The 54080-nt window shown below is 49.9% G+C and carries 59 protein-coding genes and 1 tRNA gene (1 of these 60 running past the window's edge); 17 read left to right on the forward strand and 43 right to left on the reverse strand.

Annotation, left to right across the window (positions count from 1 at the left end; translation table 11 throughout):
- The 4 genes from PVA01S_RS03785 to PVA01S_RS03795 form a co-directional block, all read right to left on the reverse strand.
- A protein-coding gene (locus PVA01S_RS03785) for an ATP-binding protein (RefSeq protein WP_127605294.1) crosses the window boundary here: on the reverse strand, positions 1-336 show its 5' end (the start). It extends 675 nt beyond the left edge of the window; the window shows 336 of its 1011 coding nt (coding positions 1-336); its start codon is at positions 334-336; its stop codon lies beyond the left edge, outside the window.
- 315 nt (positions 337-651) lie between these two features.
- Positions 652-798 (reverse strand): hypothetical protein, encoded by a 147-nt coding sequence (locus PVA01S_RS26455; RefSeq protein ID WP_164751728.1) that lies wholly within the window; start codon positions 796-798, stop codon positions 652-654.
- Positions 799-800: 2 nt separating this feature from the next.
- Positions 801-1262 (reverse strand): hypothetical protein, encoded by a 462-nt coding sequence (locus tag PVA01S_RS03790; RefSeq protein ID WP_127605296.1) that lies wholly within the window; start codon positions 1260-1262, stop codon positions 801-803.
- Between the two features lie 138 nt (positions 1263-1400).
- Positions 1401-2156, reverse strand: coding sequence for a hypothetical protein (locus PVA01S_RS03795; RefSeq protein ID WP_127605298.1), 756 nt, complete (start codon positions 2154-2156; stop codon positions 1401-1403).
- Positions 2157-2300: 144 nt separating this feature from the next.
- Between PVA01S_RS03795 and PVA01S_RS03800 the strand changes: the two genes are divergently transcribed.
- Positions 2301-2654, forward strand: a complete 354-nt coding sequence (locus PVA01S_RS03800; RefSeq protein ID WP_127605300.1) for a helix-turn-helix domain-containing protein — start codon at positions 2301-2303, stop codon at positions 2652-2654.
- Positions 2655-2707: 53 nt separating this feature from the next.
- Here PVA01S_RS03800 and PVA01S_RS03805 read toward each other — a convergent pair whose 3' ends face one another.
- The 6 genes from PVA01S_RS03805 to PVA01S_RS03830 all read right to left on the reverse strand — a co-directional run bounded on the left by PVA01S_RS03805 (position 2708) and on the right by PVA01S_RS03830 (position 7348).
- A complete protein-coding gene (locus PVA01S_RS03805) occupies positions 2708-3172 on the reverse strand; it encodes a hypothetical protein (protein WP_127605302.1) in 465 nt (154 codons plus the stop codon).
- A complete protein-coding gene (locus tag PVA01S_RS03810) occupies positions 3169-3552 on the reverse strand; it encodes a hypothetical protein (RefSeq protein WP_127605304.1) in 384 nt (127 codons plus the stop codon). Before PVA01S_RS03810 ends, PVA01S_RS03805 begins: the two co-directional genes overlap by 4 nt.
- A gap of 38 nt (positions 3553-3590) precedes the next feature.
- Complete coding sequence (locus PVA01S_RS03815) at positions 3591-4544, reverse strand: hypothetical protein (protein ID WP_127605306.1); 954 nt, start codon at positions 4542-4544, stop codon at positions 3591-3593.
- A gap of 231 nt (positions 4545-4775) precedes the next feature.
- Positions 4776-5255: a 23S rRNA (pseudouridine(1915)-N(3))-methyltransferase RlmH gene (gene rlmH / locus PVA01S_RS03820; RefSeq protein ID WP_054796120.1), complete on the reverse strand. Its 480-nt coding sequence runs from the start codon at positions 5253-5255 to the stop codon at positions 4776-4778.
- A gap of 470 nt (positions 5256-5725) precedes the next feature.
- On the reverse strand, positions 5726-5893 hold the full coding sequence (locus PVA01S_RS03825) for a CxxH/CxxC protein (protein WP_127605308.1): 168 nt from the start codon (positions 5891-5893) through the stop codon (positions 5726-5728).
- Positions 5894-6115: 222 nt separating this feature from the next.
- Entirely contained in the window at positions 6116-7348 is a 1233-nt protein-coding gene (locus PVA01S_RS03830; protein ID WP_244932889.1) for a S1C family serine protease, read from the reverse strand.
- A gap of 173 nt (positions 7349-7521) precedes the next feature.
- On the opposite strand from PVA01S_RS03830, the gene PVA01S_RS03835 reads away from it, so the two are divergent.
- Entirely contained in the window at positions 7522-7734 is a 213-nt protein-coding gene (locus PVA01S_RS03835; RefSeq protein ID WP_127605310.1) for a hypothetical protein, read from the forward strand.
- Positions 7735-7791: 57 nt separating this feature from the next.
- Here the strand turns inward: PVA01S_RS03835 and PVA01S_RS03840 are convergent, their stop codons facing one another.
- From PVA01S_RS03840 to PVA01S_RS03865, 6 genes are all read right to left on the reverse strand, one after another.
- Entirely contained in the window at positions 7792-8595 is an 804-nt protein-coding gene (locus PVA01S_RS03840; RefSeq protein WP_127605312.1) for an MBL fold metallo-hydrolase, read from the reverse strand.
- Positions 8596-8633: 38 nt separating this feature from the next.
- The gene (gene yycI, locus PVA01S_RS03845; protein WP_127605314.1) at positions 8634-9377 is read right to left on the reverse strand and encodes a two-component system regulatory protein YycI; all 744 of its coding nucleotides are present in this window, start codon (positions 9375-9377) and stop codon (positions 8634-8636) included.
- Between the two features lie 34 nt (positions 9378-9411).
- Complete coding sequence (locus PVA01S_RS03850) at positions 9412-10701, reverse strand: YycH family regulatory protein (protein WP_127605316.1); 1290 nt, start codon at positions 10699-10701, stop codon at positions 9412-9414.
- Complete coding sequence (gene walK / locus PVA01S_RS03855) at positions 10698-12545, reverse strand: cell wall metabolism sensor histidine kinase WalK (RefSeq protein ID WP_127605318.1); 1848 nt, start codon at positions 12543-12545, stop codon at positions 10698-10700. The genes PVA01S_RS03850 and walK overlap by 4 nt, the downstream gene beginning before the upstream one ends.
- A 25-nt stretch (positions 12546-12570) precedes the next feature.
- Positions 12571-13299, reverse strand: a complete 729-nt coding sequence (yycF, locus tag PVA01S_RS03860; protein ID WP_054796117.1) for a response regulator YycF — start codon at positions 13297-13299, stop codon at positions 12571-12573.
- Positions 13300-13452: 153 nt separating this feature from the next.
- Positions 13453-14907 carry a peptidoglycan DD-metalloendopeptidase family protein gene (locus PVA01S_RS03865; RefSeq protein ID WP_236595737.1) on the reverse strand — a complete coding sequence of 485 codons (1455 nt, stop codon included), beginning with the start codon at positions 14905-14907 and terminating at the stop codon, positions 13453-13455.
- A gap of 464 nt (positions 14908-15371) precedes the next feature.
- Between PVA01S_RS03865 and PVA01S_RS03870 the strand changes: the two genes are divergently transcribed.
- Complete coding sequence (locus PVA01S_RS03870; RefSeq protein WP_054796116.1) at positions 15372-15632, forward strand: hypothetical protein; 261 nt, start codon at positions 15372-15374, stop codon at positions 15630-15632.
- Between the two features lie 46 nt (positions 15633-15678).
- Here the strand turns inward: PVA01S_RS03870 and PVA01S_RS03875 are convergent, their stop codons facing one another.
- From PVA01S_RS03875 to PVA01S_RS03910, 8 genes are all read right to left on the reverse strand, one after another.
- Positions 15679-16362: a hypothetical protein gene (locus tag PVA01S_RS03875; RefSeq protein ID WP_127605322.1), complete on the reverse strand. Its 684-nt coding sequence runs from the start codon at positions 16360-16362 to the stop codon at positions 15679-15681.
- Positions 16363-16587: 225 nt separating this feature from the next.
- On the reverse strand, positions 16588-17871 hold the full coding sequence (locus PVA01S_RS03880; protein WP_127605324.1) for an adenylosuccinate synthase: 1284 nt from the start codon (positions 17869-17871) through the stop codon (positions 16588-16590).
- Between the two features lie 340 nt (positions 17872-18211).
- Positions 18212-19570, reverse strand: a complete 1359-nt coding sequence (gene dnaB / locus PVA01S_RS03885; protein ID WP_054796114.1) for a replicative DNA helicase — start codon at positions 19568-19570, stop codon at positions 18212-18214.
- Between the two features lie 228 nt (positions 19571-19798).
- Positions 19799-20242: a 50S ribosomal protein L9 gene (gene rplI / locus PVA01S_RS03890; RefSeq protein ID WP_127605326.1), complete on the reverse strand. Its 444-nt coding sequence runs from the start codon at positions 20240-20242 to the stop codon at positions 19799-19801.
- On the reverse strand, positions 20239-22200 hold the full coding sequence (locus tag PVA01S_RS03895) for a DHH family phosphoesterase (RefSeq protein WP_127605402.1): 1962 nt from the start codon (positions 22198-22200) through the stop codon (positions 20239-20241). Before PVA01S_RS03895 ends, rplI begins: the two co-directional genes overlap by 4 nt.
- 94 nt (positions 22201-22294) lie before the next feature.
- Positions 22295-23227 carry a DUF2232 domain-containing protein gene (locus PVA01S_RS03900; protein ID WP_127605328.1) on the reverse strand — a complete coding sequence of 311 codons (933 nt, stop codon included), beginning with the start codon at positions 23225-23227 and terminating at the stop codon, positions 22295-22297.
- A gap of 5 nt (positions 23228-23232) precedes the next feature.
- On the reverse strand, positions 23233-23535 hold the full coding sequence (locus PVA01S_RS03905; RefSeq protein ID WP_127605404.1) for a MazG-like family protein: 303 nt from the start codon (positions 23533-23535) through the stop codon (positions 23233-23235).
- A gap of 58 nt (positions 23536-23593) precedes the next feature.
- Positions 23594-24010 (reverse strand): CBS domain-containing protein, encoded by a 417-nt coding sequence (locus PVA01S_RS03910; protein ID WP_127605406.1) that lies wholly within the window; start codon positions 24008-24010, stop codon positions 23594-23596.
- A 221-nt stretch (positions 24011-24231) separates the two neighbouring features.
- Between PVA01S_RS03910 and PVA01S_RS03915 the strand changes: the two genes are divergently transcribed.
- Positions 24232-24837 (forward strand): pentapeptide repeat-containing protein, encoded by a 606-nt coding sequence (locus PVA01S_RS03915; RefSeq protein WP_127605330.1) that lies wholly within the window; start codon positions 24232-24234, stop codon positions 24835-24837.
- Positions 24838-24894: 57 nt separating this feature from the next.
- Here PVA01S_RS03915 and rpsR read toward each other — a convergent pair whose 3' ends face one another.
- From rpsR to rpsF, 3 genes are read right to left on the reverse strand one after another with little or no spacing between them, the layout of a single operon-like run.
- The gene (gene rpsR, locus PVA01S_RS03920) at positions 24895-25185 is read right to left on the reverse strand and encodes a 30S ribosomal protein S18 (RefSeq protein WP_127605332.1); all 291 of its coding nucleotides are present in this window, start codon (positions 25183-25185) and stop codon (positions 24895-24897) included.
- A gap of 48 nt (positions 25186-25233) precedes the next feature.
- Positions 25234-25728, reverse strand: a complete 495-nt coding sequence (ssb, locus tag PVA01S_RS03925; protein ID WP_054796111.1) for a single-stranded DNA-binding protein — start codon at positions 25726-25728, stop codon at positions 25234-25236.
- A gap of 38 nt (positions 25729-25766) precedes the next feature.
- The gene (gene rpsF, locus PVA01S_RS03930; RefSeq protein ID WP_054796110.1) at positions 25767-26051 is read right to left on the reverse strand and encodes a 30S ribosomal protein S6; all 285 of its coding nucleotides are present in this window, start codon (positions 26049-26051) and stop codon (positions 25767-25769) included.
- Between the two features lie 250 nt (positions 26052-26301).
- On the opposite strand from rpsF, the gene PVA01S_RS03935 reads away from it, so the two are divergent.
- The 3 genes from PVA01S_RS03935 (at position 26302) to PVA01S_RS03945 (ending at position 28594) form a co-directional block, all read left to right on the forward strand.
- Positions 26302-26487 (forward strand): YjzC family protein, encoded by a 186-nt coding sequence (locus tag PVA01S_RS03935; protein WP_127605334.1) that lies wholly within the window; start codon positions 26302-26304, stop codon positions 26485-26487.
- A gap of 73 nt (positions 26488-26560) precedes the next feature.
- Positions 26561-26812, forward strand: a complete 252-nt coding sequence (locus PVA01S_RS03940; RefSeq protein ID WP_054796138.1) for a hypothetical protein — start codon at positions 26561-26563, stop codon at positions 26810-26812.
- A 327-nt stretch (positions 26813-27139) separates the two neighbouring features.
- Positions 27140-28594 (forward strand): SulP family inorganic anion transporter, encoded by a 1455-nt coding sequence (locus PVA01S_RS03945; protein ID WP_127605336.1) that lies wholly within the window; start codon positions 27140-27142, stop codon positions 28592-28594.
- A gap of 642 nt (positions 28595-29236) precedes the next feature.
- Here the strand turns inward: PVA01S_RS03945 and PVA01S_RS03950 are convergent.
- From PVA01S_RS03950 to PVA01S_RS03965, 4 genes are all read right to left on the reverse strand, one after another.
- Positions 29237-29327, reverse strand: a tRNA-Ser gene (locus tag PVA01S_RS03950).
- Positions 29328-29400: 73 nt separating this feature from the next.
- Positions 29401-29634 (reverse strand): DUF951 domain-containing protein, encoded by a 234-nt coding sequence (locus PVA01S_RS03955; protein ID WP_054796107.1) that lies wholly within the window; start codon positions 29632-29634, stop codon positions 29401-29403.
- Entirely contained in the window at positions 29635-30561 is a 927-nt protein-coding gene (locus PVA01S_RS03960) for a mechanosensitive ion channel family protein (RefSeq protein WP_127605338.1), read from the reverse strand.
- Positions 30562-30579: 18 nt separating this feature from the next.
- Positions 30580-30819, reverse strand: a complete 240-nt coding sequence (locus PVA01S_RS03965) for a putative Se/S carrier protein (protein WP_127605340.1) — start codon at positions 30817-30819, stop codon at positions 30580-30582.
- Positions 30820-30998: 179 nt separating this feature from the next.
- On the opposite strand from PVA01S_RS03965, the gene yyaC reads away from it, so the two are divergent.
- Complete coding sequence (gene yyaC / locus PVA01S_RS03970) at positions 30999-31628, forward strand: spore protease YyaC (protein WP_127605342.1); 630 nt, start codon at positions 30999-31001, stop codon at positions 31626-31628.
- Here yyaC and PVA01S_RS03975 read toward each other — a convergent pair.
- From PVA01S_RS03975 to rpmH, 12 genes are all read right to left on the reverse strand, one after another.
- A complete protein-coding gene (locus PVA01S_RS03975) occupies positions 31603-32082 on the reverse strand; it encodes a DUF4446 family protein (RefSeq protein ID WP_127605344.1) in 480 nt (159 codons plus the stop codon). The genes yyaC and PVA01S_RS03975 overlap by 26 nt on opposite strands.
- Before the next feature lie 22 nt (positions 32083-32104).
- Entirely contained in the window at positions 32105-33262 is a 1158-nt protein-coding gene (locus tag PVA01S_RS03980) for an aminotransferase class V-fold PLP-dependent enzyme (protein ID WP_054799217.1), read from the reverse strand.
- Positions 33263-33369: 107 nt separating this feature from the next.
- Positions 33370-34230, reverse strand: a complete 861-nt coding sequence (locus PVA01S_RS03985) for a ParB/RepB/Spo0J family partition protein (protein ID WP_127605346.1) — start codon at positions 34228-34230, stop codon at positions 33370-33372.
- On the reverse strand, positions 34227-34985 hold the full coding sequence (locus tag PVA01S_RS03990) for a ParA family protein (RefSeq protein WP_127605348.1): 759 nt from the start codon (positions 34983-34985) through the stop codon (positions 34227-34229). The genes PVA01S_RS03985 and PVA01S_RS03990 overlap by 4 nt, the downstream gene beginning before the upstream one ends.
- Before the next feature lie 122 nt (positions 34986-35107).
- Positions 35108-35926, reverse strand: a complete 819-nt coding sequence (gene noc / locus PVA01S_RS03995; RefSeq protein ID WP_127605350.1) for a nucleoid occlusion protein — start codon at positions 35924-35926, stop codon at positions 35108-35110.
- Positions 35927-36121: 195 nt separating this feature from the next.
- Complete coding sequence (gene rsmG / locus PVA01S_RS04000; RefSeq protein ID WP_127605352.1) at positions 36122-36853, reverse strand: 16S rRNA (guanine(527)-N(7))-methyltransferase RsmG; 732 nt, start codon at positions 36851-36853, stop codon at positions 36122-36124.
- A gap of 2 nt (positions 36854-36855) precedes the next feature.
- Positions 36856-38745, reverse strand: coding sequence for a tRNA uridine-5-carboxymethylaminomethyl(34) synthesis enzyme MnmG (gene mnmG, locus PVA01S_RS04005; RefSeq protein ID WP_127605354.1), 1890 nt, complete (start codon positions 38743-38745; stop codon positions 36856-36858).
- A gap of 27 nt (positions 38746-38772) precedes the next feature.
- The gene (gene mnmE, locus PVA01S_RS04010) at positions 38773-40149 is read right to left on the reverse strand and encodes a tRNA uridine-5-carboxymethylaminomethyl(34) synthesis GTPase MnmE (protein WP_127605355.1); all 1377 of its coding nucleotides are present in this window, start codon (positions 40147-40149) and stop codon (positions 38773-38775) included.
- A gap of 129 nt (positions 40150-40278) precedes the next feature.
- Entirely contained in the window at positions 40279-40896 is a 618-nt protein-coding gene (gene jag / locus PVA01S_RS04015) for an RNA-binding cell elongation regulator Jag/EloR (protein WP_127605357.1), read from the reverse strand.
- A gap of 15 nt (positions 40897-40911) precedes the next feature.
- Complete coding sequence (gene yidC, locus PVA01S_RS04020) at positions 40912-41670, reverse strand: membrane protein insertase YidC (protein ID WP_127605359.1); 759 nt, start codon at positions 41668-41670, stop codon at positions 40912-40914.
- Positions 41671-41736: 66 nt separating this feature from the next.
- Complete coding sequence (gene rnpA / locus PVA01S_RS04025; protein ID WP_054799215.1) at positions 41737-42102, reverse strand: ribonuclease P protein component; 366 nt, start codon at positions 42100-42102, stop codon at positions 41737-41739.
- A 114-nt stretch (positions 42103-42216) separates the two neighbouring features.
- Complete coding sequence (gene rpmH / locus PVA01S_RS04030) at positions 42217-42351, reverse strand: 50S ribosomal protein L34 (RefSeq protein ID WP_054975180.1); 135 nt, start codon at positions 42349-42351, stop codon at positions 42217-42219.
- A 507-nt stretch (positions 42352-42858) separates the two neighbouring features.
- Here rpmH and dnaA point away from each other — a divergent pair.
- The 9 genes from dnaA to PVA01S_RS04075 all read left to right on the forward strand — a co-directional run bounded on the left by dnaA (position 42859) and on the right by PVA01S_RS04075 (position 53861).
- Positions 42859-44223 carry a chromosomal replication initiator protein DnaA gene (gene dnaA, locus PVA01S_RS04035; RefSeq protein WP_127605361.1) on the forward strand — a complete coding sequence of 455 codons (1365 nt, stop codon included), beginning with the start codon at positions 42859-42861 and terminating at the stop codon, positions 44221-44223.
- A 212-nt stretch (positions 44224-44435) separates the two neighbouring features.
- A complete protein-coding gene (gene dnaN / locus PVA01S_RS04040; protein WP_127605363.1) occupies positions 44436-45578 on the forward strand; it encodes a DNA polymerase III subunit beta in 1143 nt (380 codons plus the stop codon).
- A 20-nt stretch (positions 45579-45598) separates the two neighbouring features.
- On the forward strand, positions 45599-45817 hold the full coding sequence (gene yaaA / locus PVA01S_RS04045; RefSeq protein WP_054796099.1) for a S4 domain-containing protein YaaA: 219 nt from the start codon (positions 45599-45601) through the stop codon (positions 45815-45817).
- Between the two features lie 12 nt (positions 45818-45829).
- Positions 45830-46936, forward strand: a complete 1107-nt coding sequence (gene recF / locus PVA01S_RS04050) for a DNA replication/repair protein RecF (protein WP_127605365.1) — start codon at positions 45830-45832, stop codon at positions 46934-46936.
- A gap of 30 nt (positions 46937-46966) precedes the next feature.
- Positions 46967-47215, forward strand: coding sequence for an extracellular matrix regulator RemB (gene remB / locus PVA01S_RS04055; protein ID WP_054796098.1), 249 nt, complete (start codon positions 46967-46969; stop codon positions 47213-47215).
- Positions 47216-47276: 61 nt separating this feature from the next.
- A complete protein-coding gene (gene gyrB / locus PVA01S_RS04060; RefSeq protein WP_127605367.1) occupies positions 47277-49190 on the forward strand; it encodes a DNA topoisomerase (ATP-hydrolyzing) subunit B in 1914 nt (637 codons plus the stop codon).
- An 18-nt stretch (positions 49191-49208) separates the two neighbouring features.
- Complete coding sequence (locus PVA01S_RS04065) at positions 49209-50069, forward strand: polysaccharide deacetylase family protein (RefSeq protein ID WP_244932890.1); 861 nt, start codon at positions 49209-49211, stop codon at positions 50067-50069.
- A gap of 53 nt (positions 50070-50122) precedes the next feature.
- Positions 50123-52639 (forward strand): DNA gyrase subunit A, encoded by a 2517-nt coding sequence (gyrA, locus tag PVA01S_RS04070; RefSeq protein WP_127605369.1) that lies wholly within the window; start codon positions 50123-50125, stop codon positions 52637-52639.
- A gap of 154 nt (positions 52640-52793) precedes the next feature.
- A complete protein-coding gene (locus PVA01S_RS04075) occupies positions 52794-53861 on the forward strand; it encodes an HD-GYP domain-containing protein (protein WP_127605371.1) in 1068 nt (355 codons plus the stop codon).
- Positions 53862-54080: the final 219 nt, after the last annotated feature.

Consider the following 54080-nt stretch of genomic DNA (forward strand, 5'->3'; position numbering starts at 1 on the left):
ATTGTGAATATCAATTAGATTATCAGCGAGACGCACCCCCACTGCCTCCATAGCACTCCCAATGGTATGGTAATCTATGCTAATTCCCTTTACATCTTCTTCAATAATCTCAAAATCAGCCAGCGACTTGTCACTATTATGGAAACTAAATGTTTCATCTATAATTTTTGGCCATTCATGCTTATCAGGACCAGTAATAATAAAGCTATCATGTAGTAAAATTCTTCTATTACGCGAAGTTGCATCAACCAGCATTTTCTGAAAATCTAAGCTGGTTGTTAACCAGATGAAGATAATTGGTATTTGACTTAATTCACCTCGGTCAAAAAGGCTCAAATATTCAACAAACTGCGTTGGGATCTTTCCTTGCCTACGACGTTTTCTTCGTATTGATCAATAATAGCAATCAACAATTTCCCGACGTTATGATCTCTTTCTACTGCTGGGTTAAACCTTTACCTTGTATAAAATCAATATAGCAACTTAGTAAATCTATTGCCGCTAAATGGTCGTTCTCATCGTACATTAATGCTTCTTCTGTTATTTCTCTCATAGTCTAATCCCCTTATTTTTCGATTTTGTAGTGTGGGTGGGGGTTTTCCCTATATATTTAATCAAATAGGCGTCTGCCACATCCTCGTAAGTCTCTGGCTACTTTAACGATAGCCGCTCCCAGCGCTTACGCTCGTACTCCTTCTGCTTATCTTTATTGCCAGGACGCTGCCGCCACTTCCTTGCGTATTCACGGTTGTATTGTCTACGGGCTTCGAGAGCCGCTTGGTTTAGTTCATTGTTCAACCTTATTCCCCTCCTTCGAGAATTAGCAACTCTTTCTCCTGTATATCAATCATGCACTGTGTATCTAGTACAGTCTGTTCTGCATCTTCAACCATTTTAGCCGCCCGTAACTTAGCAACCTGAACCTCTTGGCGTTTCGTTACTAAAATGGTTTTATTGTGCTGTAAAAGGTACCGTAATCTGACAGCATTTTCTTTCAATATGCCAAGTTTATAAAGTTGGTTATGTCGTTCAGTTACTGATACTTGTTCAGCTAAAGATTCGTAATACTGTACCTGCCTTTGAAGATCGGCGATTTTAACAGGATTATCAGGGTGCGGTTCCCCCTGTTGTAAGGTATAAATCATATTGCGTAGTTCTCTAACCTTATCCCAATACGATTCTATTAGTTGTTCAATCTCTTGCAGTTTCCTTTCTTCTTGTTTAATCCGTCCTTCAATTTGTTGCGCTACACTTTTAGCCATTTTGCTTTGCTTCGCTTCCTCTCATTTTGAAAATAAAAAAAGCCCATTCCGCAAGGGAAAAAGGCTTGGAAGTTTGAAAGGTTTGGAAGTTTATACTTATAGTTTACAGTCCAATGATGATGATGTAAACCGAAGATTTTAATTACTACGAATAGAAGGATGCTCCCAATATGAGTTCGCTACGCTTTCGAAATTTTTCTTATCAAAGCTATCCCAGTTTATTTTAGTTGCTGTTGCCCTGTTCAATTTTATTTTCATTACGGGACTGGATGAAGTATTTCCGTATTTATCTGTCATAGGAAACTCCCACGTAATCGCCACTTCTTCAACATCAGCTACTTTGAAAAGTTCTTTGAATACCTTTATTGATTCTAATTGCATTCCGCCCTTAATCATATTATTGCTAAGATTGTCGTTTGCTTGTAGCCTTGTAATTACAATCTTATCCCCATCTTTTTGCGTACCGGCATGATCGTTAACCTGTAAATCAATTATCCTTGCAACCCCTGTATTAGTCTTTGCACCTATTGCCGTTGTAATGGCAGACCGTACCTGCCCGTCTACTCCTGTTGTTTGAGTGGCTTTGTTTGTTTGGGAAGGTGCGTTTACCGTTTGATTGCTTAGCCCCGACTCGTCATCACCTATCAATGCAAATACAAAGAAAGCGACAATCGCTAATACAACCAGAATCCCAAAACAACCTAAGCAGCCTTGCAAGAATTTGTTCCCCTGTGGCTTGGTTGTATTTGAACCACTACTTTTTGTTCCCGATGTGCTTGCTTCTTTACCTGCTGTTGGTTTAGCTGCCGCTTGTACTGGTGGCTTCTGCTGCGGAACACTACTCCTAACGGGTGATGTAGTTCTTTGTCCCTGACTTGTACGATTTCCTTGCATATGTGGCTCTCCTTTTTCGACAAATTGTGGCTATCCAAAATTATACACGATTGTGATACTAATAGTATTAAAGATTTTGATACTATACTACTTCTTACTGCAATGCCTGCTGTTGTCTACACTCAATCATAGAGGTGTATGCCAATGCAGGATATTCTGAAACTTGTAGGTTCAAGGATTAGAGATTACCGCAAGTCGAAAGGATTGTCGCAAGACCAACTTGGGGAAATGTGTGGCTTTCATTTTTCATATATAGGTGGTGTCGAGCGAGGGGAACGTAATCTATCATTAGAGAACATCGGCAAAATTGCTGTTGCATTAGATGTTGAGCCCAAATTGCTTTTTGAGTTTGATGAACCTTTTATACTACCTGTTGCCGAGGAAAAGGAAGCCGCTTTACATGAAGTGCTGGCTATTTTGAAAGGCAAGGAAGTAAGCCAAATACGCATGAGCAGAAATATACTTGCTGAAATTTTCAATACACTTCCGTATAAATAAGAAACAGGCTCAATGAGTGAGCCTGTTTCTTATTTATGCCTATTATTTCAAATTTACAACCATCCAAATAGCTTAGCTATTGCAAGTCCAGAAGATGAGGTTCTTACCACATCTCCAAACATTCCCCATGTCTTCTTAGCTCTGTCAAAATTTTTATTTTTAATTGCTTCTTGCAATTGAGTAACATCATTCTGTGCATCCTTTTTCTCTTGAGCCTCAGGAAGACCATCAATAAACTTAACTAAATCAGCCATCAAAGCTTGTGATTTCACGAGCGTTTCTTCAGTTACGCCGCTTGTTACATTAGATGTTTGAACTACATCTCGACCACCTTGTCCAATATTTCCATTAATATCTCCATTAAAAGTATTACCACTCATATTGTTTGAACTGTTATACACGGTGGCACAACTTCCTTCCTTCAAAATAAATATTTGCTGTTGTATACCTAAGCCAACCTTGTTCAAGTCATATAATGATGTTGAACCAGAATAACTGCTATTATCAATGGGTCTCACGTGCTCGGGAGTACTGTTAACTTCTTTTTTTTTACGAATTGTAAGTACTCAGATGTAAAATTAAAACCTACCCATATTCTTTCAGGATTCGGAATATAGTCAATTCCACATATATGACATCTCCGTTCTATAATCGGCAATTTTTCTGGAGTGTCTACTGAAAAATCACTATCGCCCTCGGGACATTCGACCTCATAATAAACATAAATTTTTTTTCTCTTTGTCTTTGCGGCCTCTGTAAATAAATACTCAGAGACAGCCTTTAAATCAGCTATTCCCGTGTATGTGCAAACAAAGTGAGGAGAGAAAAACTTTTTGTCTTGAACAGCCATTTCCTCTAAAGATTTTTCAAGGATGCCCTCCAATTCAAATTCGTCCATGCTCTCCACCACCTTTCCCTTATTTACTTATAATCATTCTATGCTCCTTCAACGAATTCTTGATCTTCTTCGGATTCGTCCTTAGGAAATTTTATCTGCAAAATGTGTTCAAAAACATGTCTTATAGCTTCCTCGCCCACATTTGAGCGAAACCATAGTCCTTCACCTGTGATGACGTATGATATGCTTTCTTCTTCATAACCAAAAGAGTATGGAAACTTGAACACGAATGTTTTTTTTTTCATCGGTTGATTAGAAAACTCTAACTGATACTGTTCCTGACTTTCCAAATCCTCAACCTGAGTGTTCGCTGTAACTTCTTTTGTGGCATAAACCCCTTCGGTCATTTTATGCTTGGCAGCACGTAACCGAGCGCCTAATGCCAGTGCTAATTGCCTTGCTTGTTCGTCGTTCAATTTTGTAAGCTTGTCCCATACTACTTCTTCTTTAATATCCATGATCTCTAGGACAGCTGTTTTAAAAAGATCATTTTGTGATTGATTTGCACGTACTTCTAAAGCAAAGGGCGAGAAATGTATGACCACGTAGTCCAACACTTGAGGACTTCTAAATACAATTTCATAGTTTTCCAAATATCGTCGTGGAGTGCCTAAGTATGAGAAAGCAAGCACCATTCGATCTGCAAGTTCATGTGCTCTAATCAACTTTGGTTCATGAGTTAATTCAGGCCGTAATCCACCAGCAAAAATGGCACCAGTATATTTTTTTACAAGATGGTCTTTAAAATACTCCTTGTTGTGCCAGTCGGCCGAAATTCCGTTAATCATCATGTGAACGTTTACGGCGGTCGCGCCTGCAAACTTAAACTCAGAAGCTAACCTTCTACCAACCTCTGGAATTTTACTGGCAATAATCTCAGCCATTTCCTCATTGGAGCTTAATTTTACTTCGCTTTCAAGCCCCTCATTTTTTACTATCTGCTTTAACGCTCCGCTCGGCACTTGCATTACTAGTTCATCTTGCAGCCGCATTAACAATGTCCCCCTAATCAATACATTTTATACCAATGTATCATGAGGCTCGTTCCCATGCAACGAAATGATTAGTGCTATACACTTTTAATTGTAACATATGGATGAACTATCGTCTTTATCATTTTAAAATCACTCACACTTAACGATTTAAGTCCCTTATGTGTACATCTGTTTCTTTGCCGACAGTCATTTTATACGGTATCGTCAATTCAAACCGTTCCTTTACCATCACTTGTGGTACGGTTCACCGCGCGCGATCTTAAACGCGCGATACACTTGCTCCACCAGCACGAGCCGCATCAGCTGGTGGGGCAAGGTCATGCGCCCGAACGACAGCTTCAGGTCGGCGCGCGCCAACACCTCGGGGGCTAAGCCCAGCGAGCCCCCGATCACGAACGCCACGTGGCTGCGCCCGTACGTGGCCAGATCCTGCAGCTGCCGCGAGAGCTCCTCGCTCGACAGCGCACGTCCGTCGATGGCTAGCGCCACGACGAACGCATCGCTGCGCAATTGCGCGAGCAATCGCTCGCCTTCGCGATGCTTGACCTGCGCCTCTTCGGCGGCGCTCATCGATTCCGGTGCCTTCTCGTCGGGCACCTCCACCAGGTGCATCTTCGCGTAAGGCCCGAGCCGCTTCACATATTCCGCAATGCCCTGCACCAAGTACGCTTCCTTTAACTTGCCTACGGCCACAATCTGGATGTTCATCCGCCTAATCCACCGCTTTCACGTTTACTATACTTCTAGCTTCCTCGGGTTTTCTAATCTTGTTATCGCTGATTTCCTAGGTTGCCCAGTTTACCTGGTATACCTGGTTAGCCTGGTTTTTCCTGGCCCCCTAGTCTCCTGGTCTCCTGGTCTCCTGGTCTCCTGGTCCCCTGGTCCCCCGGTCTCCTACTTTCCCTCGTTTTCCCGCTTTTCTCCCTTTCCCGCTCCCGCCTCACCAACTTCCAGTTCCCTCACTATAACTGCTGCCCCAGCTTCCCTACTCATCCTAATCTCCTCTGCTCTTCCCGGACCCTCCTGCTCTTCCCACGCTCTTCTTCCTACCCATCACCGCATGCACCTTCATTCCCGCTTCCCGTCTTCCCATGCACCCTGCATCCCAACAGCCCCCAAAAAGTTCCACGTGCAACAAAAAAGAAGGTCGACCTTCCGACCCTCTCCCCGTAACTTCCCTATACGACTAAGAACCGCCCCGGACCGGAGCATCGTTCGCAGTGCTCCGGCGCCTGCCATTCGCTGAACTTCACTTGTTCCAAGTCCACGATATCCGGCGCATCCTCATACTCATCCACGAACATATCGATCGCAAGCTCTAAGTGTTCCTTACAAACCACATGCATCCACGAAACCCCTTTTTCTCTTCCCTAATCATACGAGCGCCGCCACAATCATCCCCGCACCCGTATTGAAACTGTATTACTAGTTTACCCCAATCGGGCCCAACTCACAACAGACGAACGCCGGACTCCGGCGAAAATGTCACCCCGCTCCCTGCTTCCCTCTACGTCCCGCACGAAGGAGGAACCCTCCCAAGGCAGAGGGATCAGCTGCCCAAGTCGTCCTTAGCGCTCCTTCAGCTCCTCCAACGTCACCGATACCGTGTACTTCTTGCCGCTGCGGTAATACGTGATCGACAGCTTCTCGCCGACCTTCTTCGCGCTATAAATGTATTTGCGCAGCGACAGCGTGCTGTCAACCGGCTTGCCGTCGAGCTCGACGATAACATCGCTGCTCTTCAGCCCCGCACTCTTCGCCGGTCCGGTCACATCGATGACGAGTACGCCCTGCTTCACGTCCTTGGGCAGCTTCAGCTCTTCCGTCCCCTTGAATGCCTGCAAATCCTGCGTCACGACGCCAATATATGGCCGCTTGATCCGATGCTCCTTAATGAGCGTTTCGATAATCGACTTGGCTTCATTAATCGGGATGGCGAAGCCGAGCCCTTCCACGCCCATGTCCGCTACCTTCAACGTGTTGATGCCGACCACCTTGCCGTCGAGATTGACGAGCGCGCCCCCGCTGTTTCCGTGGTTAATGGCCGCATCCGTTTGAATCACGTCCATCTCCCAGTCGAACTCGCCTTCCCGACCTAGCGAAACCGGGATCGTACGCTTCGGCCAGCTGATAATGCCCTTTGTCACGGTCGGCGCGTAGCCAAGCCCAAGCGGGTTACCGACGGCAATCGCCGTCTCCCCCGGCTGCAGGGCGTCCGAATCGCCGAACTCCGCGATTTCCTTAATCCCGTTGCCTTCCATTTCGAGCACAGCGAGATCGGTAATTTGGTCGCGGCCGACCAAGGTCGCCTTGCGCTTCTCACCCGTCAACGTAATGACATCGAGCTGCGTAAACCCGTCGACAACATGATTGTTCGTAACAACCCGCACCTTATCGCCCGCCCGAGCGAAAATGACGCCCGAACCGAGCCCCATCGGCCCCCGGCCCGGAACTGCAGCGTCCGCTCCCTGCTCGCCTTCCGCAGCGGAGCCCAGAATGCTTACGACGGCCGGCCACACTTTCGCCGCAGCGCCGACCACCATATCGCTCGCCTGACGCTCGCCGGCCATTTCCGGCCTCACCGCCCCGCCGGGTGGCGTCACGGCCATAGCGGCGACTGCTTCAGCCTGCGGCTGCGCTTCTCCGGCGTAGAACGCCAGGACGATAGCCAGCGTCACAAAGGCGCCGCCGGCAGCCGGGAGCATCCACACCGGAAGTCCGAACGGACCGCTTCTTGGCAAACGCCACGCTTCCCTGCGGGACATTTTCGTGGAATAAAAATCGTCATCAAATAAACTCACCGTCGCTGCCCCCTTGGTCCGCCAGTGACCTGCTGTGCGGCCCTTCCTGATGGTTACTTCTAAAGTGTACCCGATAATCTAGCACTCTGAAAAACGGAAATACTAGGAATAGTTTCGCCCGAACGAGACTAGAATAGAATCATAACCATTCCTGCTCAGGAAGGATGATTCCAATGACAACGAACCGTATTCATTCCCATCTCGACGAAATCGCGTGGATCGGCAAGCTGGCCGACCTTCAAGACCATCAATACCGCAGCACGCTGCTGCTAAGCGCCCTAATGGAGCTGCTTCAAGAGAAGGGACTCTTAACCTTGCAGGAACTGACCGACAAGGCCCATGCCCTCGAGAAGCAGGATGCGGCCGGCCTTCCCGGCGCCGAATAGCTCCCCCCCCCTCACCTGACCGCAAGGTCCGCCATAACCGCTGGCGTCCAGAAGCATCTATTCCTCGCCCAGCCGATCCCACGCCGTCGCACGGTCGTGGTACGTATCCATCAGCTTGGGACGGTGGTCATCCGGCGCCAGTCGGTCCTCTACTATGTTATTCACAGTCAGCCTGGCCAAATCCATCAGATTGTGATCACGGCTTAAATGGGCCAAGTAGACCCGTTTCGTCCGCTCTGTCATCACATCCAGCAGCGCATGGCCAGCCGCTTCGTTCGACAAGTGCCCGACGTCGCTGAGGATGCGCCGCTTAATATTCCACGGATATCGGCCCATCCGCAGCATCTCGATGTCGTGATTCGATTCCAGCACGAGCACGTCGCTGTCTTGAATTTTCTCCTTCACCTTCGAGCTCATGTAGCCAAGGTCGGTGGCCACGCTCAATTTCTCTTCCTCGTGATAAAAGCAATACCCGACCGGCTCGGCCGCATCATGCGAGATGCCGTACGATTCCACCTGCAGCGAGCCGAATTCGCGCACCTCGCCGGTTTGCATCACGCACCGGTTCGCCTCCGCGATTTCGCCGATATGGCGGTCAAGCTCAGACCATGTCTTCTCATTTGCATATACAGGCAAATTATATTTCCGCGCCACAGCGCCCAGACCCTTAATATGATCCGCATGCTCATGCGTGACCAGAATAGCGTCGATCTCCGACAGCGACATGTCCCGCTCCTTCATGAGCTGATCGATCTTCTTGGCGCTCAAGCCGGCATCGATCAGCACCTTGCCTTCTTCCGTCGCGACAACCGTCGCATTGCCCGTCGAACCGCTCCCCAGAACCGTAAACCGTATTCCCATTTCCCTGCTCCTAACCCATGTTTGCCAACGTTTCAAGCTTATGATTTTTTATTCTGCGGCGGCTCCACCGCACCGTTAATCGCATGAATGAAATACAAATCGCCATTGCTCAGCGACACCCGCCACGTCGGCACCATATACAAGGTCTGCGAGTTATACACTTGGCCGTGGTACCCGAGCCGTACGCCCGTAATGACCGCCCCCGGCTGCAGATGATTCTCAATGAGGCTCCGCAGCGCAATATACGGCGAGATGACATTCTGCTCCTTCTGACTTCCCTCCGCCTGCACTTCCACGAACCCTTGGCGGTACGCGTTGACAATGCCGTTCTTCTCATACAGCTCGAGCTGCACCTCGAACATCGGCAGCGTACCGTACAGCTGATGGAAGACGTATGTACCGCCTCGGCTCATAGCCGGGTCGAACTGGTACGACTCCGTGTACGCGATGCCGGTTTTGGCCAGCATATCCTTGAACGTGCCCTTGTTGATCAGCGGGTCGAACTTGAACGGCGACGCCAGCGGAATCGGCTGATCCGGCGTATAATGCTCGTCGAACCGCGCCACAATCTCCCGCAGCTTCGGCACTTCCTTCGGAATGTCTGCGGGCACTTGAATATTGTTCAGCTTCAACAGCCGCTGCAGCTCCTCTGCCGCCTGCGCTTCCGGATTTCCCCCAAGTTCCAGCAGATCGGATCGGCTCGTGCCAAGCTGAACCGCCAGAATCACATTCAGCAGCAAAAAGGATAAAATCAGTATCGTCTTGGCCCGGCCCCAATCCATCCGCCTTCCCCCCTCTCCTTAGCGTCATCGTCCGCTACTCCAGAAACTCATACGTGCCGTCGTACAGCTCCATCGCCCACACCGGCATCAATTCGAGCGACTTGTCCGTAATTACAGGCCGATAAGCCGGGAACAAGGCGACGATCTGCGACTTCTTCGTATATTGATCCAGCTTGGCATCGAGCGCCTCGCCGCCAACCAGCTCCAGCTCCCGCCGGGTCACGCTGCGCGTCTCCGGCGTAAGGGTCGAACGCTCGTAGCCGGAGACAATATCCTTTTGCAGCGTAATCTTGATAAACCCGAAATTCTCGTTCCGCGGATTAATCAACGGGTACGCCCCGTAATATTGACGGAACAGGTACGATTGACTGCCCGGCAGCAAACGCTCCGGCACCTTCTGTACGCCATACGTACCATTCCATCCGCCGTGCTGGTTAATGAACTGGACGGCGGCCAGCAGGTTGCCGAGGAAGTCGATTTTGTTGTCCGTAGACGGCGCCACCGGGTCGGAGTAGGTCATCCAGTGCTGTTCGCTCTTTAACTGCAGCCCCCGCTTGGAATCGGTATAAATTTCCGAGCCGTCCCGCTCCATCAAGTTTCGCGTTACCGCCGGGTCGACGAAGAACGTCCGTTTTAACTGATCGACCGTAAGCTGCGTGTAGGGCATCGTATAAGCCGTCATCGGGATCGGCTTTTGCGGCAAATAAAGGCTGCCGTTGAACGGCTTGTACGGAATGGCGGTACCGACCGCACCCAGGAAACGCTCCTCAATATCTTTCGTCGTAAAATCGGCCTTGGTCGCCTCGTATATCAAATTCGTCGTATCCGTAAACAGTATCGTACGTACTTCGTTCTCATTCTGGGCGAAAATCCAAATCCGCGTGATCACATCGTTATCCGGCGGCAAATCGCCCTTGATTTGCATGATGCGCTGCAGCACATTCAGCGGCAGTCCGTCGCGAAACCGGATCTCCACACCGGGCCGCTTGGCCGCAACATCGTCCCAATTCATGCCGAGCGCGCTGAGGTTGTTTTTGCGGAAGCCCTCTAAATTGCGCTGCTTGACCGTATCGAAAATTTCGGTATACGGCTCGGTTTGCGGATAAAATACCGTATGCTGCTGGTTGCCGAGATGAACGACGATATGATCGGGGAACAGCATCTCATCGAGCGACACCTGCGTGCCAAGCATCTCTGTCTTCACATATTCTTCCTGAATGACCGGCTGTTCCGGCTGCGGGTAACTGTAGGCGAGCAGATAGCTTTGCAGCAAGCTTAGCATGACGAGCAGCGTCAGAGCCGCTGTCTTCAATTTCTCCATCATCCGGCTGCCTCCTCTTGCAGGTAAGGGAGTGTGAAGGTCACTTTGGTCCCTTGACCGAGCTCAGAATCAAGCTGAATCGCGCCGCCGTGCGCTTTTACTATTTCCCGGGCAATCGATAGACCGAGTCCCGTCCCGCCCATCGCACGCGAACGGGCCTTGTCCACCCGATAAAACCGTTCGAAAATCCGGTTCAAATCCTTACGCGGAATGCCGATACCGTCGTCCGACACCGACACCTCGAGACGCTCCCGCTCCGGACAGCCGGCATGAATATGAATGTGTCCGCCCTCCGGGGTATACTTGATCGAATTGGAGATGAGATTGTCGAGCACTTGTTCGATTCTGTCCCGATCGAGCATAATGCTGCGAACGTCCGGCTCCACCTGAATCGTAATCGCAATATTGCGCTGCTCCAGCTGAAACGAGAAGCGATCGGCCACTTCTTCCAGCATGTCCGTCACGTCGGTCAGCTCCTTCGTAATCATGACCTGCCTGGAATCAAGTCTGGACAGCTGCAGCAGATCGTTAACAAGCCGGATCATGCGCTCGGTCTCGTTGTGCGCCACATTGACGAACTTGCCCGCCAGCTGCGGCTCATCAAGCGCCCCGTCCTCGAGCGCTTCCAGGTAGCTTTTAATCGTCGTCAGCGGCGTCCGCAGCTCATGCGAGACGTTGGCTACGAATTCGCGGCGGATTTGCTCCAGCTTCTCCTGCCCCGTCACGTCCTGCAGCACGGCGATCGTACCGGCTGCACCGCGTCCCTTGCTGTGGAGCGTTGTGTAGGTCACGCGTACGAAGAGCGGATCCTCCTCCTCGTGAACGAACTGCAGCGTCGTTGAATGATCCTCGCTCGCCTCCAACTGGCGCACGATGTCCGGCGTAATGCCGAGCAGCTCGGCCAGCGGCATCCCTAGCGTCGTGTCTTCATTGACCTTCAAGATCTGCTTCGCGCGCCGATTAATGACGATCACACGGCCTTGGTCGTCGGAAGCGACCAAACCGTCGTTCATGTTGGATAAGATCGACGCCAGCTTCTCCTTCTCTTCCTCGTTCATCGTAAGAGCTTCTTGCAGCCGCTCCATCATGAAGTTAAACGTCTGTCCGAGCTGTCCGAGCTCGTCCTGCCCCATAATGCGCACCTTCTCGTCGAATCGCCCGTCCGCCACCGCGGTTGCTTGCTTCGTCAGCGCCTTGATCGGATTCGTGATCGTGGCCGACAGGATGACGCCGAGCACCGCCGTCAACCCGAGCGCGATTAACGTCCCGGAGATGAAAAACCGGGTAATCCGGTTCATCGTGTTATAAACCTCTTCCATCGAGGCGATAATGTAAACCGCGCCATAGATTTTGGCGCCCGAACCGATCGGCTTTGCAATGACCAGCTTACGCGCGCCGTCAAGATCCGTAAACATGCGCTGGTTGTCCTTAATGCCCTGCAGCGCCCGCGTCACTTCCGTTTGCGTGTTTTTACTCCCCACGACGGATTGGTTGTCTTCGTGTGACGTCGTCAGCACCACGCCATTCGCATCGATCACTTGAATCTCCGCTTGTCCGCTCGCGAACAAGCTGTTCACCACCTGATTCAAGTCCGCATACGTTCGCTTCGGTTCCCTGTCGCTTGCCTTGCCGGCCTCCTGATTCTGACTCTCCAACAAATACCCTTCGGCATATTGAGCCAGCAGCAGCGCCTGCGCGTTACGGTTATCGATAAAATCCTTCTTCAGCGACCCTTCCAGCGTCTGGATAAAATAAACCCCGATCAGCTGCATCGCAATCAGGATCAACAGCACGTAGATAATAATCAGCTTCGCCTGAATGGATTGAAAAAAACGGATGCTCTTCATCGGCCGCAGCACCGTCCGTCCACGTTTAATACCCGCCTGCGCCGGACTTCGAGTTCCGCATCATATAACCGAGCCCCCGGCGGGTGATGATATATTCCGGCCGGCTCGGGTCATCCTCCAGCTTCTCCCGCAGCCGACGAATCGTAACATCGACCGTTCGTACGTCGCCGAAGTATTCGAACCCCCAGACCGCTTGCAGCAAATGCTCGCGCGTCATCACTTTGCCGCTGTTGCGGGCCAAGTACTGCACGAGCTCGAATTCCCGGTGGGTCAGGTCGAGCGGCACTTCATCTTTATAAACGACATACATGTCGGTATCGATAAACAAGCTTTGGATACGCAGCCCTTGACGGACCGCCTCCTCAGGGGCATTGGCGCTAACCATCGCCGCCTTCTGCTGTCTACGCAGATGCGCCTTCACCCGGGCCAACAGCTCGCGCGTGCCGAACGGCTTCGTCACATAGTCGTCGGCTCCGAGCTCCAGACCGAGCACTTTATCGATTTCGTTGTCTTTGGCTGTCAGCATAATGATCGGCGTGTTCAGCTTCGCCCGCACATCGCGGCATACGTCCATGCCATCCTTCACCGGCAGCATCAAGTCAAGCAGAATCAAGTCCGGTTCCTCCGAATAGGCCAATTCCACCGCGGTGCCTCCGTCATAAGCGAGAATTACCTCATGACCTTCCTTTTCCAGGTTAAACTTCAAAATATCGGCAATCGGCTGCTCGTCGTCAACCACCAGTATTTTCGCCATCGAATCCTTCACCGCCTGTCTCATGCGATCTTGTTGAGCTAGGTATCTATTCTACCTATTTTAGCATAACTCTAAGCAAAAAGAGACATGGAGGCGCAGTATTTCCTGCACCTTCCATGCCCCCGATTTCTGTCTAGTCGCAACTTTCCCCCACTAACGGTTCAAAAACTTCAGCGGATTTTGCGGCGATTCATTCTTCTGAATTTCAAAATGCAAATGGACCCCGGTCGAATCTCCCGTACTGCCCATAATGCCGATTTTTTCGCCCTTCTCGACAATCGCGCCCTTGGTGACTAACAATTTGCTCATATGGCCATACAAGGTACGGTATCCGTTCAAATGATCGATAATAATATAATTGCCGTAATCGCTCTTCGTGCCGGCCGCCACGACTTTGCCGTTATCCGCCGCCAGAATGTTCTTATTTCCCGTAATATCGATTCCTTTGTGGAAAGCGCCCCACCGGGTACCGAATGTGCTCGTGATTGAAGCGGAAACGACCGGCCAGGCAAACTTGCCCGTACCCTCGCCTTTAATGACTTTCGTTCCCCGTCTAACGACCGCTTTGACCGGATTTTGTACAATATCCTCGCTAAGAACCTCTTCCTCTTCCAGCATGCCGTTCACCTTGGTGAGCTGCACGGTTACTTTCTTCATCCCGTTCCTGCCGGCAGCTATCGTCTCGGTTATACCGAGCTTCATACTATCGTCCTGCACATATTCCGTTTCGTACTGAATCTCTTGATTTTCAACGACTTTCTCCACCGTACGCACGGCCAGCGTCGGCTGCAGCACCGTCAGGTCGAGCTGCTGGCCTACCTTGATCATATCGTTCGAAATCGTAGGGTTATTCTGATAAATAACCTGCTTCGGAATATTCAGCTTCTTCGCAATGCAGGAGACGCAGTCGCCTTCCTCCACCGTATATTTCGTCGGCTGCACGTCGCCGGTTTCCAGCTTCTTCCGAAGCTCGTCGGGAGGGGTTAGCTCATCCGGATCGATCTTGATCTCCTTCAGGTCCACCTGCTGCACGAAATCGGCCTTCAGCAGCTCCGTTTGCACCGGAGCCTGTTTCGCATCAGCCGATAGTATGCCGACTTTGCCGGACTCTTTCTTCTGGCTAAGCGCGCTGACGGCGTTCGCTTTCAACTGTTCCAGCAGCTGCTTGGCCGCCGCTTCGTCCTTCAACACCCCCATCGGCTTGCCGTCCACCAACAGCTGTACGCCGACTGGATACGCCGTGAAATAGGGATTCAATCGATCCAGCGCCGCCTGATCGTCGGGCTGTTTGTTGAAAGCCTTTTCACGCTTTAATTCAATCCTAGGCTCGTTGACGACAACTCTGACATCCGATGTCATCTTCGTCAACTGATCTCGCTTCGCTTGCTTGAATTGTTCGACCTTGGCCGGATCGGAGACAGCCCCGACCGAATCCCCGTTCGCATATACTTCATAGTAATCAACCACACTGGCTTGTACGTACTGATGTCCGCTCCAGACCACCGCGATCATGAATCCGAAAGCAGCGGCCGACTTGACGACCAACCATTTATGTAGACGGATGCGTTCTTTTATCGTAACGTGCGTTTGCTTGGCGTCGTGATCCATTGGTTTCGTCCTAGAGTCCTCAGTCAAGCTGCTTGACCGACTCCCGGAGCCCTTTGTCCGAAGCTTGTCCAAAAGGTTCTTGAACCGATCCTTTCCCTTGAAAACTGTCATCTTTTTCTCCTTTTAAGCCGTTTTTTGCCGCATTCGAACCATCGTCGCTTTCTTTGCCCTGAAGAGCCGGAAAGCGCCGTACTCCCTTTAAGAGAACCTATACCCTGGTATCTCTGAACAAATACTGTTCTCGGGACTCTCTAGTTGACAATCGGCGCGTGAACTTCAAACCGCACCGCTTCAACTTAGGTTTGCTTACGACCTGCACATAAAAACACCTAAAATTGGAACAATAACCATATCCATATTAACAACACTAATAAATTTACCACAAGGACTCTACCTTTTTCAACAAAACTGCATACTATGTCAATTTTCAAGAGGGAATCATGGCAGGAGTGTGAAGGTAAGCGATGGAAACTTTAACAGCGGCGTTCCGCAGCCGGAGCGAGATGGAGCAAGCGGCGGACGCGCTTCGCAAGCAAGGCGTCATCCATCTTATGATGTGCCCGAACGGTGCCGGGAGCGATCATGCGTACCCGGAATGGGCCGGAGACTCCTTTCAATCCGGCCTCTCCGGCGGGCAAGACGAGGGGCTCTTGCAGCTCCTTGTCGAATCGTCACGACGAAGACAGGCCGAAGATACCATCAGCCGCTTCGGTGGAATCCTGTAAGAACGGCATAACGAAGAAAAACGCCCTGACGCTTTTCAAGAAGCGGTCAGGGCGTCTGTATGAGGGCCAGCAAATCGCGGTATTCCTCGGGTTTCAAATGCTTTTGCAGCAGCTGTTCCAGCTCCTTGATTTCGGCTGCGGTCAAGCCGTCCTCCATGAGCTGCGAAATCGTCTGCATGTCCTGCTGAGGAATGCGCGAAACAAGCAGCGAGAATACTTTGGCCTTATCCGCCTCCGACAGCTGCTCCTTCTTCTTCGTGAACTCCTCGCTCGACACGACGACTTTCCGGTCTTCCGCAGCGCCAGATTCGTCTCCGGACACGCCCTCCAGCTCCTTGACCGATTGCTGTCCCCAAACCGCAACCGCATCCTCCGGTACCCGGTAAGGATCGGTCCGTTCCGCTTTGCCGGCGCTAGGTAAACCGGATTGGTTCTCCTTCGAGCCCGTTTCCGTCGAATCCGGGTTCACGTTCGCCGATACGGCCGCATCCTTGGGCTCATCCACAGCCATCGCGTTCGTTCCGCCGCCCGCGCCGAACCCCACGGTTGTCGTGAACCGGTTGAAGAACGACCCCCACCCTATCTTCGCCGTCGCCGGACGCTGGATGTGCAGCTGCTCCAGCACCAGATCGACATACGTGTTTACGGCCATAAACGTTAATGCCACACAGCATATGGAGGTCACCGCAGCCGTAACCGCCAATTTCATCAACCACTTTAACCCTTTCAATTCAGCTCACTCCCATTCGCGCCATAGCAGGTCTCTAAGCTCTAGTATTGACCTTTTTCTGGGAAACCAACCGGATTGCGTACAGAAACTGAGCTGTTGAACCTCTCCTGTTTTTCTAAGAAAGATAACATCCTCTGGTCGTGGGGCGGAAATCGAGGCGACAACCGAATAGATCGAGATAAAAAACAAAGGAACGGGCCGCTATTCGCCCGTTCCTTCTTCGACTTAATAAATCGGGGTAACCAGGTTCGTTTGCTCCCGGTTGCGGCCTACAGAGAAGATCGCGATCGGGATGCCGGTCAGCTCGGAAACACGCTCGATGTAACGGCGCGCATTCGTCGGCAGTTCATCCAAGCTGCGTACGGCGGACAAGTCTTCGTTCCAGCCCGGCAGCTCTTCGTATACCGCTTCGCATTCCGCCAGCATCTTCAGACTGGCCGGGTAATGCTCGATTACCTCGCCGCGGTATTTGTACGCCGTACAAATTTTCACCGTTTCAAGTCCAGCCAGCACATCCAGCGAGTTCAAGGACAAGCCGGTGATGCCGCTCACCCGGCGCGCATGACGCACGACGACGCTGTCGAACCAGCCGACGCGACGCGGACGGCCGGTTACCGTGCCGTATTCATGGCCCTTCTCGCGAATCCAGTCGCCGATCTCGTTGTTCAGCTCTGTCGGGAAAGGACCGTCGCCGACGCGAGTCGTGTACGATTTCGCCACGCCGATAACTTGATGAATCTTGGTCGGACCGACACCGGAACCGATACATACGCCGCCTGCCGACGGATTGGACGAAGTCACGAACGGATATGTGCCTTGGTCGATGTCGAGCATAACGCCTTGGGCGCCCTCGAACAGCACCTTCTTGTCGGCGTCGATCAAATCGTTCAGCACGACGGAGGTGTCCGTGACGTACGGACGCAGCTTCTCGGCGTAGCCGAGATACTCCTGGACGATCGAATCGGCATCGAGGCCTTTGGAGCCGTAAACTTGTTCGATCAATACATTTTTCTCCGCAACGAGAAGGCGAACCTTGCGTTCGAATTCCTCCGCATCGAGCAGATCCGCGATCCGGATGCCGTTCCGCGCCGCTTTATCCATATAACATGGGCCGATCCCTTTACGGGTCGTTCCAATTTTATTATCGCCCTTGCGCTCTTCTTCCAGACCGTCAAGCAGCAGGTGGTAGGGCATAATCACATGCGCACGATCGCTGAGGCGCAAGTTTTTCGTTGAGAACCCATTATCATGAATATATTGAATTTCCTCGAGCAGCGCGCCCGGGTTAATCACCATGCCATTGCCGATTACGCAAACTTTATCTTGATAAAAAATACCCGACGGAATCATCGTCAACTTATATTTCTTATCGTTAATAATAATCGTATGCCCCGCGTTGTTACCGCCTTGGTAACGAGCTACGACCTCTGCAGATTCTGCCAGAAAATCGGTAATTTTTCCTTTTCCTTCGTCTCCCCATTGGGTTCCGACAACCACTACCGTTGACATTCGCACTACCCCCGTGAGGTGGAAACCACCTATGATTTGCCCTGAAGGCGCATGACACCATGACTAGTTTAGCAGTACACTAAACCAAAGTCAATAAAAACGAACGATTTCGTATACTCGGAATACAACGTTCGGAAAATGTTCACCAAGCAGCCAACAGTTCATACTCCTGCCTGCTCCTATTCGGCTTCAGACCGCATCATGCCGGTTTACGGCTTGGGCCTTTGAACCCCAGTGGACGCCGAATAGCGCCGCGGACGGCAAAAAAGCCCCGGCTGTCGCCGAGGCCAATACGCATCGTTCGCCTTTACTCCCGCAAGCATACGACGAAAGGCGCGCATTAATACGCCACCGCCGGTTCTTGATGCGAACGGTCCAGGTTGACGAACTTGTTGAAGTTTTTCAGGAACGCCAGCTCGACCGTCCCGACCGGGCCGTTCCGCTGCTTGGCGATAATGATCTCGATGATGTTCTTCTTCTCCGACTCTTTGTCGTAGTAATCGTCCCGGTACAAGAACGCGACGATATCGGCATCCTGCTCGATCGAACCGGATTCCCGCAAGTCCGACATCATCGGACGCTTGTCCTGCCGCTGTTCCACGCCCCGGCTAAGCTGCGAGAGCGCGATAACCGGCACGTTCAGCTCACGCGCAATTTGCTTCAGCGTACGCGAAATTTCCGAAACTTCCTGCTGCCGGTTGTCGCCCTTGCCTCGGCCATGGATCAGCTGCAAGTAGTCGATCAGGATCATGCCGAGCCCTTTCTCCTTCTTGAGCCGTCTGCATTTGGCCCGAATGTCGGCCACCGTCACCGACGGCGAATCGTCGATGTAGATATTCGCCTCGGATAGTGAGCCGATCGCCATCGTCAGCTTCTCCCAATCTTCCGGCTCCAGGAAGCCTGTCCGCAGCCGGCCGGCGTCCACGTTCGCCTCGGCGCAAATCATCCGCTGTACGAGCTGGGCCGCCCCCATCTCGAGACTGAAGATGGCGACGGTCTCTTTCTCGCGGACGCCGATATTTTGCGCAATATTGAGCGCGAACGCCGTCTTACCTACAGAAGGACGGGCTGCTACGATAATCAAGTCGGAGCGTTGGAAGCCGGACGTCATCTTATCCAGGTCGACGAACCCCGATTTGACCCCGGTCGTACTGCCCTTCTGATTGAACAACGTTTCAACCTTATCGAACACTTCCATCAGCACGTCTTTGATAGCAATGAAACCCGAACCCGAACGGGCCTGGGAAATTTCCATGATACGCGCTTCGGCGTCGCTGAGCAGCATGCCGACTTCATCTTGTCCCGCGTAACCGTTCGAGACAATCTGCGTCGCAGCGCGAATCAAACGGCGAAGCATCGACTTCTCTTCGACGATCTGCGCGTAATAATCTACGTTAGCCGCCGTCGGCACCGCATTGGCGAGCTCCGACAAATAAGTGATTCCGCCCACTTCTTCCAGCTGCTGCTTATCCTGCAGCCGGGCCGTCAGCGTGACCAGGTCAACCGGCTCGTTCGCCTCGGCAATCTCGATCATCGCTTCATAGATGAGCTGGTGCGCGCCGCGATAGAAGTCTTCGTCCCTCACCCGCTCCATGGCCGTTACAAGCGCGTCCCCGTCAAGCAAAATCGCGCCGAGCACCGCCTGCTCGGCTTCCAGATTTTGCGGAGGTATGCGATCCATAAACAGATTCTCGTTCATCCGATGGTGTCCTCCCGTTTCCCATGCTTACCCAGGGGCAAGGAGCGGTGCCCTAGCCAGAGCCAGGGCTGGCGTTCCTCTCCCCTTAACGACAAAGAGCCGGCCCTATTGCACCGGCTCGCATTACGCGCAAATGCCGCCGGGGGCGGCCGTCCGTCGCTTCTCTAACGATCGACCACACTCCCGAACCAGCTAACACCCCATACCGTTTCCCCTACGGTACGACGCTTACTCTTCGGTCACGTGCACCTTCAGCTTCCCGGTTACTTCCGGGTGCAGCTTCACGACTACTTCCGTGACGCCGAGCGTACGGATGGGGTCGTCCATCACGATCTTGCGCTTGTCTACTTTGATGCCGAGCTTCTCAAGACCTTCCGCCACCTGCTTGTTGGACACGGCGCCGAACAAGCGGCCGTCCGTGCCCGATTTCGCTTTCAATTGCACGGTAAGCTCGCCGAGTTTCCGGCCGAGCTCTTGAGCGTCGGCCTTCTCCTGCGCCTTTTTACGTTCTTCCGCTTTCTTCTGCTGATCCAGCACCTTCACAGCTGAATCGCTGGCCGGCGCCGCCAAATTTTGTTTAAATAAAAAATTAGTCGCATAGCCCTCGGAAACTTCTTTGATATCGCCTTTTTTGCCTTGGCCCTTAACATCTTTCAGTAAAATGACCTTCATTCGAAAAGCCCCTCCTCCGCGTGCATCTGATTTAAAATTTGCTTCAACCGCTGTGTGGCTTCCGCCACCGTGCCTTCCAATTGCGTAGCCGCGTTGGTCAAATGACCGCCGCCGCCCATCCGTTCCATCACGAGCTGTACATTCATCTGTCCGAGCGAACGGGCGCTGATGCCGATCAAGCCGTCCGGACGCTCGCTGATAACAAATGAAGCCATAATTCCCGTCATAGTTAACAATGTATCAGCAACTTGGGCAATGATCAACTGAGAATATTTACGTCCGGGCTCCGTGACGGCAAGCGCAACATGGTCGAAGATGACCACCGCATTCTTAATAATTTCGGACTTCTTAATATAGTGATCCAAATCTTCCTTCAACAGCCGTTGGATCAACGAGGAATCGGCCCCGTTCCGCCGCAAGTAAGAAGCCGCCTCGAACGTACGTGCGCCCGTCCGCAAGCTGAAGCTCTTCGTATCCACCACGATACCGGCGAGCAGCGCCGTCGCCTCCAACACGCCCATCGTAAGACGCTCATCAAAATAAGGCAGCAGCTCGGTCACAAGCTCGCACGTTGAGGATGCGTAAGGCTCCATATAGACGAGCGTCGCATCCTGGATGAACTCCTCGCTCCGGCGATGGTGATCGATGACCACTTTGCGCTGCGTCAACTGCAGCACCCTCGGCTCCGACATCATCGTCGCCCGATGCGTATCGACGATAACCGCGAGCGACCGCGAAGTCGTGATCTGAATCGCCTGCTCCGGCGTAATAAACCAGCGGTTCAGCTTCTCGTCCTCATAGATCGCCTCCATCAGCTTCAGGATAGATGGATTGACGCCCTCAATCACGATATACCCTTCCTTATTGCTGACGTGCGCCATCTTCAGCACCCCGATCGCCGCCCCGATCGAGTCCATATCGGGCATCTTATGGCCCATGATGATCACGTTGTCGCTTTCCTTGATCAGATCGCGAAGCGCATGGGAGATCACCCTTGCCCGTACCCGCGTCCGCTTCTCGATCGCATTCGTACGTCCGCCGTAGAACGACAGCCGTTCCCCGACCTTCACCGCCGCCTGATCGCCGCCGCGGCCAAGCGCCATGTCAAGGCTCGTTTGCGTCCATAAACCGAGCTCGATGAGCGACCCCGCTCCCGACGCGATGCCGATGCTAAGCGTCATCGGCAGCTTGTTCTCGATGGTGATGTCCCGTACCTCGTCCAATATTTCAAATCGCGACTGTTCGAGCTTTTTTAACCCTTTATGATCCGCCACCAGGAAGTATCGATCGGAAGCCGTACGGCGGATGTAGATCTGATGCTTTTGCGCCCATTCGGTAATTTCCCCCGTCACTTTGGCCATCATAATGCTGCGCGTCTGGTCGTCCAGGCCCTGTGTCGCTTCGTCGAGATTATCCATCATGACGATGCCCATGGCGATCTGATCCTCTTCGTTGCGCAGCTGAAGCGTACGAAGAATCGTGATGTCCGTGAAATAAAGCAACCGCTCCTCCGGCTTGATCTGAACCTCATAAATATGCTTGTCGAGAGTCAGCTCCAGCTTCAGTTCCTTTTCCTTGCGGTTCTTCAGCCCGGGAAATTGCTCCAGCAGCGGCTCCCCGATCAGTGTATCCTTGCCGAGCATTCTGGCAACGAACGGATTATGCCATTCGATCGTCTTCTCTTCGTTGTACAGCAAGATGCCGACCGGCAGCTCGTGAATGACATCGCTCCCCGCCTTCTTCACCCGATGGGACAGCGTGCTCACGTAATGCGTTAAATCCTGGCGAAACGCTCGTTCCGCCCGAAACGTGTAGTAGGCCAGAACGCCGCATACAACCAGGGCAACCACCCCAAGCTGCCAAACAAAGCAAGATATAGTGAGAATCAGAACAAGCAGCAGGGCAAATAGCCAATATACATGCATACCGTGCCATCGTTTCAACAGGAACTTCGGCATTTCATTCGCTCCAATCATGAATAATCGCACACGGCTGAGTTCTCCGCAGCCGAAGGCGACGCCGATGCACGCATATCGCGGCTCATAGGCGTTTCTACTCTTTGCGGGTTATACGATCACGGATAGGAAACGCTACATCGAACACGCCAATTAGGCTGAACAAAAAGAACAACGGAGGAAACAACAGCAACAGCGCGATTCCGACAATCGGCAGCGTCTTGTTCCAACGATTCATATGCGCAACGAAAAACAGAAAAGAAATCGCTTGAATCGCGAATGCCGTGCTAAGCAAGGGCAGCAAATTCAAGACTACCGTAAACAGCGTCGATTCCATATCTTTCGTGAACAGTTCAAGCACAAGGGCCACGACGTAGATCCAGATGAATGATTTAGGCAGCTTCCAGTCTTTGATCGGACGGAACGCCGGAACCGACTCTCCTAACCGCACCAGGACGCGCCGCGTCGCCGCATGCGAGATAACGGCATACAAGAGAGAGAACGTGATCATATACATCGGCAGCATTTGCACCGATAAATGAACGATGGTATCGATATCGACCCCCATAAGGCTTTTCATCTGCGGGGAGTACAGGTTGAATGAATCGATCATGAACCGTTTCATCGCGCCTACCGGATTCAAACCGAACAGGTGCGCGACGACCAAGCTGATCAACAGTTCGATCAGCAGCGTTACGGCTCCTGCGTTCAATACGGAACGAGCGGGAGCACGCTTTTTATACAAATTGCCCATCTGAATAACCGGAGGCAGCAAGAAGAGAGAAACCGATACGAGCATCGCTCCGATCCATCCGATTAGCAGAAATGAGACCAAGACGTAAACGATCGCCAAACTGGCCAAATAGTGAATCAAGAACGACTTCGTCCCTAATCGCACATACAGCACGAGGACCGGCACCAGCAGGAAAAAGAACGTCACCAAGTTGAGCAACGGCGCCATAAGCGATAAAAGCAATACGATATAAACGATGCTCCAACCGAGCATTCGCGGCTTTTGTGTTTCTTCCAACCCTTTCACCTCTTACGCAAATGATCTTCCAAAGCGGAGATATCGCCATACCATTCTTCCAACTGATGTCCTTCCTCACGGTGCTTCTTCATCTTATCGGTCACCGCTTCGTCGAGACTGCGCATCGAGATGCCGAGCCGGCGCCCCAAAATGTAACTACAGGCCACGAGGCTGGCCAATCCGTCGATAATTTTATGATGGCTGCCTTCCCAAATCCCCTTTAACAAATGAGCCATTTGATCGACCAATTCGGTCTTTAGCCATTCGATAATTTTGGCCCGCTTGGCCAAATCGACATCCTTATCCATAAACGACATGCCGCTTCTCCCCTTACACCGGGCGCTTTTGTTAATTATACCACATCTTCTATGCCTTTTGTTCCGACTGCCACAGCTTGAAACAATAATCAATGATTTCCCTGCGTCGGATAATTCCGATGAACACCTCATTATCGTCGATGACCGGCACATAGTTCTGATTGGTCGCCAGCGTAATCAAATCCTGCATCTGCTGGTCGATGCGTACCGGTTTGATCGCCATATGCTGCGGCACCTCGGTGAGCTGAACTTTATGCGCGTTGTCAAATCCGATTTCAGGTGAGCGCTTTAGCTTCCAGAGCAGATCGCCTTCCGTGATCGTCCCGGCGTATTTGCCATGCTCATCGACTAGCGGAACGGCCGAGTAGCGATGGTATTCCATCCGTTCCAACGCTTGCCGCATCGTAGAATGAGGGGATAAATAAATGACCTGATCCTTGGGTACTAAGAAAAAAGCGATATTCAATCGATCTCCCCAGCCTTTCTCTATCAATCGCGGACGCCGAAACCTCCGCCTGTTCATCATATCACGTTAGGCCCCTCGTTGAAAAATAACGGGAGCCATTCCGGCCCTTCATTTATCCAATAATTTTCGCTCCCAGAAGCTGCCCGCTCCCTTTCTCTTGCCCTTCTGAAATTGCTTTCTGTGCGCTTCGCTTTGTACAATAAGGATCAGGAGATGATGTCATGTATCTATACACGGATCAAACGTACAACGAGGTGGACTTTAGCCATAAAGATTTGCGGGAAGGCGAACTGCGCGGCTGTACGTTTACGAAGTGCCGGTTTCGCGGAACGCGGATGGAGGAGGTGCTCACGAGCGGCAGCCAATTTATCGATTGCGATTTTTCCGGCGCGGCCTTGAACGCCTCGACGCATGAACGGAGCGCATTTACCAACTGCCGGTTTCAAAGCGCCAACCTGTTCGTCGCCAAATTTCAGGAATGCAAAATGGTCGGCTCCGACTTTACCGAAGCGAATTTGGACGGCATTACCATCCTGCGGGGGGACTGGTCTTATACGAGCTTACGACTCGTTCAATTATCCAAACAGCAGCTTCGCGGCGTTCGATTCGTCGAAGCCGATCTGTACGACGCCAAGCTTGATAAAGCGGACCTGCGTGACGCGGACCTCACCCGGGCCCACTTGGCGAAAGCAAGGCTGCAGGGCGCCGACCTGCGGGGGGCTGTGCTCGACGGCGTTGATTTCAAGAGCTTCGATATCAAGGGCGCTCGGCTGGATACGGCGCAAGCCATTGCTTTCGCCCGCTCCTATGGGGCGAAAGTCGACTAATATGCAGCGACGACAAAAAGACAGTCGGAAAACCGACTGTCTTTCGTTATACCAACGTTATTCCGTTGTGTATGGAAGCAAAGCCACTTGACGGGAGCGTTTGATCGCGATCGTCAAAGCGCGTTGATATTTCGCGGAAGTACCCGTTACACGACGAGGCAAAATTTTGCCGCGCTCGCTAATGAATTTCTTCAGCGTTTCGATATCTTTATAATCAATGTGCTTGATTTTATTTACGGTGAAGTAACAAACTTTACGGCGCTTGCCGCCTTTTTTGCCACGACCGCTGAACTTTCTTTCGCCGCGCTCGCCGCGATCTTCAGAGCGTTCTCTTTTTTCGAATGCCATGTTGTTATCCTTCCTTTCTACGTTAGATTCATTCCAATCCGTTCCGTATTAGAACGGCAAATCATCATCGGAGATGTCAATCGGTCGACCGTCATCCTGGAACGGATCTTGGTTGTCGCGTGCTCCGCCGAAATTGCCACGGTTCCCGCCGTTGCCACTACCGCCGCCGCCATAATTTCCTCCGCCGCCCGTTGCCGGTCCGCCTTCTTCACGGTTAGCGCTGTTCGCCGATTCCAGGAAACGCACATTGTCAGCAATGATTTCCGTCACGTATACGCGCCGTCCTTCATTGTTGTCGTAGTTGCGCACTTGAATGCGGCCTTCCACAGCGGCCAAACGACCTTTGCGAAGATAATTCGCGCAAGTCTCCGCCAGTTGACGCCAAGTGACGACCGGGATAAAATCAGCTTCCCGCTGGCCCCCTTGGTTAGAGAAAGGTCGATCTACCGCAAGCGTAAACTGGGTTACAGCCACACCTGCCGGGGTATAGCGCAGTTCAGGGTCACGTGTCAGTCTTCCGATCAGAATTACACGATTCAACATCCGCATTCCCTCCCGGATTAGCCGTTACACGGCATAAATTAAGCTACGTCTTTAACGATCATGTAACGAATGATTTCGTCGGAAATCTTCATTACGCGGTCAAGCTCGCTCACAACGTCATTGTTTGCGTTGAAATGCACCAACACATAATGACCGTCACGGAACTTGTTGATCTCATACGCAAGACGGCGCTTACCCATCAGGTCATGCTTCGTAATTTCGCCACCGTTGTTGATGATGTTTTGGAACTTCTCCACCGTAGCCTGAACAGCTTCCTGCTCAAGATCAGGACGGATGATGTACATTACTTCATATTTGCGCATGTTGTCACCTCCTTTTGGACTATGGCCCCTGAATCGGCTTGTACCGTCAGAAGCAAGGAGCGAGGAATGAGAAAAGCTTAAGTCAAAACTCGCACCTAAATACTATAGCAAAAATGGTTCGGCAAAGCAAGCGGCATTCTTCGCCTAGAACCGACGTCTCTCTCCGACTTGGCAATAATTAAGCCTCATGGTTAGGGATTCGAACGGAAATTCTAATCTTACATCAACCAACAGGAGGTGACCACCTGTCATGGGTGAATGGAGTCAATTCCGTCCCGGCGATAAAGCCCCGAATGACGGCGAATATATGGAAGTCGGAGAAGATGCTTTTCACATGGGCATCAACGATCCGAAAATCATCAAGCTCAAGAAAGGCGAATCCTTTCCCGACACCAAAAATCATAACCGGAAATGGAAAAAAGTGTTCCGTGGTTAATTGCCAGGCCTCACCCCCGTTTGCGCTGCAGGCGGGGTTACCTTCAAGCTATTTCGGCAAAGGAGTTTTTCCTATGAAATATAAAATCACGGCGATCTGTACAATCATCGGGGCCGCCTTATGTTTAGTTCATTACATCGGTCATGAATACGACCCGGTTTACCTGCTGTTCTATGCCCTAAGCGTTCCGGCATGGTTCTATCCGATTTTTACATATACGGATGTGAATCCGCTGCTGCTCTACGTCTTAACTACCCTTTCCTGGGCCGCTATCGGGTATGTCATTGATCGTTTTTCCATCTACCGCCAAGTTCGGCACCGTTAATGAGCCATTGCGCTGCGTTGCCGTTTCTCTGTCTAAAGCAAAAAAGGCTGTGCGTCGACGCCAGTCTTTTTCTTGCTGTTTGCTGTTTTCTCCGGCAGCATCCTTTTTGCTTGCGAGCATGTTCCCCACAAGTGATTAGAAATGGATCGAATTTTGCTGAATTTCAAAGAAATCGGGAGCATGATGATACTTTTTCCGCTTACATAGAGATTGGCTAAATCGAGAATTTCTTCTTCTTTATGTATAATTTCATCTTATACACATCGGCCCCGACTTTTCTGAGAGTGGAAAGTCATTATTCTACATGTATAAGGAGGAGTACTAATTTTGAAAGGACAACTGAATACTACCTGGTTTTCCAACACGCGGAGCGACATTTTATCCGGTATCACGGTCGCGTTGGCTTTAATTCCGGAGGCGATTGCGTTCTCCATTATCGCAGGTGTAGACCCGATGGTTGGACTCTACGCTTCGTTCTGTATCGCGGTCATTATTGCTTTCGTTGGCGGAAGACCCGGGATGATATCCGCGGCTACAGGCGCTATGGCCTTGCTGATGGTGAATCTCGTCAAGGATCATGGGATCGAATACTTGTTTGCGGCTACCGTGCTCGCCGGCATCTTGCAAATCCTTATGGGATTGTTTCGGTTAGGGCAGCTCGTCACGTTCGTTCCCCATTCGGTTATGACCGGATTCGTCAATGCGCTCGCCATCCTGATCTTTATGGCACAGCTGACCCATTTCGTCGGACAAAGCTGGATCATGTATGCCTTGGTGGCGCTTACGCTCGTCATCATTTACGTGCTGCCGCGATTCACCAAAGCAGTTCCGTCCGCCTTGGCAGCCATTATTGTCGTATCAGCCCTTACAATCGGACTCGGCCTGGATGTGAATACGGTTGGCGACATGGGGCGCATTTCAAGCTCTTTGCCGGTCTTCCACATTCCGCAAGTTATGTTTTCATTGGATACGCTCCGGATTATTTTACCCTACTCCATTTCGTTAGCTATCGTCGGTATTTTGGAATCGCTGCTTACCGCAACGATCATTGATGAGATGACCGATACAACCAGCGACAAGAATAGAGAAGTGAAAGGACAAGGCATCGCGAATATCGCCACCGGCTTTTTCGGCGGGATGGCCGGCTGTGCCATGATCGGGCAATCTGTAATAAACGTTAAATCCGGGGGCCGCACGAGATTGTCCACGTTAGTGGCCGGACTGTTTCTGCTCTTCCTCATTATCGTGCTGGGTGACGTCGTCAAGCAAATTCCGATGGCCGCGCTTGTCGGCGTTATGTTTATGGTATCGATCGGGACTTTTGACTGGGGCTACTTGCGCGAGATGAAGAAAATCCCGCGCACCGACACGTTCGTCATGATCGTCACGGTGGCGATTGTTGTTGCAACCCACGACTTATCCAAAGGCGTGTTTGCCGGCGTCGTGCTCAGTGCAGTCATATTTGCCTGGAAAATGGCCAAAATTCGCTCCGCCACTACTCTGCTGCCGGATGGCAGCATACTTTACAAGTTATCCGGCCAATTGTTCTTCGGGACGATGAATTCCTTCGTCGGTTTATTTCAATACCAGCAGGACCCGCATACGGTCCGGATCGATTTCTCCCAATCGCATGTATGGGATCACTCCGCCGTCACCGCCATCGGCAAAGTCGTTGCTAAATATGAACAACTGGATAAGAAAGTCGTCATTGTCGGATTAAATGAAGAAAGCCAGCGGCTCATTGACAAAGTCGGTCTAACCGCTTCATCCGGCGGACATTAAATCGAATAGGCGGAGTGTCAACCACCACCCCGCCCTCTCACCTCATACTGGTCATACACGAAACCCGCACGCTCTGCCAACAAGAGTGTGCGGGTTTATGTTTGTGCTCGAGTTCATCCACAGTATCGCCGTGATGGAATATCTCTGTTGTATATCCACATGTGAATAACTTAACTTCCTAGACGAGCCCCTTTCCTATTCGATATTTATCCACATGTGGATATCTTTTTGTTTTGGTTACAGCACAGCCCCCTTCCCCTCGGACGACACAGCTTATATTCCGCTTCCATGAAGTTCGACTCTTCCTTATTCCTCATTGGCTGCAGCATGATCTGTCTGCTCTTAGCTGCCATCACCTTTGTGCTTCTCGGGGTATTGTACCGCTTTATTTCGTCATCGTTCAACCTGGAGTTTCCCTATCCACCTTCAGACGCATCAGAGACGCGTTAGCGGCCCGCTTACGGGTTTATTCGCCCTTCTCAAGCAAATTATCAAACCGTACAAATATATTCCTTAGAACGCGCTTTATAGGCGTTTACAACCGTCCTCGATTGCCCCGCTCATGTCGTAAAAGGTAATCATCAACATACGAAAAAGCCCTTCTACGTTAATCCGTAGAAGGGCTGTAATTGTTAATGTAAGTGGCGGAAAGAGTGGGATTCGAACCCACGCACGGCGCGAGCCGCCTAGCTGATTTCGAGTCAGCCCCCTTGGGCCTCTTGGGTACCTTTCCGCATTTCCAAAAGGGACAAGTAATATAATAGCACAGCACTTAAGAAAAATGCAAGCCATTTTAATAACTTTTTTTAATCCAATGTTTCTTTAGCTGCATCCCCGTGATCTTCAACGGCCGTTGAACGAAGCACCTTCTTCAGCTTGCTTTCAAATTTCGCGCGAGGTACAAGCACGCTATGTTTGCAGCCCACGCATTTGATTCGAATATCCATCCCCATCCGGATAATCTCCATCTCGTTGGTGCCGCACGGATGCGGCTTCTTCATTTGTACGACATCGCCCAGCTGATATTGTTTTCTCTCCATTTAGGTTCCGGCCGCCTCCTTTCGTTGATACGTTACGACCTTGGGATAAGGGATCTCAATTCCAGCGGCTTGAAATGCTTTCCTGATCGCCGCATTCAGCTCTCGGGATACGGCCACCTGCATGTTGGGCTTACATTCCCCCGTTACCCGCAAGGTCACCTCGGAAGCACCGAGCATATGTACCCCTAGTACCTCCGGCTCTTTCACCATATTTACGTTCGTTTCGTATACTTTATTTACCACTTCTTCCAATATACGCATCGCTTGATCGATGTCGGCTTCATAAGCGACAGATACATCAACAACGGCCAATGAGTTATACAGAGAGAAGTTCGTTACTTGATTGATCGTTCCGTTCGGTATAATATGTACCTCGCCTGTCCAACTCTTTAGACGCGTTACACGCAGTCCGATTTCCTCGACCGTACCTTTAAAAGCCCCGACTTGGATTACGTCCCCTACTGCAAACTGATCCTCGAAAATAATGAAAAAACCGGTAATCACATCTTTTACTAAACTCTGCGCACCGAAACCGATTGCAAGCCCGACAACGCCGGCGCCTGCCAGGACCGGGCCAAGATTGACGTTAAATTGGCTTAATATCATCAAGATCATGATGAAATTGACGACATACGTAACAATATTGCCGACCAGCTTGCCGATCGTCTTCGTACGCCGCGAGTCGAATTTCAACGGACTTTTTTCCCTGGCTGTCAATAAATGCTGAAGTCCTGAATTAGCCAATTTCACAACTAAACGTGCACCTATATAAATAAGAATGATTTTGAGAATGACCATGAATAAACCGATCCAAACTTCGGGATTGGATACATACTCCAGCAATTGGGTTTGCATGTGCATCCAGGTCTGCTTCCAATCCTTCAGAGCAGCTGCATCTGCTTGCAGCGATTGATGGATTTGAAACATAAGTAGCTCCCTCCTTGCTTAACTTATCGTAACATATATTCCATTCTTTTTGAAATAAATGCCTCGGATCTCAACCGACTCCGTTCGGATAATCTCCTGCACTTCGGCCAGCGCTTCAGCGGGAAATTCTAATGATAGCGCGCAGCCCGCCGTGATTTCTTTGGGAGTCGGACACATATCGTTCTCGATATTTGCGTATTCGAGCAGCATCTCCGCTCGCAATGCTTGCTGAGTCGAATCGAACGCCATCAGCATCATAGCAGCCGGCCTCCTTCTTGTTTAACCTTTTACTAGACTCGGTTGCTTCCCCCGTTACGGTCGATTCTTTTCCCAATACTACGTATAAAACGTTCCTACGATCCGTATACTAGTAACACTCTACTGATTCCAGATGTTGCTAGCCTTTCCAATCTTACTCCCCTAAGGAGGAACCTGTAATGAAACTGCCTTTTTCCAAAGAGCCATCCCCAGACAAATCGAAAGAGCAAGTCCCAACTGCTGCCATAAAAGTCATGCATTCCGAATCCAACTGCATAGAGCTCTTATCTGAAGCCTTATTTAAATTCATACAATCGGTTCCCGCCCACCAACCGATCGTCATTGTTTGTGTGGGTACCGATCGTTCGACTGGAGATTCACTGGGCCCTCTCGTCGGCACTCATTTAAAGAAGCTTCAATCGGAAGGTATTCATCTTTACGGTACCCTGGATCATCCCGTACATGCCATGAATCTCAGCGAAACATTAACGACGATCTACCAGCATTTTAATAATCCGTTTATTATTGCAATCGATGCTTGTCTGGGACAATTGACAAGTGTCGGCTGTATTCAGCTCGGCGATGGTCCTGTCAAACCGGGCGCGGGCGTTAATAAAGAGCTGCCTCCGGTAGGCAATATGCATGTAACAGGCATCGTGAACGTAGGCGGCTTCATGGAATACTTCGTCTTGCAGAACACGCGCTTGAGCCTCGTCATGGCGATGTCAGAAACGATTTCCAAAGCGATACACGCGGCACTTCTTATGAGACAGCGCTGGGTCCCTATTCCTTTAGTAAAGATCGATTGATCGCTTCTTTTTCTTCGGGTGATAGCGTATATTTCGATTGTCCTTGCTCAATCGGTTTCGCATAAACATACGTTTGCTCCCGGTTATGTATTCCGCTTAATACGACTCCGTTCTTTTGTTCATCAACAATTGCAACTGAGAAGCTAAGATCGCTGCCGCTCTCTGCAAAAGCATTGTATCGATAAATACCGACATGCGATTTCATACGGTTAAGATGCTCGCGAATTCGCTGAACCGTTTGATCGGCAGCCTCACTGCTTCGTTTCAAATCATTGTATTTCTGCTGCAGATCAATAATAATCTCTTCCATGTTCATACTGCCGGTACCATTAAGCATGGCCATATATTTTGTTCTCAGTTTATTCAGTTTGACCCATAGCGTGATGACGATGATCATAAATACAACCATGATTGCTGCAGCTGCTACGAATACAACCTCTACCGGAATAATCATCTTCGCTCCCCCATGTGTATGTTTACGACTGCATATGTGCAGCTATTTCTTTCACGGCATCGATCAATTGGTCGATCTCACCCTCTGTCGTAAAACAACCGACGCTTGCTCTCACAGCCCCTCGCTCCAATGTACCGGCTATTTGATGAGCCAGCGGAGTGCAGTGATAACCGGATCGAACCGCGATTCCGAAGGATTGATCGAGTATGAAAGCAATTTCCGATGAATCGGATTGCGCGACGGTGAACGATACAATTCCTGTCTTATTTTGTCCCAGTTCCGGACCTAAAATTTGAACCCCATCAATTCCCATGAGCCCACTCATTAAACGCTGTGTCAATTGCCACTCGTGCTGATGAATCTTCTCCACCGTTTCCTTCTGAATCCACTTGATACCTTCGACCAATCCGGCGATTCCCACTGTATTCTGCGTGCCAGCTTCATAACGATCGGGCCGGACGGTAGGCTGCTCGATTGCTTCTGACTGACTCCCTGTACCCCCATGAAGGAGCGGATCCAAATTAATGTCCGGATGAATATATAAGCCGCCAGTTCCTTGTGGTCCCAGCAGTCCCTTGTGGCCGGGAAATGCCAGCATATCAATTCCCATCCGATTTACGTCAATATCTATAGTACCCGCGGTTTGTGCGGCATCTACCAGCAATTTCACTTGATGCTTACGGCAAATTTCAGCCATATCGGCAATTGGCAGGATGCTGCCAAGCAAATTCGAACTATGACTGCATACTACGAGCTTCGTTCTCGACGTTATTAGCGATACAAGATCGTCCGGGTTTAAGTTTCCTTGAGCATCCGTTTTCACATAGCTAACTTGTACACCTTTAGCTGCTTTCAAATATTCCAACGGACGACGAACAGAATTATGCTCGACCGCCGTGCAGATCACATGATCGCCCTCACGAACAAACCCTTTTATCGCCAGATTTAAAGCCATTGTCGTGTTCAATGCATAAGCGATATCGTTGGGATTTTTAATGTGGAACAGACGGGCCAACTGTTTTCTTCCTTCAAACAAAGTACGACTCGCCTTAACCGCTTTCTCGTGACTTCCTCTTCCCGGATTGGCCCCATACTCTTCCATGCACTCGACCATTGCCCGTACTACTTCCGGCGGTTTCGGCCATGACGATGCTGCATGATCCAAATAAATCGTCGACAAGTCCTCTCCTCCTCGATCTCCTGGTTTACCCTAATAACACAAATATAGCATACCTAGATGACCCTGACTTTATCAGGTTTGACCTGGTATGCTATATCATCGATTTGCTAAGACGTTTTCCCTTGTAACAGTTCGAGCAAACGATTCAGATCATCATTCGAGTAATATAACAATTCAATTTTACCTTTGTTATTGCTATGCCTGATTTTAACAGTGGTTCGATACATTTCTCTCAAATTTTCTTCAACTTGATCGATATAAGGATCTTTGCGTTTCGGTTTTTGTTTAGCCTTTTTCGTATCCGCTTTTTCTTCCAGTTTCTTCACTTCTTCTTCAAGCTCACGAACGCTCCACTGTTCCTTGATCGCCGTATCGGCAAGCGCCTTAATTAGTTTCTTATCCTTTAAGGCCACAATAGCTTTCGCATGTCCCATGGATAATGTTCCACGTGAAACATATTGTTTAACCTCTTCGGGTAGCTGCAGCAAACGCAAAAAATTCGCAATATGAGACCGGCTCTTACCGACTTTTACTGAAAGCAGTTCTTGTGTTAAAGAAAATTGATCAATAAGAGCTTGATAAGCAATTGCAATTTCCATTGCGTTTAAATCTTCTCGCTGAACGTTCTCAATTAACGCAATTTCCATAACCTGCTGATCCGTGAATTTTTTAATTACAGCAGGAATCGTAGGCATGCCTGATACCTGAGAAGCACGATAACGCCGTTCCCCTGCTATAATCTCATAACCTTTCAAGACGCTTCGAACAATGATAGGTTGAATAACACCATGCTCTTTGATCGATGAAGCTAATTCCTGTATCGTTTCATCGTTAAAATTCCGTCTTGGCTGATATGGATTCGGTCTCAGCTGTGAAAGTGGAATTTCTACTACTTTATCGTCATCATTGATGCTTAGTGCCGGCAAAAGCGCATCCAGCCCTTTCCCTAATCCAGCTTTCTTATTCAAATTGCAATCACTTCCTTCGCCAGCTCCATGTACACTTCGGCGCCCTTCGATCGCGGATCGTAAGTAATGATCGACTGCCCGTGGCTCGGAGCTTCGCTTAATCTTACATTTCTAGGAATGATCGTTTGATAAACTTTTTGTTGGAAATATTTTTTCACTTCTTCAATCACTTGCATACCTAAATTAGTTCGGGCATCAAACATCGTCAGCAATACGCCTTCAATTTGCAAGGTCGTGTTCAAATGTTTCTGCACCAACCGTACCGTATTCAACAACTGGCTTAAACCTTCTAGCGCATAGTATTCACATTGAATAGGAATGATGACCGAATCGGCAGCCGTAAGGGAGTTCACCGTTAATATTCCGAGGGATGGAGGACAATCAATAAGAATATAATCGAATTGCTGTTTAACCAATTGCAACGATCTCTTCAAACGTACTTCCCTGGAAATGGTAGGTACCAGTTCGATTTCTGCTCCCGCTAATTGAATCGTCGCGGGAATGATCTTCAAATTTTCTATCGCCGTGTCAACCATTGCATCTTTCGGATGTACATCATTAATAAGCACATCGTAGATGCAATATTGAACATCCGCTTTGTTGACACCGATCCCACTAGTCGTGTTGCCTTGCGGATCAATATCCACAAGTAATACTTTTTTACCGAGAGACGCAAGTGATGCACCCAAATTAACGGACGTCGTCGTTTTGCCAACCCCACCCTTTTGGTTCGTGATGGCGATAATTTTAGACAAACCAATTCACCTCAAATAAATACTAGGATAGCCAAACATGTCACAACCGATTACGGTGAAAAAAAGATCATTGAAGAGTTGTGGGTACACTCCCCAATGATTCTACTTCGAACTATTCTATTTTATCGTTTCGGTATACGAATTACAATCTCATAGTGATCGTCGCGGTCATTCTCTTCCGTATTAATCGGCAATCCCGAAGACGTGACCATTTCGACCGATTGTCGGATTGTATTAAGCGCCAGACGAACGTCCTTCGAATACGAAATACGTTTCGCTTTATTTTTGATTTTGTCCGCCTCTTTTAAGAAGGCAATTCTTGTTTCCGTTTGCTTAACATTCAATTCCTTGGCGATTATTTCTTCTAACACTTTGACTTGAAGCTCATCGCTATCGAGAGACAATAAAGCTCTTGCATGACGCTCCGTAATTTTACGCTCCATTAGCGCGACTTTCACTGGTTCGCATAAATGCAGCAGCCTGATTTTGTTCGCAATCGTTGACTGACTTTTGCCAAGCCGCTGCGCTAAGCTCTCTTGTGTCAAGCTATGTAAGTCAATCAATTGTTGATAAGCGATAGCTTCCTCGATAGCGGTTAAGCCTTCCCGCTGCAGATTCTCAATCAAGGCGATAGATGCTGCTTGCGAATCGTTGAATTCGCGAATAATCGCCGGTATCGTTTCTAGACCGAGTTTCTTTACCGCACGCCAACGACGTTCCCCCGCGATCAATTCATACCGGTTGTTGCGGATCCTTAAAACAATCGGCTGAATGACGCCATGAGTTCTGATCGTTTGACATAGCTCTTCTATACGCTCATCGTCAAAAACAGTCCGAGGTTGATATGGACTAGGATCGATGTCTTGGACAGGAACATTTTTCACTTCATCTGACGAAGCTTTTTCGCTAAAACCAAACAATTTCGAGATATGTTCCTTCATACCGATAACCACCCGATCTTTTTAACAAAAAATGAAAGGTCTCTGTCTAATAAATATTCTCCAGCCACTAGTCAAATTCCTGCTAATAAAAGAAAGAACTTTCTTGTATGATTCTACAAAAAAAATGAGAAGGCAATGGGTCGAAGCCATCCCTTATCATTGTTTCATCGTACAAAATGTTCCACGTGGAACACCTCATATAAGAGGAGACTTCAATGGCATTCCTGCTTTTCTCGGATAATTGCGTGGAGTAGGTCCCGTTTTCTTGATTAGTACCATGTGTCGGGACGACTCTTCCACCGGAAGCTCGAAATGATGCGTCTGAACCACCTGTCCGTGGAGTTCCCGAAGACTGCGTTTGGCTTCCTGCAATTCAGCCTGCACATCCTGCCCTTTCATAGCCGCGAACATACCGTTGGTCCGGGCAAAGGGCAAACAAAACTCATTTAATACAGCCAATTTGGCAACCGCTCTTGCTGTGACCAAATCGTAACGATCGCGATGCTCGGGAAGTCTGGAAATATCCTCGGCACGCCCATGAACGCAATGAACATCGGTCAATCCTAGTGAACCTGTAAGATGCTTCAGAAACTGAATGCGTTTATTCAATGAATCGACAATCGTCACCTTCAAATGAGGGAAAGCAATTTTTAAAGGAACGCTGGGGAAACCGGCCCCTGAGCCGATATCCGCCAGCGTAGCAATGTCGTTCATCGAAACAAAAAATGATAAAGAGAGAGAATCATAAAAATGTTTGATATAAACTTGTTCTCTCTCCGTAATGCCGGTCAAATTCATTCGCTCGTTCCAATCGATCAATTCCCGATAATACACCTCAAATTGATGCAGTTGATCATCGGACAGCGTAATGCCTTTAGCCATTAACAAATCAACAAAATGCAATTGAACTTGATCTTGTACGGTCATCGTTACCCTCTAGATGCAATGACTTTATTATAATGTTCCAAATGCACCAGCAAAATGGAAATATCGGCCGGTGTCACCCCGGATATACGGGATGCTTGACCGATTGATATCGGACGGATTTTAGCAAGCTTTTGCTTCGCTTCCGTTGCAATTCCATGAATATCTTCGTAGACGATATCGTCAGGAATACGCTTCTTCTCCATTTTACGAAGCCGTTCGACTTGTGCAAGCTGCTTCTCAATATAGCCGCTGTATTTGACCTGAATCTCTACCTGCTCCTTCATATCTTCCGTGAGCTCGACCGGAGACGGTGAAATCGAATGAATATGATCGTAAGTAATCTCAGGACGGCGAAGCAACGACAGCAAGTCGACCGAATTGTTTAATTCCGCGCTTCCCAGAGATTGCAACAATTGTTGAACCTCAGGGGTCGGCTTCGTTTTCGTCATTTTCAAACGTTCGATTTCTTCATTGACCCGCGCTACTTTGTCCAAATAACGTTGGTAGCGACCTTCCGGAATCAGCCCGATATCGTAACCGATTTGGGTTAACCGCAGGTCCGCATTATCATGGCGAAGCAGCAAGCGGTACTCCGCACGCGACGTTAACAGCCGATACGGCTCGCTCGTCCCCTTCGTCACGAGATCATCGATCAGAACGCCAATATAAGCTTCCGAGCGGTCCAAGATGACGGGTTCTTTGCCAAGCACCTTGCGCGCAGCATTAATTCCCGCCATAATCCCTTGTCCAGCCGCTTCTTCATAACCCGATGTTCCGTTAATTTGACCCGCTGTAAAGAGGTTTTCCACCACCTTGGTTTCCAAGGAAGGCATCAACTGCGTCGGTATTACGGCGTCATACTCGATCGCATAGCCGGTACGCATCATCTCCACCTTCTCAAGTCCCGGAATCGAGCGCAAAATGCTGAGCTGCACGTCCTCCGGCATACTTGTGGAGAGGCCTTGCACATAATATTCCTTCGTATTGCGCCCTTCCGGCTCCAAGAAAATCTGATGCTTCGGCTTATCGCTGAACCGAACGATTTTATCTTCGATCGACGGGCAATAACGCGGGCCCGTTCCCTCGATTGCCCCCGAGAACATAGGAGCCCGGTGCAAATTATCATTTATAATTTGATGCGTTTGTTCCGACGTGTAAGTAAGCCAGCATGGCAGCTGGTTCGGAACTTCCTCCGTCGTATCGTAGGAGAAAAACTTCGGTTTCTCATCCCCGGGTTGAATCGTCGTCTTCGAGAAGTCGATCGTATCTTCATGCACCCGCGGCGGTGTTCCGGTTTTGAAACGAACAAGCTCCAGGCCGTGCTTTCGCAAATCCTCCGACAGCTTCACAGCCGGCTGCTGATTGTTCGGACCGGATTCGTACATCAGTTCGCCCATAATGATCTTGCCGCGCAAATAAGTACCGGTCGTCAGCACAACCGCTTTGCCGTAATACGCCGCTCCCGTTTTCGTAACAACGCCTTTACATACGCCATCCTCAACAATCAGTGTTTCGACCATGCCTTGACGAAGCGTCAAATGATCGGTTTTCTCGATCGTTTCCTTCATCGTATGCTGGTACAGAAACTTATCGGCCTGTGCGCGCAGCGCGTGAACCGCAGGTCCCTTGCCTGTATTCAACATCCGCAGTTGAATATACGTCTTGTCGATGTTGCGCCCCATCTCTCCGCCCAGCGCATCGATTTCACGTACGACATGTCCTTTCGCCGGTCCTCCGATCGACGGATTGCACGGCATAAACGCAACCATATCCAAATTAATCGTCAAAAGCAAAGTTTCGCAGCCCATTCGTGCGGCGGCTAGCGCCGCTTCGCATCCGGCATGACCGGCACCGATAACAATAACATCATACTGACCTGCTGTGTAACTCATGCTGACTACCCCCTAACATTACTTATATTATTTCCCTAAGCAAAACTGTGAAAAAATTTGGTCGATCAGTGATTCGCTAACCGAATCCCCGATAATTTCACCGAGATGTTCCCATGCATTGCGGATGTCGATTTGGATCATATCGATCGGCACGAACGACTCGGCCGCTCCATAGGCTTCGGTTAAAGCCGCCTTGGCCAGCTTTAATAAATGAATATGCCGTGCGTTGCTGACGTACGTCAAATCGCTCGATTCGATCTGCCCGCTGAAAAACAAACCTCCGATCGCCTTCTCCAAATCGCTCACACCCTGATGCTCTAGCAGCGACATCCTGACTACACGCTCTTCCCCGAAAGCGTCGATGAGCACCTGCTCATCCAGACGCTGATCCAGGTCCAATTTATTAATAATGGCGATCACCTGCCGACCGGACAATTCCTCGATCATCGCCCGCTCTTCCGGCACCAGCTCTTCCGCACCGTTAAACACCAACAGGATCAAATCCGCATCGCCCAGCGCCTGGCGTGATTTCTCTACCCCGATCTTCTCGACAATATCGCTTGTCTCCCGGATGCCTGCGGTGTCAAGCAGCTTCAACGGAATGCCGTTCACGTGCACATATTCTTCCACCACATCGCGCGTCGTACCGGCGATATCGGTTACGATGGCGCGTTCTTCTTGTGCCAGCGTATTTAAAAGCGATGACTTCCCGACATTAGGACGCCCAATAATGGCGGTCGTCAGCCCTTCGCGCAATATTTTTCCCTGCTGCGCCGAAGCGAGAAGCCGCTCAATATCGTCTAACGCTTCCGTACATTTCGTTTTGATGAAGGCGTTGGTCAGCTCTTCCACATCGTGTTCAGGGTAATCGATATTCACTTCGATATGCGCCATCAACTCGACGAGACGGTGGCGGAGCTCCTTGATCCGTTTGGACAAGCTCCCCTCCGACTGCTTCAATGCGATCTTGAACGCCCGATCCGACTTCGCTCTAATGAGATCGATAACCGCTTCCGCCTGAGACAAGTCGATGCGCCCGTTCAGGAACGCCCGTTTCGTAAACTCGCCCGGCTCGGCCAATCTAGCGCCGTTCTCCAGCAGCAAATCGAGCACCTTGCGCACCGAGACGAAGCCGCCGTGGCAGCTGATCTCCACAACATCTTCCTTGGTAAAGGAACGCGGTGCCCGCATCACGGTAACGAGCACTTCTTCTATACGGGCCCCGCTCTCCGGTTCCCGAATGTGCCCGTAATGCACCGTATGCGTCGCAACGTCCGCCAGCTTTGACTTTCCGCTATAAACACGGTCGCTGATAGCAACGGCTTCGTCTCCGCTCACCCGGATAACCGCAATGCCTCCCTCACCCGAGGGCGTAGCGATCGCCGCTATGGTGTCCTGCATCATGTAAACCACACCTCATTCTTCAAACTTGCATATAACCTGATGCCAAGTATAAGTATGAACATTCATACTTCTTATCAGCTAAAGAAAAAGCAATGAGGTCATTCGAACATGACGTCATTGCAGCATAATTCAACGTAATACGATAACGACGCGACGATTCGGTTCGTCGCCGCGGCTAAATGTCCGCACTTTCGGATGTTGTTGCAGTTGGGCGTGGATGACCTTGCGCTCCTGAGGAGGCATCGGCTCCAACACCACTTCCTTCTTCGTTCGAATGACCCGTTCGGCCAAACGATTAGCCAGCTCCCGCAGCGTCTTCTTCCTGCGTTCGCGGAACTGTTCGGCGTCCAGAACGACGCGCAGATGATGATCGGAATAACGATTGGCGACGATATTTACCAAATACTGAAGCGCATCCAGCGTTTGTCCCCGTCGACCGATCAGCATGCCAAGCTCTGCGCCGTGCATATGCAGCTCGAACCCATCCTTATCCTCTTTTTGCTCGATGCGTACATCAAGCTGCATCGTGCGAAGCACATCCTGCAAGAACAAGACAGCCTCTTCCATGGCATCGGGCAGCAGCTCCAGCTCTACCTTGGCATCACGCGCGCCAATCAGTCCGAACAACCCTTTGGCGGGCTGCTCCAGAACGTGAACCTTAACCCGATTTTCGGTTGTGCGGAGCTGCTCCAATCCGCTTGTAACAGCGATATCGATCGTTTTACCCGTTACCACGATTTTTTTCATCTCATCCGGCCACCCTTATTTTTTAGATCCGCCTGAACTCGGTTTCAACTCTGCAGAGTTTGCGCCTTTGCTGGGTTTTCCATAAATAAAATAAGTTTGTACAACGGTGAACAGGTTGCTGTATACCCAATACAGCGGAAGCGCCGATGCGAAATTCATCGCCATGACGAAGATCAACACCGGGAAGATAAACATCAAGCTCTGCATCTGCGGAGTCATTTGGGAGGACATCATCTTTTGCTGCAGGTAAGTCGTCAACGCAGCAAGAATCGGCAAAATGTAATATGGGTCCTTCTGTCCAAGCTGCATCCACAGGAACGAATGCGAGCCGATTTCAGGATTCCGCATAATCGCGTTGTACAGAGCGATCAGAATCGGCATTTGCACCAGAATCGGGAAGCAGCCCGCAAGCGGGTTGACGCCTTCCTTCTGGAACAGCTTCATCGTCTCTTCCTGAACTTTCTTCGGGTCGTCCTTATATTTAGCCTGAAGCTTCTTCAGCTCCGGTTGAACTTCCTGCATCCGTTTGGAGCTCTTATACTGCTTGAGCGTCAACGGCAATATGATCAATCGAATAATGATCGTCACGACGAGAATCGATAGACCGTATGATCCTCCCATCAGATCAGCGAACCAATCGAGCGTATCCGACAGCGGACCTACGAAATACTTGTCCCAAAATTTAGTGCGATCGAGCTGTGCATTCGCCGGGCTACACCCCGCCAGCAGCAGCAATGCCGTTAGAGGCATATATTTCAAAAGTCGACGCGTCAAAAGAACATCCTCCCAGCTTCATCTTTTCCAATAATAAACTATATCATATCTTCGGACACAAAGAAACTAATCCGCTTGTTTCGGTTCCCCATTGCGGCGAAGCAGAGAGGCTCTCTTCAGCACGTGAAATACGCTCTTTTCGATCTCGCGATACGACATCTCCACAACCGGCTTGCGCGCGATCAGGATCAGATCGTACCCTCCGGGAATTTTGGGCGCGTTCAGGCGGATAATTTCCTTCAATACGCGCCGGATCCGATTCCGGACGACCGCATTGCCCAGCTTCTTGCTCACGGATACGCCGAGACGGAACGACGCTTGCTGAGGCTGCGCTTTATAATATAGAACGAATTGATGATTCGCCGACGATTTCCCGTGTTTGTACACTTTATCGAAATATTCTCTTTTGGTCAGACGATTTTTCTTTTCCATCGAACATCTCTCCATTTAACGGTTACGGCCGCCTAAGCTTGTCATCATCGTTCCCTAGCCGGGTCTTCTCCATCATAAACAACAAAAAAGACCACCGGACAGTGGTCTTTCGTCTTATGCGCTTAACACTTTTCTTCCTTTTTGGCGGCGAGCTGCGAGAACTTTGCGTCCATTCTTCGTGCTCATTCTTTTACGGAAGCCATGAACTTTCTTGCGCTTTCTGACGTTCGGCTTAAATGTCGGTCTCATTCGGTCGTGCACCTCCTCAGACAAGGATTATTACCAATCCTCGAAAAATACCTTTCAACATTAAACCACTTTACGCTTCAAAAGTCAACTTAGGGTCGGAAAAAAAGTTATACACAGCTTCAGTAAAAAATTGCCGCGACCCCCCTGTGAATAAAAAAAATCGGATTTTCTCCGAATTTGTCGAATTGCAAACAGGTTATAAACAATATCTTGTGCTGTTGATAACTTTTGTACACAAGGTATAGGGTATGTGGATAAATCGCAACATTCCATTGCGGAGCAGGGTCTTTTTTGTTATCATGAATATGTTTTCTCTTGTGGATACTCTTTATCGACAATAAAGTTATTAACAGCCTGTGGATATCTTTGTGAACAATTTACACGGATTATGTATAATTATAATGTCATAAATCTGTATATTGTGGACAATTCCGACAGCTTTCAATTTTTTTCTACAGCTTCGCCTGTTTCGCAGCAACGGTATTATTCTGAAGGAGTGAATAATTTGTGGAAAGCCATCCTAACGAACAATGGCAGCAAGTCCTTTCCATTTTGCAAAAAAGGGTGAGCAAACCCAGCTACGAAACGTGGCTGATCTCCACAAGGGCCGTCGTCTTTACCGATTCGACCGTCGTCATCTGTACCCCCAACAATTTTGCGCGTGACTGGTTGGAAAACCGGTACACGAAACATATTAAAGAAGCGGTTTACGATTACTCCGGCAAACAAATCGAGCTAAAATTCATTATTGAATCCGATGACGAGCCTGAAGAGTCAGGCGCCCCTTCCACACCTGTCACTCCCGCAGCGAAAGCCAAACCCATCGCCGAAGAGCCGTTTGCTCATATGATGAACCCGAAATATACGTTTGATACGTTCGTCATCGGCGCCGGCAACCGGTTCGCACATGCCGCTTCCCTCGCAGTGGCCGAAGCGCCGGCAAAAGCTTATAATCCGTTGTTCTTGTATGGCGGCGTGGGACTAGGAAAAACGCACTTGATGCACGCCATCGGCCATTACGTACTGGAGCATAATCCGAGCGCACGCGTCATGTACATCTCGTCCGAGAAGTTTACCAACGAGTTCATTAACGCGATCCGCGATAACCGCGGCGAGAGCTTCCGCAACAAGTACCGGAGCATTGACGTGCTCCTTATCGATGATATTCAGTTCCTGGCGGGAAAAGAACAGACGCAGGAAGAATTTTTCCACACGTTTAACGCGCTGCACGAGGAGCGGAAGCAGATCATCATCTCCAGCGATAGGCCGCCTAAAGAAATTCCGACGCTGGAAGAGCGGCTCAGATCCCGGTTCGAATGGGGCTTGATTACGGACATTCAGCCGCCGGATCTGGAGACCCGGATCGCCATTCTTCGTAAGAAGGCTAGAGCGGAGAATCTCGATATTCCGAACGAAGCGATGGTCTACATCGCCAACCAGATCGACACGAATATCCGTGAGCTGGAAGGCGCGTTGATCCGCGTCGTTGCCTATTCTTCGCTGATTAACGAGGACATTACGTCCCATCTGGCCGCTGAGGCGCTGAAGGATATTATCCCCAGCAGCCGGCCTCGAGTCATTACCATACAAGATATCCAGCAGAAGGTCGGCGAGTTTTACGGCTTGAAAATCGAGGATTTCAAAGCGAGGAAACGAACGAAGAGCGTCGCTTTTCCACGGCAAATCGCCATGTATTTAGCCCGCGAAATGACGGATTTCTCTCTGCCTAAGATCGGCGAGGCGTTCGGTGGACGCGACCATACGACCGTCATACACGCCCATGAGAAAATTTCCGAGGCGATCAAAGCCGACCAGGAATTATATAAAATTATTCAGAACCTTACCGAAAAAGTGAAAAACGTGACGTTGTAGACCTTTGATCGTTCCTATTTGTCGATAACTCACACCTGAATAACTTGAAGCCTATGCACAAACTATTCACATGTGGATAGGCTTTCTTTTTGCGTTGTTCACCCACATATCCACATATTCAGGCCCCCTACTACTACAACTAAATAAAAAAAACATGTAAAATAGATAAATACGCCCATTCAGACCATTCTAGAACCTGTAGGAGTGAAACTATGAAATTGACGGTACTGAAAGAATTTTTGAACGAATCCATCCAACATGTAAATAAAGCAATTTCGAATAAGACGACCATTCCCATTCTTACGGGGATCAAAATAGATGTGGATTCATCCGGCATGACGTTAACCGCGAGCGACACCGATATATCGATTCAAAGCTTTATTCCGATGGAAAAGAACGACTTGCAAGTCATCGATCTGAAACAATCGGGAAGCGTCGTGCTGCCTTCCAAATTTTTTGTCGAAATCATTCGAAAGCTGCCGGCGCAGCATGTGGAAATTGAAGTGAAGGAGCAATTTCAGACCATCATTCGTTCCGGTTCGTCTGAAATTCAACTGATGGGCTTGGATCCGGAAGAATATCCGATTATGCCGGGCATCGAAGAAAGCAAACGAATCCAGATTCCGAGCGACGTGCTGAAGACCATGATCAAGCAGACGTCGTTTGCCGTTTCGACAAGCGAGGCGACGCCCATTCTGACGGGAATCCTCTGGACGATCGCCAACGGTAAGCTGAAATTTATCGCTTGTGACCGGCATCGGTTGGCCAGCCGGGAGACGAGTATCGATACCGAGGAAGGATTTGTGTTAAACAACGTAGCCATCTCCGGAAAAACCTTAAACGAGCTGTCCAAAATTTTGCCGGACCAAAATGTTCTTATTGACGTGGTGTTCGCGGATAATCAAGTATTGTTCAAAATGAGCTCGATCCTGTTCTATACCCGCATCCTGGACGGGACATATCCGGATACGTCGAAGCTCATTCCGCAATCGTACCAAACACAGCTCGTGGTGCAGACGGATGATCTTGTCGATGCAATCGACCGCGCCTACCTGCTTTCTCGTGAAGATAAGAGCAACATTGTGAAGCTCGTGATGCGCGACGACCAGACGATCGAAATTTCTTCCAGTTCCTCCGAGCTCGGTAAAGTGACGGAAGACTTGACGACGATCCGTTTGACCGGCGAGCTGCTGCGGATTTCCTTTAACTCCAAATACATGCTCGATGCGCTTAAAGTGATGGACAGCGAACAAATTCATATCGGCTTTACGGGAGCCATGCAGCCGATCATCATCCGGCCGGACGAGAACGCATCGCTGCTGCAGCTCATTTTGCCGTATCGGACAACCGGCTAAAACGAAGGGACGACGGATCCATGAAACCAATTTCAATCCACACCGACTATATAACACTCGGACAATTTCTGAAGCTCTCGGATTGCATATCCACAGGTGGACAAGCCAAAAGCTTTCTGCAGGAAACCCCCATTACGATCAACGACGAGCCGGACAACCGCCGCGGGCGCAAGCTCGTCGCAGGCGATATCGTCAAAGTCCAGGGCTGCGGCGAATTTCAAGTCGTGAAGGGGTCCTAGGGAGGAGCCATTTTGCAATTAAAAACGTTGTCTGTCCAGCACTACCGCAACTACGAGCATATCGAATTCGCTACGGATCACATGGTGAACATCATTGTCGGCCCGAATGCGCAGGGCAAAACAAATTTGCTGGAATCGATCTTCGTTCTCGCTTTAACCAAATCCCACCGGACCAACCAAGACAAGGAATTGATCCGGTGGAACGAGAAAGCTGCCCTGCTGCATGCCGAGGTCGAGAAAGAGTACGGTACGTTCCAGCTTGATCTGACCATATCCCAGCAGGGCAAGCGTGCGAAGGTGAATGGGCTCGAGCAGCGCAAGCTGAGCAATTTCATCGGCTCCTTGAACGTGGTCATGTTCGCCCCCGAAGATCTTGAAATTGTAAAAGGTTCGCCGGGCGTGCGCCGCCGCTTTCTCGACATGGAAATCGGCCAAGTGCATCCGGCCTATTTGTACGACTTGTCCCAATACAACAAAATTTTAGTGCAGCGGAACAATTATCTGAAACAAATGTTCGGTTTTTCGGGTAAATTACCGTTATTGGACGTCTGGAACGAACAATTGGCGCAATTTGGTACTAAAATTATTAAAAAACGTCAAAGCTTTATAAAAAAGCTGCAAATCTGGGCCGAGAAGATTCATGCCGGCATCACGAACGGACAAGAACGGCTAAAAATCGCTTACGACAGCTCGCTGTCTTTAGCCGAAGACCAAGAAGAAGCTGTTTTATTTGACCATTTTATGATAAAGTTATCACAGACCAAAGATCAGGAATTGCGTCGCGGCGTCACCTTGGTCGGCCCGCATCGCGACGATTTGCGCTTTTATATCAACGATAAGGAAGTGCAAACGTTCGGTTCGCAAGGACAACAGCGAACGACGGCATTATCTTTGAAGCTGGCGGAGATAGAGCTCATTTGCGAAGAAGTGGGTGAATATCCGTTGTTGCTGCTGGATGATGTCCTGTCGGAGCTCGACCGGTACCGGCAGACGCAGTTGATCGAGACGTTTCAGCGCAAGGTGCAAACGTTTATTACAACGACCGGAATTGAAAGTATAGATTTGTCAAAACTGGAAAGTGCTTCCGTGATTCATGTTCGGGACGGGAGCTTCATATAGATCGATTTGCCGATAAGGAGTGGGATTCCTATGTTCATCCATCTGGGCGGAGAAAAGATTATCCGCGCATCGGAATTAATCGCCATTTTTGACTTATCCATTGAGAAATCATCCAAAGTATCGAAACAATTCGTGACCTACGCCAGCAAGGAGAAGCGCGTCGAAGTGATCGGCGAGGAAGAGAGCAAATCGCTCGTTGTGACGCAATCGAAGGTATATTATTCGCCGATTTCGTCGATGACGTTGAAGAAGCGGGCGCACCAATTGTTGACGACGTAGGTTCGCAGTTCAAGAAAAACGCAGTTTCAAGATTTTTTATCATGGAAAAGTGGGTGTCTGCATGTCTGTAAATCCGGGTACAGCCTATGATGAGAGTCAGATTCAGGTGCTTGAAGGTCTTGAAGCGGTACGCAAAAGACCAGGGATGTATATCGGGTCAACAAGCGCTCGAGGTCTTCACCATCTGGTATGGGAAGTCGTCGATAATAGTATAGACGAAGCGTTGGCCGGCTATTGCACGAAAATCGAAGTTATCGTACATCAAGACAACAGCGTCACCGTCATCGATAACGGGCGCGGCATTCCGGTCGGCGAACATCCGAAGATGAAGCGGTCGACCTTGGAGGTCGTGCTTACCGTGCTTCATGCGGGCGGAAAGTTCGGCGGCGAAGGCTATAAGGTGTCGGGCGGTTTGCACGGCGTCGGCGTATCGGTCGTTAACGCTTTATCCAAGAAGCTCGTCGTGCAAGTTAAACGCGAAGGCATAATTTACGAGCAGGAATATCACCGCGGCGTTCCGCAGCAAGATCTGCAAGTGATCGGGGAAACGAGCGAGAGCGGGACACAGGTTACGTTCTGGCCGGACGAAGAAATATTCACCGAAACAAGAGAGTTCGATTTCGATACGCTGCAATCGCGTATTCGCGAACTCGCATTTTTGAACCGCGGCATTGAGATTATTCTTCGCGATGAGCGTACGGACGTCTCCCATACTTTCAAGTACGAAGGCGGGATTATTTCTTTCGTCGAATATTTGAACCGTACACGGGAAGCGCTCCATCAGCCTCCGATTTTTGTCGAGGGTGACAAAGACAATATCCATGTGGAAGTCGCTTTGCAGTATAACGACAGCTACTCGGAAAATATATATTCGTTTGCCAACAACATTAATACACATGAAGGCGGTACGCATGAATCCGGCTTCAAGAGCGCCTTAACCCGTATTCTCAACGACTATGCGCGCAAGAATAACGCCATTAAAGAAAGTGATGCGAATTTGTCAGGCGATGATGTGCGTGAAGGACTGACGGCTATTATTTCGGTCAAAATTCCGGAGCCGCAGTTCGAAGGCCAGACAAAGACAAAACTCGGCAACAGTGAAGTTCGGGGGATCGTGGAATCCCTTTTCGCTGAGAAATTCCAAGAGTTTATGGATGAGAACCCGGCCATCGCGAAGAAAATCGTGGAGAAAGGCCTGCAAGCCCAACGCGCCCGCGAAGCGGCTCGTAAAGCCCGTGAACTTACGCGGCGGAAGAGTGCGCTCGAAGTCAGCTCGCTGCCGGGCAAGCTTGCCGATTGTTCGTCCAAGGACGCCTCCATCAGCGAAGTGTATATCGTCGAAGGGGACTCTGCCGGCGGATCCGCCAAGCAGGGCCGCGACCGTCATTTCCAAGCGATTTTGCCGCTTCGCGGTAAAATTTTGAACGTAGAGAAGTCTCGTCTCGATAAAATTTTGTCCAATGCCGAAATTCGCGCGATCATAACAGCGCTCGGCACGGGTATCGGTGACGATTTTGACATTGCCAAAGCGCGTTACCATAAGATCATCATCATGACGGACGCCGACGTCGACGGCGCGCACATTCGTACGCTGCTGCTGACCTTCTTCTACCGCTACATGAGGAAAATTATCGAGGCCGGTTACGTTTATATCGCTCAACCGCCGCTCTACAAGCTGGAGCGCAATAAGACCATTCGTTATGCCTATAACGATCGTCAACGGGAAATGATTATGGCGGAATTCGGCGAGGGAGCCAAAGTTAACGTTCAGCGTTATAAAGGTCTCGGGGAGATGAATCCGGGCCAGCTGTGGGAAACGACGATGGACCCGGAAAGCCGCACATTGCTGCAGGTTAGCATCCAGGATGCTATCGAAGCGGACGTCGTGTTCGATACGCTGATGGGCGACAACGTCGAGCCTCGCCGTGATTTTATCCAGCAGCATGCGAAGTATGTCAAAAATCTGGACATCTAATTCGTATAAGTGGTGGCTATGCTTAGGAGATATGGCCTGCTGTGGCTGATTTCAATCTTGTCCGTTCTATTCTTGGCGCCCGGGTTCGTTCACTCGGGCGGTTCCTCAGTTTATTACACCGATAAGGTGGCTGTTTTAGCCTATCATCATATCGATGACGATCAACGCGGCGATGTGACCATTACGTCCAAACGGTTCCGCGAGCAGCTTCGCGATTTGAGGAATCGAGGATATCATTTCATAACGCTAAGAGAGTTTCGCTCCTTCATGAAGGGGGGCTCCATACCACCGAATTCGGTCTTGGTTACCTTTGACGACGGTTATGAGAGCTTTTATACGAAAGCCTTTCCCATTCTTAAAGAAATGCGCGTTCCGGCCGTTAATTTTGTCATTACGGAAGATTTGGATCATCCGGACCGGACGTTAATTCCAACGCTCTCTCGCGAGCAAATACGGCGAATGATCAGCGAAATGAAAGAGATCGAAGTTGAATGCCACTCGGACAGCCTCCACGGCCGTACGCCGGACGGCGGGCCTTTGTTGACGACGAAGCTGCCGCTCGCCGAGGGCGGCTTTGAGTCGGACGAACAGTTCGAGCGCAGAATTGTCAGCGATACGCGGCGCAGCCTGGACAAGCTGAGCACGTTGAATGACGGCCCGATCGATGCCTATGCCTACCCGTTCGGGGCCTATAACCTTCGTTCGATCGAGCTATTGCGACAAGCCGGCATTCAATATGCATTTACGACGCAAAGCGGCATGGCCGAACGGGGGAACGACCCGTTCCAAATTCCGAGAATCAATGCAGGAAGTCCTTACGTTCGGATGAACTCATTAAATAATATGATTATACACAAGCTTTATCGGGCCTCGCCCTGACACCAAATCATTATCACCAAGCGGTTGCCCCGTAAAATTTGTAGGAGGTACACATGTCGGAAGAACCTCGTTCGCAGATTAAAGAAATCGATATCGGCTCTGAGATGCGCACGTCCTTTATGGATTATGCGATGAGCATTATCGTCAGCCGGGCGTTACCTGACGTTCGGGACGGACTAAAGCCGGTTCATCGCCGTATTTTGTATGCGATGTCGGAGCTTGGAATGTCGCCTGACAAGCCGTATAAAAAATCGGCGCGGATTGTCGGCGAAGTCATCGGTAAATATCACCCGCACGGCGATGCGGCCGTATATGAGACGATGGTCCGGATGGCTCAGGACTTCTCCCTCCGTTATATGCTCGTCGACGGTCACGGGAACTTTGGTTCCATTGACGGCGACGCAGCGGCGGCTATGCGTTACACCGAAGCCCGTTTGTCCAAAATCGCGATGGAGCTTCTGCGCGATATCAATAAAGAGACGATTGATTTTGTTCCCAACTACGACGGCGAAGAGAGTGAACCGGCCGTATTGCCGGCCCGTTTCCCGAACCTGCTCGTCAACGGGCTGTCCGGAATTGCCGTCGGCATGGCCACTAATATTCCGCCGCACAATTTGACTGAAGTCATTAACGGCGTACAGCAGCTGATCGAGAATCCGGATATAAGTCCGCTTGATTTGATGCAGTCCATCAAAGGACCGGACTTCCCTACCGGCGGCTTCATCCTGGGCCGAGAAGGAATACGTCAAGCGTATGCGACAGGTCGCGGATCCGTGACGATGCGTGCGAAAGCGACGATTGAAGAATCGGGCAATAAAGCGCGCATTATCGTGTACGAACTGCCGTATCAAGTGAACAAAGCGCGCTTGATCGAGAAAATCGCAGAGCTCGTCCGCGAGAAGAAAATCGATGGCATCACCGACCTTCGCGACGAATCTGACCGCAATGGTATGCGTATTGTGATCGAGCTGCGTCGCGACGTCAATCCGAATGTCGTGTTGAACAACCTGTACAAACAAACCGCGATGCAGTCCAACTTCGGGATTATTATGCTGGCCCTGGTTAACGGCGAACCGAAAGTGCTTAATCTGCGGGACATGTTGTTCCACTATCTCGAGCACCAGAAAGTGGTTATTCGCCGCAGGACGGAATACGATTTGCGCAAAGCGGAAGCTCGCGCGCATATTCTGGAAGGACTGCGAATCGCGCTTGACCATCTGGACGAAGTCATTGCTTTGATTCGTGCTTCCCGTACGACCGATCAAGCGCGCGAAGGCTTGATGAACCGATTCGGATTGAGCCACGATCAAGCGCAAGCGATTTTGGATATGCGTTTACAGCGCTTGACTGGTTTGGAGCGCGAGAAAATCGAAGAAGAATACGCCGAGCTCCTAAAGAAAATTGCCGAGTATAAAGCAATTTTGGCCGATGAGAAGCTTGTGCTCGAAATCATCAGCAACGAGTTGAACGAAATCAAAGATAAATTTGGCGACGACCGCCGCTCGGAAATTACGATCGGCGAAGAAAGCATCGAGGATGAGGATTTGATTCCGCAAACCGATGTCGTCATTACCATTACCCATACGGGTTATATTAAGCGACTCCCGGTTTCCACCTATCGCAGTCAGCGTCGAGGAGGTAAAGGAGTCATCGGGATGGATACGAAAGACAATGATTTTGTGGAGCATTTGTTCGTGACCAACTCCCACCACTACCTCATGTTCTTTACGGACAAAGGCAAGGTGTACCGGTTGAAGGCGTACGAAATTCCGGATCTTAGCCGTACGGCCCGCGGAACACCGATTATTAACCTGATTCAAATCGAACAGGGCGAGACGGTCAATGCCGTAATTCCGGTTGAAAGCTTTGACTCGGACAAATACCTGTTCTTCGCTACGAAGAACGGTCTTGTGAAGAAGACCCCGCTCGACGATTACGGCAATATTCGTAAAGTCGGCTTAATAGCAATAACGCTTCGCGAGGATGACGATTTGATCGGCGTTCGTCTGACGGATGGCAATCAATCGATCATCTTGGGTACGAAGCAAGGCATGTCCATTCACTTTCCGGAACAAGAAGTGCGTGCAATGGGACGATCTGCAACCGGGGTGAAAGGCATCCAGCTCGACGAAGACGACGTTGTGATCGATATGGACGTCGTTCAAGAAGACAACAGCGTTTTGATCGTAACTTCAAAAGGTTACGGCAAGAGGACGCCGGTTTCCGAGTACCGACTGCAATCTCGCGGCGGTAAAGGGATTAAGACGCTCAATGTAACGCCGAAGAACGGCCCTATCGTCGGTTTGAAGGTCGTTCAGGATGAGGAGGACCTCATGATCATTACCGCGCTGGGAACCGTTATACGTACCAGCATGGCGGGCATATCATTAATGGGTCGCAATACACAAGGGGTTAGATTGATTAATATTCGCGATGAAGACGAAGTATCGACCGTCGCTCGGGTAGATAAGAGCGATGAAGTCTCTGAAGACGAGGATCAAGACGACGCCTTTAGCGAAGAAACGCCAAATGGTCCGGCTTCAGGTTCGGAAGGTACGGCCGAGGAATAAACGCTGCCACTATATTTTTACTCTTGCAAAGAATGGGGGCTTACATCCCCATTCTTTTTCGCTTATAATTACAGACATGGGTCTAAAGTATGATTTTTCCATACAAGGGTTAACCCAATGAAGCCAACTTGAAATTAAGGTGAGGGGATCCAATATGGCGACAGTTCCCGTGTCTCAGCTTAAAACCGGTGAGAAAATCAGCGAGAATGTGCTGACCAAGTTTAATAATGTTTTGTTTGCCAAGGGCAAAGTCGTGACGGAACGCGATATTGAAATATTAAAAGCGTTCTTAATTCCTTCCGTACAAATCGAACCTAAACATGCGGAAATCGAAAGCATGGGCGAAGATCCGTTCGCGGAAGAATCGAATAACAGCATTTTGCCGTTCTATGAGAACTACGATAAGATGCTGCAGCTGCTTCGCCGTGTTTTTAAAGTGGCCAACGCTGGCGGGCAAAATCTGCCGATTCTGGAGATCCGGACGACGTTGGAGGGTCTTATTAAACATATCGATTCCTACAACATTTTGACCTTTAGTCCCAAATCGTTTCAATTGCGTGATTTCATTCTTCACAACAGCATTATGGTCAGCTTGACGTCTTACTCTTTAGCCAAGTGGGCCGGAATGCAGGCCAAAGATCTGATGCCCGTCGCTTTGGGCGGATTGCTGCATGATATCGGAACGGCCAAGGTCGATGACGGAATTTTGTTTAAGCCAATGAAATTGAACAATGATGAATCCGAAGAAATAAAAAAACATACGATCATCGGATACAATCTTCTCAAGACCGTTCCTGCGATTAACGAAGGGGTGAAGCTTTGCGCTTTACAGCATCACGAGCGCGAGGACGGTTCCGGCTATCCGCTCGCCATACGCGGTGACAAGATTCACAGTTACTCGAAGCTTGTTGCCGTTACGGATATGTTCCATGCCATGACGACCGACCGGTTTCACAAAAAAGGCATATCCCCTTACCTGGTTCTGGAACAGCTGCAGAATGAAGCTTTTGGCAAGCTGGATCCCGCCATGGTTCAGACGTTCATTACCAAGGTAACCTCGTTCCATAACGGAACGCTCGTGAAGCTGAGCGATAACCGTATCGGTGAAATTGTCTTTTCTGACCGGTCTCATCCGACAAGACCTTGGGTGAATGTGAACGGCAAAATTGTTAATTTGACAATCGAGCGCAGCTTGTACATTGAAGACGTTATTCAGAAGTAAGTAAAGTATAGCTTTCCTAAAGGACATGAAAAAAAGTCCGGTTAAGATGCTTGACTTAAGGAAATGGTTCATGATATATTAGTCTTCGCTGCTTCGGCGGCGAGGACTTTTTAGTTGAAACGCACTGTTGTTTCTCAGGTTTCGAAAAAAAAGTGCTTGCAATCGAATAGGCAAATGTGATATATTAAAGAAGTCGCCGCTAAACAAGGCCGACGAATT

It is taken from the genome of Paenibacillus validus NBRC 15382, from assembly GCF_004000985.1.
Classification (GTDB): Bacteria; Bacillota; Bacilli; order Paenibacillales; family NBRC-103111; genus Paenibacillus_G; species Paenibacillus_G validus.

Bases quoted from the DNA above. Each gene is read 5' to 3' on its own strand.
- PVA01S_RS03790 (WP_127605296.1), bottom strand. From the start codon at position 1,262: ATGGCTAAAAGTGTAGCGCAACAAATTGAAGGACGGATTAAACAAGAA.
- PVA01S_RS03795 (WP_127605298.1), bottom strand. From the start codon at position 2,156: ATGCAAGGAAATCGTACAAGTCAGGGACAAAGAACTACATCACCCGTT.
- PVA01S_RS03800 (WP_127605300.1), top strand. From the start codon at position 2,301: ATGCAGGATATTCTGAAACTTGTAGGTTCAAGGATTAGAGATTACCGC.
- PVA01S_RS03810 (WP_127605304.1), bottom strand. From the start codon at position 3,552: ATGGACGAATTTGAATTGGAGGGCATCCTTGAAAAATCTTTAGAGGAA.
- PVA01S_RS03815 (WP_127605306.1), bottom strand. From the start codon at position 4,544: ATGCGGCTGCAAGATGAACTAGTAATGCAAGTGCCGAGCGGAGCGTTA.
- rlmH (WP_054796120.1), bottom strand. From the start codon at position 5,255: ATGAACATCCAGATTGTGGCCGTAGGCAAGTTAAAGGAAGCGTACTTG.
- PVA01S_RS03825 (WP_127605308.1), bottom strand. From the start codon at position 5,893: ATGCATGTGGTTTGTAAGGAACACTTAGAGCTTGCGATCGATATGTTC.
- PVA01S_RS03835 (WP_127605310.1), top strand. From the start codon at position 7,522: ATGACAACGAACCGTATTCATTCCCATCTCGACGAAATCGCGTGGATC.
- PVA01S_RS03840 (WP_127605312.1), bottom strand. From the start codon at position 8,595: ATGGGAATACGGTTTACGGTTCTGGGGAGCGGTTCGACGGGCAATGCG.
- yycI (WP_127605314.1), bottom strand. From the start codon at position 9,377: ATGGATTGGGGCCGGGCCAAGACGATACTGATTTTATCCTTTTTGCTG.
- PVA01S_RS03850 (WP_127605316.1), bottom strand. From the start codon at position 10,701: ATGATGGAGAAATTGAAGACAGCGGCTCTGACGCTGCTCGTCATGCTA.
- walK (WP_127605318.1), bottom strand. From the start codon at position 12,545: ATGAAGAGCATCCGTTTTTTTCAATCCATTCAGGCGAAGCTGATTATT.
- yycF (WP_054796117.1), bottom strand. From the start codon at position 13,299: ATGGCGAAAATACTGGTGGTTGACGACGAGCAGCCGATTGCCGATATT.
- PVA01S_RS03865 (WP_236595737.1), bottom strand. From the start codon at position 14,907: ATGGATCACGACGCCAAGCAAACGCACGTTACGATAAAAGAACGCATC.
- PVA01S_RS03870 (WP_054796116.1), top strand. From the start codon at position 15,372: ATGGAAACTTTAACAGCGGCGTTCCGCAGCCGGAGCGAGATGGAGCAA.
- PVA01S_RS03880 (WP_127605324.1), bottom strand. From the start codon at position 17,871: ATGTCAACGGTAGTGGTTGTCGGAACCCAATGGGGAGACGAAGGAAAA.
- dnaB (WP_054796114.1), bottom strand. From the start codon at position 19,570: ATGAACGAGAATCTGTTTATGGATCGCATACCTCCGCAAAATCTGGAA.
- rplI (WP_127605326.1), bottom strand. From the start codon at position 20,242: ATGAAGGTCATTTTACTGAAAGATGTTAAGGGCCAAGGCAAAAAAGGC.
- PVA01S_RS03895 (WP_127605402.1), bottom strand. From the start codon at position 22,200: ATGCCGAAGTTCCTGTTGAAACGATGGCACGGTATGCATGTATATTGG.
- PVA01S_RS03905 (WP_127605404.1), bottom strand. From the start codon at position 23,535: ATGGATAAGGATGTCGATTTGGCCAAGCGGGCCAAAATTATCGAATGG.
- PVA01S_RS03915 (WP_127605330.1), top strand. From the start codon at position 24,232: ATGTATCTATACACGGATCAAACGTACAACGAGGTGGACTTTAGCCAT.
- rpsR (WP_127605332.1), bottom strand. From the start codon at position 25,185: ATGGCATTCGAAAAAAGAGAACGCTCTGAAGATCGCGGCGAGCGCGGC.
- ssb (WP_054796111.1), bottom strand. From the start codon at position 25,728: ATGTTGAATCGTGTAATTCTGATCGGAAGACTGACACGTGACCCTGAA.
- rpsF (WP_054796110.1), bottom strand. From the start codon at position 26,051: ATGCGCAAATATGAAGTAATGTACATCATCCGTCCTGATCTTGAGCAG.
- PVA01S_RS03935 (WP_127605334.1), top strand. From the start codon at position 26,302: ATGGGTGAATGGAGTCAATTCCGTCCCGGCGATAAAGCCCCGAATGAC.
- PVA01S_RS03940 (WP_054796138.1), top strand. From the start codon at position 26,561: ATGAAATATAAAATCACGGCGATCTGTACAATCATCGGGGCCGCCTTA.
- PVA01S_RS03955 (WP_054796107.1), bottom strand. From the start codon at position 29,634: ATGGAGAGAAAACAATATCAGCTGGGCGATGTCGTACAAATGAAGAAG.
- PVA01S_RS03960 (WP_127605338.1), bottom strand. From the start codon at position 30,561: ATGTTTCAAATCCATCAATCGCTGCAAGCAGATGCAGCTGCTCTGAAG.
- PVA01S_RS03965 (WP_127605340.1), bottom strand. From the start codon at position 30,819: ATGATGCTGATGGCGTTCGATTCGACTCAGCAAGCATTGCGAGCGGAG.
- yyaC (WP_127605342.1), top strand. From the start codon at position 30,999: ATGAAACTGCCTTTTTCCAAAGAGCCATCCCCAGACAAATCGAAAGAG.
- PVA01S_RS03975 (WP_127605344.1), bottom strand. From the start codon at position 32,082: ATGATTATTCCGGTAGAGGTTGTATTCGTAGCAGCTGCAGCAATCATG.
- noc (WP_127605350.1), bottom strand. From the start codon at position 35,926: ATGAAGGAACATATCTCGAAATTGTTTGGTTTTAGCGAAAAAGCTTCG.
- rsmG (WP_127605352.1), bottom strand. From the start codon at position 36,853: ATGACCGTACAAGATCAAGTTCAATTGCATTTTGTTGATTTGTTAATG.
- mnmG (WP_127605354.1), bottom strand. From the start codon at position 38,745: ATGAGTTACACAGCAGGTCAGTATGATGTTATTGTTATCGGTGCCGGT.
- mnmE (WP_127605355.1), bottom strand. From the start codon at position 40,149: ATGATGCAGGACACCATAGCGGCGATCGCTACGCCCTCGGGTGAGGGA.
- jag (WP_127605357.1), bottom strand. From the start codon at position 40,896: ATGAAAAAAATCGTGGTAACGGGTAAAACGATCGATATCGCTGTTACA.
- rnpA (WP_054799215.1), bottom strand. From the start codon at position 42,102: ATGGAAAAGAAAAATCGTCTGACCAAAAGAGAATATTTCGATAAAGTG.
- rpmH (WP_054975180.1), bottom strand. From the start codon at position 42,351: ATGAGACCGACATTTAAGCCGAACGTCAGAAAGCGCAAGAAAGTTCAT.
- dnaN (WP_127605363.1), top strand. From the start codon at position 44,436: ATGAAATTGACGGTACTGAAAGAATTTTTGAACGAATCCATCCAACAT.
- yaaA (WP_054796099.1), top strand. From the start codon at position 45,599: ATGAAACCAATTTCAATCCACACCGACTATATAACACTCGGACAATTT.
- remB (WP_054796098.1), top strand. From the start codon at position 46,967: ATGTTCATCCATCTGGGCGGAGAAAAGATTATCCGCGCATCGGAATTA.
- gyrB (WP_127605367.1), top strand. From the start codon at position 47,277: ATGTCTGTAAATCCGGGTACAGCCTATGATGAGAGTCAGATTCAGGTG.
- PVA01S_RS04065 (WP_244932890.1), top strand. From the start codon at position 49,209: ATGCTTAGGAGATATGGCCTGCTGTGGCTGATTTCAATCTTGTCCGTT.
- gyrA (WP_127605369.1), top strand. From the start codon at position 50,123: ATGTCGGAAGAACCTCGTTCGCAGATTAAAGAAATCGATATCGGCTCT.
- PVA01S_RS04075 (WP_127605371.1), top strand. From the start codon at position 52,794: ATGGCGACAGTTCCCGTGTCTCAGCTTAAAACCGGTGAGAAAATCAGC.